55 protein-coding genes, 1 tRNA gene and 1 rRNA gene (1 of these 57 only partly in view) are annotated in these 55,104 nt (G+C 77.2%); 16 read left to right on the top strand and 41 right to left on the bottom strand.

Annotated elements, in window-relative coordinates:
- Positions 1 to 549 carry the 5' portion of a TOPRIM nucleotidyl transferase/hydrolase domain-containing protein gene (locus tag ACI79F_RS17105; protein WP_456546639.1) on the bottom strand. The gene continues 60 nt to the left of window position 1, outside the view, so 549 of the gene's 609 nt are visible here — the first part of the coding sequence; it begins with the start codon at positions 547 to 549; the stop codon falls past the left edge of the window.
- A gap of 123 nt (positions 550 to 672) precedes the next feature.
- Between ACI79F_RS17105 and ACI79F_RS17100 the strand changes: the two genes are divergently transcribed.
- The 4 genes from ACI79F_RS17100 (at position 673) to ACI79F_RS17085 (ending at position 5,987) form a co-directional block, all read left to right on the top strand.
- Entirely contained in the window at positions 673 to 1,491 is an 819-nt protein-coding gene (locus ACI79F_RS17100; RefSeq protein WP_456546638.1) for an ABC transporter ATP-binding protein, read from the top strand.
- Position 1,492: 1 nt separating this feature from the next.
- On the top strand, positions 1,493 to 4,036 hold the full coding sequence (locus tag ACI79F_RS17095; RefSeq protein ID WP_456546637.1) for an ABC transporter permease: 2,544 nt from the start codon (positions 1,493 to 1,495) through the stop codon (positions 4,034 to 4,036).
- Between the two features lie 116 nt (positions 4,037 to 4,152).
- Positions 4,153 to 4,572 (top strand): hypothetical protein, encoded by a 420-nt coding sequence (locus ACI79F_RS17090; protein WP_456546636.1) that lies wholly within the window; start codon positions 4,153 to 4,155, stop codon positions 4,570 to 4,572.
- The gene (locus tag ACI79F_RS17085; RefSeq protein ID WP_456546635.1) at positions 4,569 to 5,987 is read left to right on the top strand and encodes an ANTAR domain-containing protein; all 1,419 of its coding nucleotides are present in this window, start codon (positions 4,569 to 4,571) and stop codon (positions 5,985 to 5,987) included. The genes ACI79F_RS17090 and ACI79F_RS17085 overlap by 4 nt, the downstream gene beginning before the upstream one ends.
- Before the next feature lie 11 nt (positions 5,988 to 5,998).
- Here the strand turns inward: ACI79F_RS17085 and ACI79F_RS17080 are convergent, their stop codons facing one another.
- From ACI79F_RS17080 to ACI79F_RS17070, 3 genes are all read right to left on the bottom strand, one after another.
- A complete protein-coding gene (locus ACI79F_RS17080; protein WP_456546634.1) occupies positions 5,999 to 7,972 on the bottom strand; it encodes a CheR family methyltransferase in 1,974 nt (657 codons plus the stop codon).
- Positions 7,973 to 7,975: 3 nt separating this feature from the next.
- Positions 7,976 to 9,007 (bottom strand): chemotaxis protein CheB, encoded by a 1,032-nt coding sequence (locus ACI79F_RS17075; RefSeq protein ID WP_456546633.1) that lies wholly within the window; start codon positions 9,005 to 9,007, stop codon positions 7,976 to 7,978.
- A gap of 116 nt (positions 9,008 to 9,123) precedes the next feature.
- Complete coding sequence (locus ACI79F_RS17070) at positions 9,124 to 9,423, bottom strand: hypothetical protein (protein ID WP_456546632.1); 300 nt, start codon at positions 9,421 to 9,423, stop codon at positions 9,124 to 9,126.
- A gap of 163 nt (positions 9,424 to 9,586) precedes the next feature.
- Here ACI79F_RS17070 and ACI79F_RS17065 point away from each other — a divergent pair, with 163 nt between their 5' ends.
- The gene (locus tag ACI79F_RS17065) at positions 9,587 to 10,231 is read left to right on the top strand and encodes a chemotaxis protein CheB (protein WP_456546631.1); all 645 of its coding nucleotides are present in this window, start codon (positions 9,587 to 9,589) and stop codon (positions 10,229 to 10,231) included.
- A gap of 59 nt (positions 10,232 to 10,290) precedes the next feature.
- The gene (locus tag ACI79F_RS17060) at positions 10,291 to 11,022 is read left to right on the top strand and encodes a Crp/Fnr family transcriptional regulator (RefSeq protein ID WP_456546630.1); all 732 of its coding nucleotides are present in this window, start codon (positions 10,291 to 10,293) and stop codon (positions 11,020 to 11,022) included.
- A 69-nt stretch (positions 11,023 to 11,091) separates the two neighbouring features.
- Here the strand turns inward: ACI79F_RS17060 and ACI79F_RS17055 are convergent, their stop codons facing one another.
- From ACI79F_RS17055 to ACI79F_RS17035, 5 genes are all read right to left on the bottom strand, one after another.
- Positions 11,092 to 11,919, bottom strand: a complete 828-nt coding sequence (locus tag ACI79F_RS17055; RefSeq protein WP_456546629.1) for a hypothetical protein — start codon at positions 11,917 to 11,919, stop codon at positions 11,092 to 11,094.
- Entirely contained in the window at positions 11,916 to 13,148 is a 1,233-nt protein-coding gene (locus ACI79F_RS17050) for a hypothetical protein (protein WP_456546628.1), read from the bottom strand. The genes ACI79F_RS17055 and ACI79F_RS17050 overlap by 4 nt, the downstream gene beginning before the upstream one ends.
- On the bottom strand, positions 13,145 to 13,939 hold the full coding sequence (locus tag ACI79F_RS17045) for a hypothetical protein (RefSeq protein WP_456546627.1): 795 nt from the start codon (positions 13,937 to 13,939) through the stop codon (positions 13,145 to 13,147). The genes ACI79F_RS17050 and ACI79F_RS17045 overlap by 4 nt, the downstream gene beginning before the upstream one ends.
- 349 nt (positions 13,940 to 14,288) lie before the next feature.
- Positions 14,289 to 15,032, bottom strand: a complete 744-nt coding sequence (locus ACI79F_RS17040) for an SDR family NAD(P)-dependent oxidoreductase (protein ID WP_456546626.1) — start codon at positions 15,030 to 15,032, stop codon at positions 14,289 to 14,291.
- A 251-nt stretch (positions 15,033 to 15,283) separates the two neighbouring features.
- Positions 15,284 to 16,171 (bottom strand): universal stress protein, encoded by an 888-nt coding sequence (locus ACI79F_RS17035; RefSeq protein WP_456578921.1) that lies wholly within the window; start codon positions 16,169 to 16,171, stop codon positions 15,284 to 15,286.
- A gap of 157 nt (positions 16,172 to 16,328) precedes the next feature.
- Here ACI79F_RS17035 and ACI79F_RS17030 point away from each other — a divergent pair, with 157 nt between their 5' ends.
- The gene (locus ACI79F_RS17030; RefSeq protein WP_456546624.1) at positions 16,329 to 16,667 is read left to right on the top strand and encodes a hypothetical protein; all 339 of its coding nucleotides are present in this window, start codon (positions 16,329 to 16,331) and stop codon (positions 16,665 to 16,667) included.
- Here the strand turns inward: ACI79F_RS17030 and ACI79F_RS17025 are convergent.
- Complete coding sequence (locus ACI79F_RS17025) at positions 16,664 to 17,029, bottom strand: hypothetical protein (RefSeq protein ID WP_456546623.1); 366 nt, start codon at positions 17,027 to 17,029, stop codon at positions 16,664 to 16,666. The two genes, ACI79F_RS17030 and ACI79F_RS17025, sit on opposite strands and share 4 nt — an antisense overlap.
- A 164-nt stretch (positions 17,030 to 17,193) precedes the next feature.
- On the opposite strand from ACI79F_RS17025, the gene ACI79F_RS17020 reads away from it, so the two are divergent.
- Positions 17,194 to 17,613 (top strand): DUF4326 domain-containing protein, encoded by a 420-nt coding sequence (locus ACI79F_RS17020; RefSeq protein WP_456546622.1) that lies wholly within the window; start codon positions 17,194 to 17,196, stop codon positions 17,611 to 17,613.
- Positions 17,614 to 17,691: 78 nt separating this feature from the next.
- Positions 17,692 to 19,278 (top strand): alpha-amylase family glycosyl hydrolase, encoded by a 1,587-nt coding sequence (locus ACI79F_RS17015; protein WP_456546621.1) that lies wholly within the window; start codon positions 17,692 to 17,694, stop codon positions 19,276 to 19,278.
- Between the two features lie 113 nt (positions 19,279 to 19,391).
- Here the strand turns inward: ACI79F_RS17015 and ACI79F_RS17010 are convergent.
- The 7 genes from ACI79F_RS17010 to ACI79F_RS16980 all read right to left on the bottom strand — a co-directional run bounded on the left by ACI79F_RS17010 (position 19,392) and on the right by ACI79F_RS16980 (position 24,591).
- A tRNA-Pro gene (locus tag ACI79F_RS17010) sits at positions 19,392 to 19,465 on the bottom strand.
- A 75-nt stretch (positions 19,466 to 19,540) separates the two neighbouring features.
- Positions 19,541 to 20,437 carry an alpha/beta fold hydrolase gene (locus ACI79F_RS17005; RefSeq protein WP_456546620.1) on the bottom strand — a complete coding sequence of 299 codons (897 nt, stop codon included), beginning with the start codon at positions 20,435 to 20,437 and terminating at the stop codon, positions 19,541 to 19,543.
- Between the two features lie 67 nt (positions 20,438 to 20,504).
- Positions 20,505 to 21,863, bottom strand: a complete 1,359-nt coding sequence (gene der, locus ACI79F_RS17000; RefSeq protein WP_456546619.1) for a ribosome biogenesis GTPase Der — start codon at positions 21,861 to 21,863, stop codon at positions 20,505 to 20,507.
- Positions 21,860 to 22,549, bottom strand: a complete 690-nt coding sequence (gene cmk, locus ACI79F_RS16995; protein WP_456546618.1) for a (d)CMP kinase — start codon at positions 22,547 to 22,549, stop codon at positions 21,860 to 21,862. Before cmk ends, der begins: the two co-directional genes overlap by 4 nt.
- Positions 22,546 to 22,908 (bottom strand): chorismate mutase, encoded by a 363-nt coding sequence (aroH, locus tag ACI79F_RS16990; RefSeq protein ID WP_456546617.1) that lies wholly within the window; start codon positions 22,906 to 22,908, stop codon positions 22,546 to 22,548. Before aroH ends, cmk begins: the two co-directional genes overlap by 4 nt.
- 155 nt (positions 22,909 to 23,063) lie before the next feature.
- On the bottom strand, positions 23,064 to 23,948 hold the full coding sequence (locus tag ACI79F_RS16985) for a pseudouridine synthase (RefSeq protein WP_456546616.1): 885 nt from the start codon (positions 23,946 to 23,948) through the stop codon (positions 23,064 to 23,066).
- Positions 23,949 to 24,015: 67 nt separating this feature from the next.
- Positions 24,016 to 24,591 carry a dihydrofolate reductase family protein gene (locus ACI79F_RS16980; protein ID WP_456546615.1) on the bottom strand — a complete coding sequence of 192 codons (576 nt, stop codon included), beginning with the start codon at positions 24,589 to 24,591 and terminating at the stop codon, positions 24,016 to 24,018.
- A 98-nt stretch (positions 24,592 to 24,689) separates the two neighbouring features.
- On the opposite strand from ACI79F_RS16980, the gene ACI79F_RS16975 reads away from it, so the two are divergent.
- Positions 24,690 to 24,935, top strand: coding sequence for a hypothetical protein (locus tag ACI79F_RS16975; protein WP_456546614.1), 246 nt, complete (start codon positions 24,690 to 24,692; stop codon positions 24,933 to 24,935).
- Positions 24,936 to 25,032: 97 nt separating this feature from the next.
- On the opposite strand, the gene scpB is transcribed toward ACI79F_RS16975, so the two are convergent.
- The 6 genes from scpB to ald form a co-directional block, all read right to left on the bottom strand.
- A complete protein-coding gene (gene scpB, locus ACI79F_RS16970; RefSeq protein ID WP_456546613.1) occupies positions 25,033 to 25,851 on the bottom strand; it encodes an SMC-Scp complex subunit ScpB in 819 nt (272 codons plus the stop codon).
- Positions 25,848 to 26,642 (bottom strand): segregation and condensation protein A, encoded by a 795-nt coding sequence (locus tag ACI79F_RS16965; protein ID WP_456546612.1) that lies wholly within the window; start codon positions 26,640 to 26,642, stop codon positions 25,848 to 25,850. Before ACI79F_RS16965 ends, scpB begins: the two co-directional genes overlap by 4 nt.
- Positions 26,643 to 26,728: 86 nt before the next feature.
- Positions 26,729 to 27,235, bottom strand: a complete 507-nt coding sequence (locus ACI79F_RS16960; protein ID WP_456546611.1) for a hypothetical protein — start codon at positions 27,233 to 27,235, stop codon at positions 26,729 to 26,731.
- The gene (locus ACI79F_RS16955) at positions 27,232 to 28,137 is read right to left on the bottom strand and encodes a ParA family protein (RefSeq protein WP_456546610.1); all 906 of its coding nucleotides are present in this window, start codon (positions 28,135 to 28,137) and stop codon (positions 27,232 to 27,234) included. Before ACI79F_RS16955 ends, ACI79F_RS16960 begins: the two co-directional genes overlap by 4 nt.
- Positions 28,138 to 28,349: 212 nt before the next feature.
- Positions 28,350 to 29,264, bottom strand: coding sequence for a site-specific tyrosine recombinase XerD (gene xerD, locus ACI79F_RS16950; RefSeq protein WP_456546609.1), 915 nt, complete (start codon positions 29,262 to 29,264; stop codon positions 28,350 to 28,352).
- A 47-nt stretch (positions 29,265 to 29,311) separates the two neighbouring features.
- A complete protein-coding gene (ald, locus tag ACI79F_RS16945) occupies positions 29,312 to 30,427 on the bottom strand; it encodes an alanine dehydrogenase (protein ID WP_456546608.1) in 1,116 nt (371 codons plus the stop codon).
- Between the two features lie 175 nt (positions 30,428 to 30,602).
- Between ald and ACI79F_RS16940 the strand changes: the two genes are divergently transcribed.
- Positions 30,603 to 31,247 (top strand): hypothetical protein, encoded by a 645-nt coding sequence (locus ACI79F_RS16940; RefSeq protein ID WP_456546607.1) that lies wholly within the window; start codon positions 30,603 to 30,605, stop codon positions 31,245 to 31,247.
- A 185-nt stretch (positions 31,248 to 31,432) separates the two neighbouring features.
- Entirely contained in the window at positions 31,433 to 32,110 is a 678-nt protein-coding gene (locus ACI79F_RS16935; RefSeq protein WP_456546606.1) for a hypothetical protein, read from the top strand.
- 87 nt (positions 32,111 to 32,197) lie between these two features.
- Here the strand turns inward: ACI79F_RS16935 and ACI79F_RS16930 are convergent, their stop codons facing one another.
- The 8 genes from ACI79F_RS16930 to steA form a co-directional block, all read right to left on the bottom strand.
- On the bottom strand, positions 32,198 to 32,797 hold the full coding sequence (locus ACI79F_RS16930) for an NUDIX domain-containing protein (RefSeq protein ID WP_456546605.1): 600 nt from the start codon (positions 32,795 to 32,797) through the stop codon (positions 32,198 to 32,200).
- A 74-nt stretch (positions 32,798 to 32,871) separates the two neighbouring features.
- A complete protein-coding gene (locus ACI79F_RS16925; RefSeq protein ID WP_456546604.1) occupies positions 32,872 to 34,632 on the bottom strand; it encodes a CTP synthase in 1,761 nt (586 codons plus the stop codon).
- Positions 34,607 to 37,024: a hypothetical protein gene (locus ACI79F_RS16920; protein ID WP_456546603.1), complete on the bottom strand. Its 2,418-nt coding sequence runs from the start codon at positions 37,022 to 37,024 to the stop codon at positions 34,607 to 34,609. Before ACI79F_RS16920 ends, ACI79F_RS16925 begins: the two co-directional genes overlap by 26 nt.
- A complete protein-coding gene (locus ACI79F_RS16915; RefSeq protein ID WP_456546602.1) occupies positions 37,021 to 38,169 on the bottom strand; it encodes a glycosyltransferase family 4 protein in 1,149 nt (382 codons plus the stop codon). Before ACI79F_RS16915 ends, ACI79F_RS16920 begins: the two co-directional genes overlap by 4 nt.
- Complete coding sequence (gene murJ, locus ACI79F_RS16910; RefSeq protein WP_456546601.1) at positions 38,166 to 39,842, bottom strand: murein biosynthesis integral membrane protein MurJ; 1,677 nt, start codon at positions 39,840 to 39,842, stop codon at positions 38,166 to 38,168. Before murJ ends, ACI79F_RS16915 begins: the two co-directional genes overlap by 4 nt.
- Positions 39,839 to 40,702 carry a hypothetical protein gene (locus ACI79F_RS16905; RefSeq protein WP_456578920.1) on the bottom strand — a complete coding sequence of 288 codons (864 nt, stop codon included), beginning with the start codon at positions 40,700 to 40,702 and terminating at the stop codon, positions 39,839 to 39,841. The genes murJ and ACI79F_RS16905 overlap by 4 nt, the downstream gene beginning before the upstream one ends.
- On the bottom strand, positions 40,699 to 41,649 hold the full coding sequence (locus ACI79F_RS16900) for a copper transporter (protein WP_456547646.1): 951 nt from the start codon (positions 41,647 to 41,649) through the stop codon (positions 40,699 to 40,701). The genes ACI79F_RS16905 and ACI79F_RS16900 overlap by 4 nt, the downstream gene beginning before the upstream one ends.
- Complete coding sequence (gene steA, locus ACI79F_RS16895) at positions 41,646 to 42,782, bottom strand: putative cytokinetic ring protein SteA (protein WP_456547645.1); 1,137 nt, start codon at positions 42,780 to 42,782, stop codon at positions 41,646 to 41,648. The genes ACI79F_RS16900 and steA overlap by 4 nt, the downstream gene beginning before the upstream one ends.
- 217 nt (positions 42,783 to 42,999) lie before the next feature.
- On the opposite strand from steA, the gene ACI79F_RS16890 reads away from it, so the two are divergent.
- Positions 43,000 to 43,860: a TetR/AcrR family transcriptional regulator gene (locus ACI79F_RS16890; protein ID WP_456547644.1), complete on the top strand. Its 861-nt coding sequence runs from the start codon at positions 43,000 to 43,002 to the stop codon at positions 43,858 to 43,860.
- Positions 43,861 to 43,894: 34 nt separating this feature from the next.
- Here ACI79F_RS16890 and ACI79F_RS16885 read toward each other — a convergent pair whose 3' ends face one another.
- The 5 genes from ACI79F_RS16885 to ACI79F_RS16865 form a co-directional block, all read right to left on the bottom strand.
- Positions 43,895 to 44,605, bottom strand: a complete 711-nt coding sequence (locus ACI79F_RS16885; protein ID WP_456547643.1) for a methylase — start codon at positions 44,603 to 44,605, stop codon at positions 43,895 to 43,897.
- Positions 44,606 to 44,739: 134 nt separating this feature from the next.
- On the bottom strand, positions 44,740 to 46,548 hold the full coding sequence (gene recN, locus ACI79F_RS16880) for a DNA repair protein RecN (protein ID WP_456547642.1): 1,809 nt from the start codon (positions 46,546 to 46,548) through the stop codon (positions 44,740 to 44,742).
- Positions 46,526 to 47,560, bottom strand: a complete 1,035-nt coding sequence (locus ACI79F_RS16875; protein ID WP_456547641.1) for an NAD kinase — start codon at positions 47,558 to 47,560, stop codon at positions 46,526 to 46,528. The genes recN and ACI79F_RS16875 overlap by 23 nt, the downstream gene beginning before the upstream one ends.
- A 43-nt stretch (positions 47,561 to 47,603) precedes the next feature.
- The gene (locus tag ACI79F_RS16870; RefSeq protein ID WP_456547640.1) at positions 47,604 to 48,401 is read right to left on the bottom strand and encodes a TlyA family RNA methyltransferase; all 798 of its coding nucleotides are present in this window, start codon (positions 48,399 to 48,401) and stop codon (positions 47,604 to 47,606) included.
- Positions 48,401 to 48,664 carry a hypothetical protein gene (locus tag ACI79F_RS16865; RefSeq protein WP_456547639.1) on the bottom strand — a complete coding sequence of 88 codons (264 nt, stop codon included), beginning with the start codon at positions 48,662 to 48,664 and terminating at the stop codon, positions 48,401 to 48,403. The genes ACI79F_RS16870 and ACI79F_RS16865 overlap by 1 nt, the downstream gene beginning before the upstream one ends.
- A gap of 233 nt (positions 48,665 to 48,897) precedes the next feature.
- Here ACI79F_RS16865 and ACI79F_RS16860 point away from each other — a divergent pair, with 233 nt between their 5' ends.
- Together ACI79F_RS16860 and ACI79F_RS16855 are read left to right on the top strand one after the other, a co-directional pair.
- Positions 48,898 to 49,236 (top strand): alkyl sulfatase C-terminal domain-containing protein, encoded by a 339-nt coding sequence (locus ACI79F_RS16860; RefSeq protein WP_456547638.1) that lies wholly within the window; start codon positions 48,898 to 48,900, stop codon positions 49,234 to 49,236.
- 136 nt (positions 49,237 to 49,372) lie between these two features.
- On the top strand, positions 49,373 to 49,609 hold the full coding sequence (locus ACI79F_RS16855) for a hypothetical protein (RefSeq protein WP_456547637.1): 237 nt from the start codon (positions 49,373 to 49,375) through the stop codon (positions 49,607 to 49,609).
- 22 nt (positions 49,610 to 49,631) lie between these two features.
- Here ACI79F_RS16855 and ACI79F_RS16850 read toward each other — a convergent pair whose 3' ends face one another.
- Both ACI79F_RS16850 and ACI79F_RS16845 read right to left on the bottom strand, forming a co-directional pair.
- Positions 49,632 to 50,714, bottom strand: a complete 1,083-nt coding sequence (locus tag ACI79F_RS16850; protein ID WP_456547636.1) for an HAD-IIA family hydrolase — start codon at positions 50,712 to 50,714, stop codon at positions 49,632 to 49,634.
- On the bottom strand, positions 50,711 to 51,106 hold the full coding sequence (locus ACI79F_RS16845) for a tetratricopeptide repeat protein (RefSeq protein WP_456547635.1): 396 nt from the start codon (positions 51,104 to 51,106) through the stop codon (positions 50,711 to 50,713). The genes ACI79F_RS16850 and ACI79F_RS16845 overlap by 4 nt, the downstream gene beginning before the upstream one ends.
- 109 nt (positions 51,107 to 51,215) lie before the next feature.
- Between ACI79F_RS16845 and ACI79F_RS16840 the strand changes: the two genes are divergently transcribed.
- Positions 51,216 to 52,538, top strand: coding sequence for a DUF1015 family protein (locus tag ACI79F_RS16840; RefSeq protein ID WP_456547634.1), 1,323 nt, complete (start codon positions 51,216 to 51,218; stop codon positions 52,536 to 52,538).
- 5 nt (positions 52,539 to 52,543) lie between these two features.
- On the opposite strand, the gene ACI79F_RS16835 is transcribed toward ACI79F_RS16840, so the two are convergent.
- The 3 genes from ACI79F_RS16835 to rrf all read right to left on the bottom strand — a co-directional run bounded on the left by ACI79F_RS16835 (position 52,544) and on the right by rrf (position 55,103).
- The gene (locus ACI79F_RS16835) at positions 52,544 to 52,903 is read right to left on the bottom strand and encodes a single-stranded DNA-binding protein (RefSeq protein ID WP_456547633.1); all 360 of its coding nucleotides are present in this window, start codon (positions 52,901 to 52,903) and stop codon (positions 52,544 to 52,546) included.
- Between the two features lie 107 nt (positions 52,904 to 53,010).
- Complete coding sequence (locus ACI79F_RS16830) at positions 53,011 to 53,946, bottom strand: hypothetical protein (RefSeq protein WP_456547632.1); 936 nt, start codon at positions 53,944 to 53,946, stop codon at positions 53,011 to 53,013.
- A 1,040-nt stretch (positions 53,947 to 54,986) separates the two neighbouring features.
- A 5S ribosomal RNA gene (rrf, locus tag ACI79F_RS16825) occupies positions 54,987 to 55,103 on the bottom strand.
- Between the last annotated feature and the right edge of the window lies 1 nt (position 55,104).

The following is a 55,104-nucleotide window of genomic DNA, read 5'->3' as shown; positions in this document are numbered from 1 at the left end:
GACCAGTGCCCGCGCGTAGCGGGCCTTGCGCCCGCTCGTGGTGCCAAGGAAGCGGTGCAGCAGCACCGCCGGCGGGCGGTCGCGCTGCGCCGGCTGGCGGCGCAGCGTCGCCAGCGCCCGCTGCTCGGAGTGCTCGGCGACGACGGCCTCCACCCCGGGGACGCCCACGGCCCTGATGAGCTCGTCCTCCAGGTCGGCCACGCAGGCGAAGAAGCCCGCCGCCGCGAGCTCCGCGCGGCCGGGCACCCCCAGCGCGCGCCGGAAGAAGCCCTCCTCCGCGACGTCGTACAGGCCCCGCACCGCGATCCCGGGCGTGGCGTCGCGGACCGCCACCAGGCAGCGCCGGACGCCGGCCGCCCCGCCCATCGCGACGACCTCGACCCCCTCGGCGGCCAGGTCGCGGCCGCGTCCGCGCGCGGCCGCGAGCACCGCCTCGCGGTCGCTGACCCCCTCCACGAGCACCACCGCCCGCCGGTCCGGGACGGGCCGCCCGGCCGCGGCGCCGGGGCGGCCCGGCACCGACGGCGGCGGCGTCGCGGCGCTGGTCACCCGCCCACCGTCCCAGTCGGGACGACCGCGGTGCCATCCCTGGCGTAAGTCCCTTTCGACACGCCCGCGTCCTTCCCTACTGTCCGCCGGGCAGCCCGCCGCCGTCGCACCCCAGGAGTCACCGTGATCCCCTCCCCGCGCACCGACCAGGCGCCCCTGTTCCCGGCGGCCCGCGGCCGCTCGCTGACCAAGGTCTACGGCGAGGGCGACACCCGCGTCGTGGCCCTGGACCACATCGACGTCGACTTCGACCGGGGCCGCTTCACGGCGATCATGGGCCCGTCGGGGTCGGGCAAGTCGACGCTGATGCACTGCATGGCGGGGCTGGACTCGGTGACCGAGGGCCAGGCCTTCATCGGCGAGACCGACCTGAGCACGCTGAACGACAAGGACCTCACCGCGCTGCGGCGCGACCAGGTGGGCTTCGTCTTCCAGGCGTTCAACCTGCTCCCCACGCTGACCGCGCTGGAGAACATCACGCTGCCGATGGACATCGCCGGCCGCCGGCCCGACCGCGAGTGGCTGGACCTCGTCGTCGACACCGTCGGCCTGCGGCCGCGGCTGGCCCACCGGCCGAACGAGCTCTCCGGCGGCCAGCAGCAGCGGGTGGCCTGCGCCCGCGCGCTCGCCGGCCGGCCGGCGATCGTCTTCGCCGACGAGCCCACCGGCAACCTGGACTCCCGCGCCGGCGCGGACATCCTGGACTTCCTCCGCCGCTCGGTGCACGAGATGGGCCAGACCATCGTGATGGTCACCCACGACCCGATGGCGGCCAGCTACGCCGACCGGGTGCTGTTCCTGGCGGACGGGCGGCTGGTCGACGAGATGCTCGAGCCGACCGCCGACCGGGTCCTGGAGCGGATGAAGGCCTTCGAGCCGGAGACCTCGACCGCCCCGCCCGCCGAGCAGACCGCCGACCAGGCCGCGGCGGGGACGCACTGACATGTGGCGCACCACCTGGCGCAACCTGCTGGCGCACAAGGTGCGCCTCGCGCTGTCCGGGCTGGCGATCGTGCTCGGCGTCGCCTTCGTCGCCGGCACGCTGATCTTCACCGACACGCTGAGCAAGACCTTCAACGACCTGTTCCGCACCACCTCGGCCGACGTGAACGTCTCGCGCGCCGCCGCCTTCGACCAGGGCCTGGCGGGCACCGGTGAGGGCGGCACCGCCTCCTACGTCCCCGCCGACCTGGTCGACGAGATCGCCGGCGTCGACGGCGTCGCGGCCGTCGAGGGCTACGTGCAGACCGAGGGCGTGTACGTCCTCGACCGCGACGGCGACGTCATCGACACCGGCGGCGCCCCCGGCCTGGGCATCAACTGGAACACCGAGGAGTCCGTCTCGCCGAACACGCTCGTCGACGGGCGGCCGGCGACCGGCCCCGGCGAGGTCATGATCGACACCAACGCCGCCGAGGAGACCGGCTACCGGGTCGGCGACACGATCGCGCTGCTCACGCCGGGCCCGCGGATCGAGGCCGAGCTGGTCGGCACGTTCCGGTTCGGCGACTCCGGCGGCCTGGCGGGGGCGACGCTGACCGCCTTCGACACCGAGACCGCGCAGGAGCTGCTCACCGCCCCGGGCCAGTTCAGCGGGATCGGCGTCGCCGCCGCCGACGGCGTCAGCGCCGACGAGCTGGCCACGCGGGTGGCGGCGGAGGTCGGCGACGACTACGACGTGAAGACGGCGACCGAGCAGGCCGACACCCTCGCCTCGGACTTCTCCGAGGGGCTGGCGTTCTTCAACGTCTTCCTGCTCGTCTTCGCCGGCATCGCCCTGTTCGTCGGCGCGTTCATCATCGTCAACACCTTCTCGATGCTGGTCGCGCAGCGGACCCGCGAGCTGGCCCTGCTGCGGGCGCTGGGGGCCAGCCGGGCCCAGGTGACCCGCTCGGTCCTCGGCGAGGCGCTGGTCCTCGGCGTGCTCGGCTCCGCGCTGGGCCTGGCCGCCGGCTACGGCATCGCCGCGGGCCTGCGCGCGCTGTTCGGCTCCTTCGGGCTGACCCTCGACGGAGCCCTGGTGTTCGCCGCCGACACGGTGCTGTGGAGCTTCGTCGTCGGCATCGGCATCACCGTGCTGGCCGCCTACCTGCCGGCCCGGCGCGCGGCGCGGACGCCGCCGGTCGCCGCCATGCGCGACGACGTCGTCACCGCCGAGCGCGGCCTGCGCCGGCGGACGGTCGTCGGCGCCGTGCTGGCCGGCGCCGGCGTCCTCGCGCTGGTCGCCGGGACGGTGGTGGACGACGGCAGCGACGCGGCGTCGCTGGTCGGGCTGGGCGCCCTCGCGCTCGTCATCGGCGCGACGGCGCTGAGCCCGGTGCTGGCCCGCCCCTTCCTCCGGGTGGTCGGCAGCGTGCTCCCGCGGGTGTGGGGGACGACGGGCCACCTGGCGCGGGAGAACGCGATCCGCAACCCGCGGCGCACCGCCGCCACGGCCTCGGCGCTGATGATCGGCCTGGCCCTGGTCAGCGCGTTCAGCGTGATCGGGGCGTCGACCAACAAGAGCATCGACGCGCTCATCGCCGGCTCGGTGCGCGCCGAGTTCGTCGTCTCCAGCGCGGTCGGGCTGCCGTTCAGCCCCGACATCGCCACCGACGTGGCCGGGATCGACGGCGTCGACCAGGTCATGCCGATGCGCTGGGGGCAGGTGCAGCTCGACGGGGACACCGTGCTGCTCTCCGCCGTCGACCCGGCCGGGCTGGACCGGAGCATCGAGCTGACCTGGCTCGGCGGCGGCTCCGACGGCCTGGCCGGCGACGGGCTCGCCGTCGACGAGCAGACCGCCCAGGACCGCGGCTGGTCCGTCGGCGACACGGTGACGGCGCTGAGCGTCGACGGCCGGGAGCGCGACCTCGTCCTCGGCGGGGTGTACGAGGCCAACCAGGTGGTGGGCGCGACGCTGGTGTCGCTGGACACGCACGCCGCGCTCGGCGGCGTCGCCCAGGACCGGTTCGTGTACGTCGACCTGGCCGACGGGGTGGCCCCGGCCGACGTCCGGCCGGCGATGGAGGACGCGCTCGCCGCCTACCCCGTCGTCGACCTCAAGGACCAGGGCGAGTTCTCCGACGAGCAGAAGGGCCAGGTCGACCAACTGCTGCTGCTCATCAACGCCATGCTCGTGCTGTCGGTGGTGATCGCCGCCCTGGGCATCGTCAACACCCTGGCGATGTCGGTGATCGAGCGGACCCGGGAGATCGGCCTGCTCCGGGCCGTGGGCCTCGGCCGGGGCCAGCTGCGCCGGATGGTGCGGCTGGAGGCGGTCGTGATCTCGGTGTACGGGGCGGTCCTGGGCCTGGTGCTGGGCACCCTGTTCGGCGTCGCGCTCAGCCGCGCGCTGGCCGACCAGGGGATCAGCGAGCTGTCCGTGCCCGTCGGGCGGCTGGCGCTGTTCCTGCTGATCGCCGCGGTCATCGGCGTGCTGGCCGCGGTCGGCCCCGCCCGGCGGGCGGCCCGGCTGCAGGTGCTCGACGCGATCGCCCGCGCCTGACCGGCCGGCCGTCGTCCCGGGCGCGCGGCACGGCCGCGCGCCCGGGACGCGGGGACCTCGCGCGCGGGCCGCCGATGTGGTCAGCTCTTGGGGAGCGCGGGGCGGAGGTGCCTGCCATGGAGCCACGGGACGCGGGCGCGGAGGCGGCCGAGCGGGCCGCGTCGGCGGGACGCAGGACGAGGGAGATCGCCGAGCGGCTGACCCGGCTGGCCGCGGACCGGCCGGCGGAGGCCGCCGACGTGCGCGACGCCCGGGAGCACGCCGAGGAGGCGCGGCAGCGGGCCGAGGAGTCCCTGCAGCGGGCGTTGGCCGGGCACGAGCGGTCGGCCCGCAGCCACGAACGGGCCGCGCAGGCGCACGAGGAGGCGGCCCGCCGCGGCGTCGGGGACCCGGCCGAGCACGCCCGCCACGCGGCCCGGCACCGCCGGGACGCCCAGGCCGATCGCGACGAGGCGGCCGTCGAGCGCGACCGCTCCCGCGACCGCGCCGGCGGGCCGGACGGCGACGGGACCGCCTCCCCCGGGGCGGCGCCGTGAGCACCGGCGCGCCCGGCGCCGCCGACCCGCTGCAGCCAGACCTCGGGCCGCTCGCGGAGCTGCTGCGCGGGCTGCCGGAGGGCCGGGCCACGGCCGAGCAGGTGCTGGCCGAGCTGGCCGAGGTGCAGGTCGCCCACGAGGAGCTGCGCGTCGCCGAGGAGGAGATGCGCACCCAGCAGGAGCAGATCGCCCACCTGCTGCTGCAGCACGACGCCGAGCGCCGGTGGCGGGGCCAGGTGTCGGCGCTGCTGCCGGTCGGGCTGTGCGTCACCGACGGCAACGGCGGGCTGGCCGAGGCCAACCCCGCGTTCGCCGCGCACCTCGGGGCGCCCCTGCAGCGGCTGCGCGGCAAGCCGCTGAGCGTGTTCCTCGACCCGGGTGACGTGCGGGCCTTCCGGGCCGCGCTGCGGGAGCTCGGCTCGGGGGCGGAGCTGGAACGGCGCCTGACCGTCACCGTGCGGCCGCGGCGGCTCACCCCCGGGCGGGCGCAGCTGTTCGGGTTCGCCGAGAACGCGGGCGGCCCCCGGTCGGCGGTGCGCATCCAGTGGGTCCTGGTGCCGCTCGAGGCCCCCGCCCGCGAGCCGGAGCCCGACGCCGGCGCCCCGGACGCCCCGGACGCCGCGGACGCCGCGGACGCCCCGGACGCCGCACCCTCCGGGTCGCCGGACGACGCCCCGGCCGACGAGCAGCCGATCCCGGCGGCGCAGGTGATCGGGCTGGCCTCGGCGCTGTCGGAGCTGTCCGCGCTGCCGGTCGGCGAGATCGACCGGCGGCGCCTGCTGAGCCGGATGGCGGTGCTCATCCGCGGCGCCGTGCCCGCCGCGGACTGGGTCAGCATCACGATGGGCAACCCGCTGGAGCCGCAGCGCCTGGGCAGCGACTCGGTCGAGGCACAGACCTTCGACGGGCTGCAGGTGCAGGCCGGCCAGGGGCCCTGCTGGGAGGCCTACCGGTCGGGGACCGTCGTCGTCGCCCGCGACGTGACCGCGGACCCGCGCTGGCCGCACCTGGCGAAGCTGGCGGCCGGCGGGGCGGTGCGCAGCGTCCTCGCCGTCCCGGTGCAGGAGGAGCACACGTCCGGCGCGGTCAACGTCTACTCCGGGCAACCGGCCGCGTTCGGCTCCGCCGGCCGGCGGATCGCCGAGCTGGCCGCGGCCGCCGTGGCCGGCGTCCTGCAGACCGTCGCCGAGCGCGAGGCCATGGAGCAGCTGGCGGCCAACCTGGAGCGGGCCCTCACCTCGCGGGCCGTGATCGACCAGGCGAAGGGGATGATCATGGCGCGGCTGGGGGTGGACGCCGACGACGCCTTCGCGCGGCTGGTGAACCTCAGCTCCCGGCTCAACGTCAAGGTGCGCGACCTGGCCGCGCTCGTCGTGGAGGGCCACGTCGACGACGTGCTGCACGCCGCCGACTGAGCCGGCACCGCTCAGCCGTCGGCCGGGTCCATCAGCACCACGGCGCCGCCGCGCTCACCCGGCGCGTGCTGGAACGCGCTCACGGTCACCCGCACCCGCACCTGGCGGCCGCGCCGGTTGACCGCGTCCAGCTCCAGCGTCTCGTGCGGCTCGCCCTCCCCGAGGACCTGCCGCCGCAGCAGCGGCTGCAGCTCGACCACGGGCAGGCCGATGTCGAGCGCCAGCAGGTGCTGGGCGCGGACCTCGTCCTCCCGCATGCCCCAGAGGTCCTCGGCCGCGTCGTTCCAGGCGAGCACCCGCAGCTCCGGGTCGACGACGACCACCCCGACCCGGAAGCTGCCGAGCACCCCGGCCATGAACCGGTTGAGGGACCCGAGCTCGTCGGTGGTGCTGCGCAGCTCCTCGTTGGTCGAGTGGAGCTCGTCGTTCATCGACTGCAGCTCCTCGTTCATCGTCTCGAGTTCCTCGTTGGTCGACTGCAGCTCCTCGTTGGTCGTCTCCAGCTCCTCGACCGTCGACTGCAGCTCCTCGTTGGTGGTCTCGAGCTCCTCGTTGGTCGACTGCAGCTCCTCGTAGGCGGTCTCGAGCTGGCGGTTGGCGTACTCCAGCTCCTGCCGCAGCCGGCTGAACTGGGTCACGTCCTCGAAGGTGACGGTGCTGCCCAGGAAGGTGCTGTCCTCCCGGTACAGCGGGATGACCTGGACGTCGAACACGTCGGGCTCCTGGCCCGGGCGCCGGCGCTCCACCCCGCGCACCTGCACCGGCGCCCGGTTGCCCCGGGCCTCGGTCAGCGCGGTCCGCAGCTCGACGGGCCGGTAGGAGATCTCCAGGTCCTGGATGGGCCGGCCGACGTCGCGGCCGTCGACGCCGAGCGCCCGCTCGGCCTGCCGGTTGACCATGGCCAGGCGGCCGTCCGCGTCGAGCGCCAGCTGGGCCGTCGGCGCGGCGAGCATCGCCTCGCGCCGCAGCCGCGACAGCTCGCCCTCGGCGGCGCCGAGGCCCTCCCGGGCGACCGTGACCACGGGACGCCGCTCGGCTCCCGGCTGCCCCTCCCGCTTGCGGAAGAAGCGCCGGCTGAGGTCCACGGGGGCGAACAGCTGCCCGTGCGACAGCAGCATCTCCGCCTTGCCGAGGAACAGCAGGCCCTCGGGGTTGAGCGCGAAGTGCAGCCGGCCGAGGATCCGGCTCTGCGTCTCGGCGTTGAAGTACATGAGGGTGTTGCGGCACAGCAGCAGGTCCACGTGCGAGATCGGCGCGTCCTGCACGAGGTCGTTGCGGCCGAAGATCACCGAGCGGCGCAGGTCCTTGCGGAAGGCGAACCGGGCGCCCTCGGGCTGGAAGTACTCCTCGACCTGCGCCGCGGTCAGGCCGGCCAGCTCGCGTTCGGTGAACACCGCCTGCCGCGCCTGGGCCAGCGCCTCCTCGTCGACGTCGGTGGCGTAGATCTTCACCCGCTGCCGGAACGGCTCGGCGCCCAGCGCCTCGGCCAGCAGGATGGCCAGGCTGTAGGCCTCCTGCCCCGACGCCGAGCCGGCGCTCCACACCCGGATCGTCGGCCCGGCCGCGGCCAGCACCTGTGGCAGCAGCCGGTCCCGCAGGTGCTCCCACGCGGGCCGGTCGCGGAAGAAGCTGGTCACGTTGATCAGCACCGTGTTGAACAGCGGCGTGAACTCCTCGGGGTGCACCTCGAGGAAGTCCTGGTACTCCGCCCACGAGCCGATGCCGACCTCGGCCATCCGCCGCTGCACCCGGCGCACGAGGCTGGGGCGCTTGTAGCCGGTGAAGTCGAACCCGCGCCGCTCGCGCAGGAACAGCAGCAGCGACTCGAACGCGGGGTCGGGCCCGAGGGCCGCCGGTCCCGCGGCGTCGTCGTCGGCGTCCTCCTCGGCGGGGTCCGGGGGCACGAGGACGCGACCGTCCCCGTCCGCCTCCGGGCCGGCTCCCGGGAACCGCTCCTCCGGGGTGACCTCGTCGTCCGCGCTCACCGGTCAGGCCCCTTCCGCGTCGTCGGGGAGCCCCTCGCCGTCGAGCTCGCCCTGCTGCAGCAGCCGGCGCAGCAGCGCGGCGGCGTGCAGGGCCTCGTCGTGCCGTCGCCGGAACGTCTGGGCGCTGAGCCGGTGGCCGCCGGCCTCCGCCCGCTCCCCCATCCGCAGGCTGAGCGTCGCCCGCTCCTCGAGTCCGCGCAGGGCCATCCACAGCGCGCTCTCCAGGGCCTGGGACTGCTCGGCCGCCAGCGCCTCGGGCGACCAGGCGTGCCCGACCCGGCAGCGGAACCGCTCCATCCCGCCCTCGGTGATCGAGAACAGGGCTCCGTGGCAGGTGGGGCAGCCGAAGCCCGACGGCGTGCCGGGGCGGTCGTCGGCGTCCACAGCTTCGGCGTCCAGGTTGGCCATCGCCGTCTCCGTGTCCATCAATTCGCTGGGCGGGGGCTCGTCGACGTCGCCGACGTCCTCGGCCAGCAGCTCGGTCAGCACCGCCGCCATCTTGTCGGCGGGCAGGACGTGCTCGGCCCCGCCCACCTCGACGGCGTGCCGCGGCATGCTCGGGTAGAGCGCGTCCTCCGGGTCCTGCGCCACGCCGACCCCCCCGCGGGACCGGACGGCGATCATGCCGGCGGTGCCGTCGTCGAGCGCGCCGGACAGCACCACGGCCACCACCCGCCGGCCGGCGGCGCGGGCGGCGGAGCGGAACAGCACGTCGACCGCCGGCCGGTGGCTGTTCTCCCGCGGGCCGCGGGTCAGCCGCACGCGCCCGTCGCTGACCATCAGGTGCCGGTCGGGCACCGCGACGAGCACGGTCCCCGGTTCCAGCCGGTCCCCGTCGGCGGCGGCCCGCACGGGCAGGTCGCAGACCCGGTCGAGGATGGCCGGCAGGGCGCTGCGGGCGGTCGACGGCATGTGCAGGACGACCAGGACGGCGGCCGGGAACCCCAGCGGCAGGTGGCGCAGCATCTGCCGCAGCGCCTCGACCCCGCCGGCCGAGGCGCCGACCACCACCAGGTCACGTCGCGTGCCGGCCACGATCGACCACCCCCTGCCCGTCACTGCTCCGACCGGGGCACCGGCGAGGCGTGCAGGAACCGTAGCGCCGGGGAGCGCCGGGGGAGTGCCCGGGCGCGCGCGCATCGGATCGCCGGTCAGCCCTCCCGCCGGAGCAGGCTCTCCCCCACCGAGCGCCGGTAGGGCACGCGGGGCACCCGGTCGGCCTCGGGCAGGTCGTCGAGCTCCTCGTTGAGCGCGTGCGCCAGCACGTTGTACTCACCGGCCGGGATCTCGAGCACGCCGTGCAGGTGCGCCTCGACCGAGACCTCGTCGAGGTTCCCGCCCAGCGCCAGGTAGCGCAGCCACGCCGTGCGGCTCGTCAGGCCGGTGAGCCGCAGCGCGGCGAGCAGGGGGCCCGCGTCGGCGGCAGAGCCGTCGTCGGGGTCCTGCGCCATCGTCCGCCGCCCTCCGGGTCGTGCGCGGAGCCGCCCGGCCGCCCGGACCGGTGCATCCGTTGCAGGCTCCCGAGTCTAGGTCCGCGCCGGGGGGACGGCACGCCCGTCCGCCCGGACGCGGATCTCTGTGTCAGGTACCTGACACAGGCGTAGGCTCCTCCGGGTGGAGGCGCGGTCGGCGGCACCGGCGGGGCCGATCGACGTCGTCGTCCTGGCCGCGTCCGCGGGCGGGCTGCGGGCCCTCCGGCGGATCGTCCCCGCGCTGCCCGCCGGCTTCCCCGCGGCCGTCCTCGTGGTGCAGCACCGGCGGGCCGGCGCCGCGGAGCTGCTGACGCCCCTGCTCCGGTCCTCCGCCGCGCTGCCGGTGCGGACCGCCACCGACGGACCGCTCCAGCCGGGGGTCACCGTGCTGCCGGCGGGCCTGTCCGCCGAGCTGTCGCCGGCCGGCGGCCTGACGCTGCGGCCGGCGCCGCCGAACCGCACGGCCGACGTCGCGCTGACCTCCGCCGCGGCCGCGTTCGGGCCGCGGGTGCTCGCGGTCGTCCTGACCGGCCGGCTGGACGACGGCGCGGCCGGGGTGCGGGCGGTCCGCCGGGCCGGCGGCCGCGTCCTGGCACAGGACCCGGCCGACGCGGAGGCGCCCGGCATGCCCAGCGCGGCCCTGGCGACCGGGTGCGTGGAGCACGTGCTCCCGCTCTCGCACGTCGCGCCGGCGCTGGTGGCCTACACGATGGCGCCCGGCGCCGCCGACCTGCTCGCCGTCCCCCCGACCCCGTGGGCGCGCCTCGGGGCCGGCTCGTCCGCATGACGCCCTGACCGCCGGGTACCCGGACCCGGAACGCCCGAGCCCCCCGAGACAGGCGGCGCATGTCCCTCCCCACCGGCTCCCCCGCCCCGGACCCGCGCCACAACCTCCTGCTGCGCGGCCTCCCCGAGCAGGAGTACCAGCGGCTGCTCGGGCTCGCCGAGCCGGTGGACCTCGGGCTGCGCGACCAGGTGCTGACCCGCGGCGAGCCGATCGAGCACGTCTACTTCCCGGTGGACTCGGTCCTGTCGCTGCTGGCCGCCGCCGAGGAGGACGCGGCGGTGGAGGTGGCGACCATCGGCTACGAGGGCATGGCCGGCCTGCCGGTCTTCCTGGGGACGGTCGCCTCCCCCAACGACGCGCTGTGCCAGGTCCCGGGCCGCGCGCTGCGGCTGACGGCTCCCGCGTTGCGCCGCTTCCTGGACTCCGACGGCGCCCTGCACGAGGTCCTGCACCGCTTCACGCACGCGACGATGGTCATGCTCGCCCAGAACGTGGCCTGCAACCGGCTGCACGCCACCGAGGAGCGCTGCGCCCGGTGGCTGCTGCAGACCCGCGACCGGGTGGGCGGCGACGAGTTCCCGCTCACCCAGGAGTTCCTGGCCCAGATGCTCGGCGTCCGCCGCGGCACGGTCTCGATCACCGCCGGCGTCCTGCAGCAGGCGGGCATGATCCACTACACCCGCGGGCGGATCACCGTGCTCGACGCCGAGGCCCTGCACCGCACCGCCTGCGGCTGCTACGACCTGATCCAGGCCGAGTTCGCGCGGCTCTCCGGGGCGCCGGAGGCCTGAGCCGGGCCGCCCCGGCCTGGTCCGGCCTGGTCCGGCCTGGTCCGGCCTGGTCCGGCCCCCCGGCCGGCGTCAGGAGCCGCTCAGCTCCTGCCCGGTCAGCCCCGCGATCAGCCGGCCGTAGTCCAGCCCCAGCTCGGCGGCGTCGCCGGGCTCGAAGTGCTCGACCTCGATCTCCGCCAGCCGGTCGTCGCCGGTGGGTCCGGGGCGGCCGGTCCCGCCGGGGACCAGCAGGTGCACGCGCTGCAGCGCCGCGGTGCCCAGGGCCCGGTCGAGGGCGGCGGCGTCGTCCTGGAACTCGCCGTCGGTGACCGAGGCCAGCCCCGTCGCCGCGCAGTCCTCCGACTCCAGCAGGGAGGAGACGCCCTCGACCACCCGCACCAGGACCGTCCCGTCGACGCCGGGCACGGGCTCGGGGACGTCGTCGTCCGGGAGGTCGCGCACCGCGGTGGGCGGGAGGGCGACGGCCATCGCGCCGTCGTAGGTGACGACGAGGACCAGGTCGTCGGGGCGCAGCGCGCGGCGGGAGAACTCGATCAGGTCGCCCAGCGCGGCCGTGCGCTCGTCGGCGTGCGCGCGCATCGAGCTCGAGACGTCGCTGGCCAGCACCACGCAGGCCCGGCCGGCCAGCTGGCGGCCGCCGGCCAGGTCGGCCTGGTCGAGCCGCTCGGGGTCGTCGGACGGGCCCGACGTGGGCCCGTCCCAGGTCGCCAGGAGCACCGCGAGGCCGGCCAGCGCGAGCAGCAGCGGCACCAGCCAGCCCGGCAGGCGGCGGTCCCGGTGCACCCCGGCCGCGCGGCGGACCGGGACCCGGCGCACGGCGGGGACGCCGAACCGGCTGTCGAACTCGAAGGGCCGGACGAGCCGGGCCAGCGCCGCCCGCAGCCGCCCGCGCCTCACGGCGTGCCCGCCGGGGTCGCGCCGGGGGCCTCCCACCGCGGCGCGGGGACCGGGGCGGGGCCGGCCGGGGTGAGGTGCCGCTCGAGCCGGGCCAGCCGCTGCTCGTAGTCCCGGTGCAGCGCGTCCGGGGTCCGGTCGCCGAGACGGCGGGCCAGGTCGTCGGCGAGGGCCGCCGCCCGGGCCGAGCGCTCACCGGGGTCGGCCAGCAGCAGCTCCCGCATGCCCTCGTGGTGGCCCAGGGCGGCCCGCAGCTGCGCCCGCTCCCCCATGACCGAGAGGTTCTCCAGCAGCCGGCGGGACCGGCGCTCGGGCCGCGCCGTCGCGCTGAGGAAGCGGACGTAGAGCCACTTCACCTGCGCGTTGCGCACGGCGGCCCGGTACTCCGCGGCGCCGGGGGTGTACATGCCGTAGGCCAGCGCGAGCGCCGCGCACACGTTGAGCAGCACGATGCCGGCGATGACGCCGAAGGCGGCCAGCAGCAGCAGGTCGTCGTGCTCCCCGTCGTTGAGCCCGAGGCCGCCGCCGAGGCCGGCGCCCAGCCCGCCGAGCCCCAGGAACAGGCCCGCGATGCCCAGCGCGGCCAGCGGCCCGGCCAGGCGCAGCACGGCCCGCTTGCGCCGCTTCACCGGGCCGGTGAGCGCCTCCAGGCGGCGGGCGGCGTCCGCGGCCGCGGCGTCCGCGCCGTCGTCCCGCGTGGGGTCCGGCGCGCGGTGCGGCTCGCGGTCGGGCTCACGGTCCGGAGCGGTCACCGACCCGAGGTCCCAGTGGGCGAGCACCTTGGCGCTGACCAGCAGGGTCACGCTGATCACCAGTGGCAGCGTGAAGCTGGCCCGCTGCGGCAGGTTGGCCGCGCGCAGGATCGCGTTGACCCCCAGGTAGTCCGCCGCCGTCAGCACCGCCATGACCAGCAGCAGGGTGGGCAGCGACCAGGCGGCGCCGCGGGGCGGCACGGCGGCGGCGTGCCGGTCGGCCCGGCGGGCGGCGTCCACCGCGCTCGACAGCGCGGCCAGGAACTGGGTGCTGGACGTCGTCCACTGGGCGACCTTGCGGCGCTGGCGCCGGCCGCGGCCGCCGAGCGGGACCAGCAGCGCGCTCAGGGCGCGCAGCGAGCCCTGGACCGCCTCGGCGCCCAGCGCGTTGGGCACCGGGTCCGGGCCGCCGCCGCGGGCGGGCGGCTGGCGGTCGCGCGGCGCGCCGTTGAGCGCCTGGTCCTCCGAGACGGTGCTCACGGCGTCACCTGGCCGGCGACGTAGGGCGTGAAGCGCACGACCGGCGTGGCGCCCGCCTGGGTGAGCACCAGGCTCCACGCATCCCGCAGCTGGGTGGCGGCGGCGCTGTCCAGGCCGTTGCCGGCCAGCCGCCCGACGCCGTAGAGCTCGACGGTGACCCCGGGCAGCGACAGCGGGAGGTCGGTCCGCCCGACGTTCATGCCGTCGGAGGTGGCGACGATGCGCGCCGGGACGCCGGCCGGCAGCCGGCCGCTGACGGCGATGAGCGCGCCGTACAGGTCCGACCCGTGGCGCATGTCCCGCTCCGGGTAGGCCTCCACCACGGCGTCGGTCACCGCGGTGACCAGGTTGGCCGTCGCCTGCTCGCGGGCGTCCTCGTCGTTGACGAGCGGGACGAGCGCGGGGCAGTCCAGCACCGTGGTCAGGTCCGTGGCCGAGGCGCCGACCACGCTCACGGTGAGGCTGGCCCGCCCGGCGACGGCGTCGGTGACGAGGGCCTCGATCTGCGGGCCCAGCTCCGCCATGGTCGCGGCGCCGCTGTCGCTGACGTCGGCCAGGTACTCGTCGTGCCGCTGCGGCTGCTCGCCGCCGGCGAGCCGGGCGGTGACGGTGCGGGGGCAGTCGGGGGACCCGGCGGCCGCGGCGGGCTCGGGGTCGGTGCCGCAGCCGGCGAGCAGTCCCGCGGTGAGCAGACCGACCGCCACCGCGGCCGCGGGCGCCCCCCGCGACCGGCGGCCGGCCACCGCGGGCGGCGCCCCGCCCGCGGCCGTGTCCTGGACGTGCTCCGGCATGGGCCCGTTCCCCTCGTCCGCGGATGCGCTAGGGCGGCCCCTGCCGGGCGCTCCGGACGCTGCGCCGCCCGGGCGCGCCGACGAGGGCCGGCCCCGGCCTGACGGGTGCGGTGCCGACGAGGTGCCGGATCGGGGCGTCCGGCAGCGCGGGCGACCGGCCGGCCGGCGCCGGCCGCCGCGGCGGTCGTCCCTCGGGCACGTGGCACCTCCCCGCAGCCGCCCGGGCACCGCTCCACGACCGGCGCGGGTGGCTGGGCGGGCCACGCTAGCCACGTGCACCGCGTCGCGCCATAGCCGGACGCGGCAGGCCGGTGCCCGGTTTCCTGTGGTGATCCCCCTGAACCGGCGGTCAGCTGGTGGCGTATCCGCCGTTGACGGGGATGGTCTGGCCGGTGACCCAGGCGGCGTCGTCGCTGACCAGCCAGGCCACGGCGGCGGCGACGTCGGACGCCCGCCCCAGCCGCGGGACGGCGTAGGCGCGCAGCTGCTTGAGCGCCATGTCCGAGGCCTCGTCGATGCCGGCGTTGCCCTGGGTGGCCAGCGAGAGGCTGTTGCAGGTGACGCCGTGCCGGCCCACCTCCTTGGCCAGCGACCGCATCAGCGCCGGCCCGGCGCCCTTGGACGCGGCGTAGGTCGCGATCAGCTTGTCCCCCACCCGCGCGGACTCCGAGCTGATCGTGACGACCCGGCCCCAGCCGCGCTCCAGCATCCCGGGCAGCGCGACGTGCGTGCAGTTCAGCGGCCCGTACACGTTGAGGTCGACGAACGCCTTCCACCCGGCCGGGTCCTCGTCGACGAAGCGCTTCATGGTGATGCCCGTGACCGGGATGCCGGCGTTGTTGACCAGGACGTCGATCGGCCCGAACAGCCCGAAGGCCTCCCGCACCGCCTCGAGGTCGGTCACGTCGGCGACGACCGGCTCGGCCTTCCCGCCGGCCGCCCGGATCTCCTCGACCACCCGCTCGGCCCGGTCGGCGAACAGGTCGTTGACGCCGACGGTCAGCCCGCGGGCGGCGAGCACCCGCGCGGTCTCCGCGCCCACGTTCTGCCCGGCCCCGGTGACCAGTGCCGTGCGTCCACCCGGTTCGGCCACGCCGTCGTCCCCCTCTGCTCGGTCGGTGCGCGCCGCCGCCCGGCCTCGCGCGCCGGGCGCACCCTAGTGCCGCGGGGGAGCCGGGAGACGGTGCCGTCGACGCCGAGGTGCCACTCCTCGACCATCACCGGCTCCAGCACGCCCCCGGCGGGACGCCGCGCTGCTCGGCGAGCATCTCCCGCATCGCCGCGGGACCGCCGGTCCCGATCGCACCGGGGCGATGCAGTGGGCGTTCGATCGTCGTCGGGGGTTCACGGCGTGCGGCCGACGGGGACGCCCGGCGGGCGGACCACCGCGACGGGGCACGGCGCGTACATCAGGCAGCGCAGGCTGACCGAGCCGAGGGGACCGGTCAGGCCGCCCCGCCCCCGGGCGCCGACGACGAGCAGGTCGGCGGCCTCGGCCACCTCGGTCAGGACGTCCCACGCGGCGCCCTCGACGGTCTCGGCGCGGACCCGGTGCGCTTCGCTGCCGGCGGCGCCGATCGCGTCCCGGAGCACGGCCTGCGCCCGGGCCGCTCCCCCGGTGCCGACCAGGCCGTCGAGCCAGGCGTGGACGACCTGCAGCTCGCCGCCGCGCAGGCGCGCCTCCGCGGCGGCGAACCGCAGGGCGAGCAGGGAGCCGGCGGAGCCGTCCACCCCGGCCGCCACCCGGCTCGCGGGCCCGCGCCACAGCACGGCCCCGTGCGCCGACCGGTCGTCGCGCACGACGACGACCGGGCCGAGGGCCGTCCGGGCGACCTGCTGGCTCACCGACCCGAGCAGGGCGCCCCGCAGCCTGCCCCGGCCCCGCGACCCGACCACCAGGAGCGCGCCGGGCGCGGCGGCGTCGACGAGCTGCCGGGCCGGGTCGCCGTGGCGCACCTCCGCGCGCGCCGGGACGCCGGTGCACCCGGCCGCGGCGGCCACCTCGGCGGCGAGGGCGAGCAGGCCGGCCCGCTCGTCCTGCTCGGACCCGCCGGCGCCGGCCCCGGCCGCCACCCCGTCCTCCGGCCGCACCGCCACCAGCCGGACCCCGCGGCCGCGCAGCCGGGCCTCCCGGACCGCCCAGTCGAGCGCGGCCCGGGCGCTCGCGGAAGCGTCCAGGCCCACGACGACGTCGTCCCGGAGCGCCCCCTCGGCCACGGCCGACCGTGACACCCGCCACCGACCGGGGCGTCACCCCGGGCGGATGACGCGGGAGCTCCCGGCCCGGCCGGGAACTCCCGCCCATGGCCCGGCCGTCGATCGGGTACTCGCCGTGGAGACCCCGCCGGCGGCCGCGCCTCCGCGGCGCCGGGGGCGAGAGGAGAGATCGATGGCGACCGACCCGCCCGACATGGGCGACTTCCTGGACCGCGCGCAGCGGATGCTGCGCGAGCTGTTCGGCGACGCCGGGGGCGAGGAGTCGCCCTGGGGGGCGGCCGCCGCCCGCGACCGTGCCGGGAGCGGCCGACGCGAGCCCAGCCCGGAGCGGCAGCGGGAGAACCTCACGTTCGCGCTGGCGACCCGCGCCGTCGAGGCCCTCGAGGACCTGGCGCTCAACGTGGCGGCGATCCGCCAGCGCCTGGAGCGCCTCGACCCGAGGCCCGAGGCACCGCCCGCGGCCGGCCCGGGCGCCGGCGGGCGTACCGGCACCGACGAGGGCGGCGGCTAGGACCGCTCCGCCCGCGCCCGCGTGGCGTCGAGGTGCTGGAGGAGGTCGTGCGCGGCGAGCTCGACCTCCTTGTGGCCCCACTCGGCCGCCCGGTAGTGGCAGGCGATGATCCCCATCCGGTGCACGCGGCGGAAGTCGCCGTAGACGAAGCCGTACCGGGCCTTGGTCCCGTCGGTGGCGCCGTCGGTAAGGGCGAGGTGCCACGCCGCGTACTCGTCCCACGAGTGCCGCGCCAGGTAGGCGTTCTCGTCCTCCGCCGAGGGCTGGACGCGCCCCCACTCGCTGCGCAGCACGTACTGCCGCGCGTCGATCAGCTGCCGGGCGTGGGCCACCCCCGCCTCGTTCACCACGTACCGCGCCATGGCCGCCCTCCTCGACCGGGCAGCCTGCCCGCCCGGGGCGGGCCCCGCCAGGCAGCCGCCTCCCGGTCGCCACCCGGCGACTCCCCCGGGTTTCGTCACACCCGTCCCGTAGACACCAGGGGGCCCAGCGGTGGTCCCGAGTCGGAGGCGGTGCGGTGATGTCCATGGACGTCGACGGGTGGGCCGTTCCTCCCCGCCGTGCGGCCGCGGTGCGCCGGCGGCCGGGCCGCGTCCGGCTGAGCCGGGCCCGGGGCTGGCGGAAGCCACCCGGGGCGGTGGTCGTCGCGCGCCCGACCCGGTGGGGCAACCCGTTCCGCGTCGGGGAGACCTACATGTGGGCCGCCGGCGACGGCGACGACGCGTGGCCGGTGCCGACGGGGCGCGAGCCCGGCGAGTACCCCGACGGCGCCCGGGTCGTCGTCTGCCCGGACACGGCGACGGCGATCCGGTGGTTCCGCCGGTGGGCGGTCGGCGACTACGCGGCCGAGGCGCGGCGGCTGCTGCGCGGCCACGACCTGGCCTGCTGGTGCCCGGAGGACCAGCCGTGCCACGCCGACGTCCTCCTCGAGATCGCCAACGGCTGACCCCCGGCCCGGAGGACGCGAGGGGGCCGGGCCGTGCGGCGATTCGCCGCTCCCGGGGCTGGTTCCTAGGGTCGGCACATGGCGACACCCCCGTGGTGGCGACGCGGCGCCGTCTACCAGGTGTACCCCCGGTCGTTCGCCGACGGGGACGGCGACGGCGTCGGCGACCTGCGCGGCCTGCGGGAACGTCTCGACCACCTGAGTGCCCTGCACGTCAGCGCGGTCTGGCTCTCCCCCGTCTTCCCCTCCCCGATGGCCGACTTCGGCTACGACGTCGCCGACTACTGCGACGTCGATCCGCTGTTCGGCACCCTCGACGAGCTCGACCGGCTGATCGCCGACTGCCACGAGCGCGGCATCCGGGTCCTGCTGGACTGGGTGCCCAACCACAGCTCCGACCAGCACCCGTGGTTCCGCGCGTCGCGCTCCTCCCGGAACGACCCGAGGCGCGACTGGTACGTGTGGCGGGACAGCGCCCCGGACGGCGGTCCGCCCAACGACTGGCGGTCGGAGTTCTCCGCCGTCGGCCCCGCCTGGAGCTTCGACGACCACACGGGCCAGTGGTACCTGCACTCCTACACCCCGCAGCAGCCCGACCTGAACTGGGACAACCCCGCGGTCGAGGCCGCCATGCACGACGTCGTCCGGTTCTGGCTCGACCGGGGCGTGGACGGGTTGCGCATCGACGCACTGCAACGGCTCGGCAAGGACCCGCTGCTGCGCAGCAACGCCGGCTCCGACCGGCGGCACGACCAGGACTGGGAGCCGGTGGCGCACGAGCGGCTCCGCGGCATCCGGCGGGTCGTCGACGAGTACTCCGACCGGATGGTCGTCGGCGAGGTGTACCTGCTCGACCTGCGTCGCGTCGTCGACTACCTGGGCGGGGGCGACCAGCTGCACATGGCGCACAACTTCGTCTTCCTGCACCTGCCCTGGGAGGCCGCCGCCTTCCGCCGGGTGATCGAGGAGTTCGCGGCGCTGGCCGAGCCGGAGGCCTGGCCGGCCTGGTTCCTCGGCAACCACGACCACTCGCGGATCGCCTCCCGCTACGACGGCGGCGGGCACGGTCCGGCCCGCGCCCGCGTCGCCGCCCTGCTCCTCACCGCGCTGCGCGGCACGCCCTTCGTCTACCAGGGCGACGAGCTCGGCCTGCCCGATGCGCAGATCCCGCCCGATCGGGTCGTCGACGTCGACGGCCGCGATCCCGAGCGCGCGCCGCTGCCCTGGTCCCCGCCGTCCACCGCCGGTCCCGGCGACGGGTTCACGACCGGGCAGCCGTGGTTGCCGCTCGTCGCCGACGCCGAAGCGCTCAGCGTGGAACGCCAGGCCGCGGACCCGCAGTCGACGCTGGCCCTCGTCCGCCGGCTCGGCGAGCTGCGCGCCGGCTCGTCGATCCTGCAGACCGGGACCCAGCACCTGCTCGACGCCGGCCCGGACCTCCTGGCCTGGACGCGCGCCGACGCGTCCGGCCGGGTGCTGGCCGCGGCCAACTTCGCCTCCGAGCCGCGGGAGCTCGGCGTCGCGGGCCGCTTCAGCCTCCTGCTGTCCACGGACCCCGGACGCGCCGGGACCTCCCTCGGGGACGGCCCGCTGGCGGAGCCCGTGGTGTTGCGGCCGGACGAGGCCGTCCTGCTGCGGGTCCTCGACGCGGACGACGGAGCCTGACGCGACCGGCGCCGGGCTCGGCGGTCCTCCTCGACCACCGCCGCGGCACCGGCGCCCCGGAACGCGTCAGAGGCGAGCCGACTCACTCGTCCACTCGCCTCTGACCTGCACTGTCGGGCTGACAGGATTTGAACCTGCGACCCCTTGACCCCCAGTCAAGTGCGCTACCAAGCTGCGCTACAGCCCGAGCGGCGGGCGGCTGGCGCCGTCCGTTCGCTGCGAGGAGCAGGTTACCGCACCCGCCGCCGGGCTCCGCGCAGGGTCAGCCGCCCACCGGCGCCTCGCGCATCATCCCGACACCCAGCACCTCGCGCAGCCGCGCGGTGAAGGCGGCGGCGTCGGCCGGGTCGCCGTGGCCGCCGTCGGTCCAGCTGCCGTGGTCCCCGGGGAACACCACGGCGACGGTGCCGAGCGCCTCGGCCACGGCCTCGCCGCCGCGGTGCGCCAGCTGCCCCACCGAGGTGGCGCCGACGGCCGGCACGATCCGGGTGGACGCCCGGCGCAGCGCCTCGAGGTCGAACTCCGACGTGGGGTTGGTGTCCATGTTCTGCCCGAGCAGGACGTCGTCCCGCGAGCCGTCGTCCTCGGTGGGCAGGCCGAAGGCCGCCGGGTCGGCCGGGGTGTCGGCCCAGTCGGCGGGGATCGGGCCGGAGTGCATGACCAGCCGGATGAACTCGGCCATCCCGGCGCCGAACCCGGCGCGCTGGTAGGTCTCCGACACGTGCCGGCAGGCGGCCGCCGCCTCCTCCCGGTCCGGCAGCAGCGCCACCGCCGGCGGCTCGTGGGCGACGAGCGTGCGCACGAGCTCCGGACGGCGGGACACCAGCACCAGCGCGTTGATCGCTCCCCCGCTGGTGGCCAGCATGTCGACCGGCCCGCCGCCGACGGCCTCGATCAGCCGGGCCAGGTCGTCGGCGTGCTCCTGCGGGGTCGACGTCGACGCGCCGTCCGTCCGCCGGCTGCGCTCGGCCCCCCGCGGGTCGTAGGTGACCACCGTGCGGTCGGGGAACAGCCCGGCGACGGTGCCGAACCCCGAGGCCGCCATCGGCGAGCCGAGGACGAACAGCGGCGGCTCGCCGGACGACCCGTCCCCCGGCCGGACGTCGTAGGCCAGGACGGCCCCGGGGACCTCGAGCGTGGACGTCTGCGGTGCGGTCATGACTGCCTCCGGGGCGCGGTCGGTGGGTCTCGTCGTACTCGACCCGCCCCGGCGGCGGAAGTCATCGCTACCCGCGCAGCCCCTTGCGGCGCTCGCCCTCGCGGCCCTCCCGGACCTTGACCGAGATCTCGATCGGCGTCCCGGCGAACCCCCACCGCTCGCGCAGCTTGCGCTCGAGGAACCGGCGGTAGCCGGCCTCGAGGAAGCCGGTGGAGAACACCACGAACCGCGGCGGCCGGACGTCGGCCTGCGTCACGTACTTGATCTTCGGGGCGCGGCCGCCGCGGGCCGGGGGCGGCGTCTCCTGCACCAGCGCGCGGACGTACTGGTTGAGCTCCGCGGTCGGCACCCGGGTCTCCCAGGACGCGAGCGCCGCCCGCAGGTGGTCGGCGAGCTTGCCGACGCCGCGGCCGCCCTTGGCCGAGATGTTCACCCGGCTGGCCCACCTGACCCGCGCGAGGTCGCGCTCGACCTCCCGCTCCAGCTGGGCGTGCCGGTCCTCGTCGAGCAGGTCCCACTTGTTGATCGCGATGACCAGCGCCCGCCCCGCCTCGACCACCTGGGTGATCACCCGCTGGTCCTGCTCGCTGATCACCTCGTCGGCGGCCAGCAGCACGACGGCGACCTCGGCGGCCTGGATCGCGGCCTCGGTGCGCAGGCTCGCGTAGTACTCCATGCCGCTGGCGGTGTTGACCTTGCGGCGCAGCCCGGCGGTGTCGACGAACCGCCACTCCTCCCCGCCGAGCGTGATGATCGAGTCCACCGGGTCCACGGTGGTGCCGGCGACCGAGTCGACGACCGACCGCTCCTCCTTGGCCAGCCGGTTGAGCAGGCTCGACTTGCCGACGTTCGGCCGGCCGACCAGCGCCACCCGGCGCGGGCCGCCCTCCTCGACCTGCTCGCGCGGCGCCTCCGGCAGCGCGTCCAGGATCAGGTCGAGCAGGTCGCCGGAGCCGCGGCCGTGCAGCGCGCTCACCGGCTGCGGCTCGCCCAGGCCCAGCGACCACAGCTCCGCGGCGTTGGCCTCGCTGCGCTCGTCGTCCACCTTGTTGGCGACGACGATGACCGGGCGGTCGCTGCGCCGCAGGATCCGGGCGGCGGCCAGGTCGGTGTCGGTGGCGCCGACCGAGCTGTCGACGACGAACACGATGACGTCGGCGGTGCGCATGGCGTACTCGGCCTGCCGGCTGATCGACGCGCCCAGCCCCTCGGCCTTGGGGTCCCAGCCGCCGGTGTCGGTGACGGTGAACCGCTTGCCGTTCCACAGCGCCTCGTAGGAGATGCGGTCGCGGGTCACGCCCGGCACGTCCTGCACGACCGCGGCGCGGCGGCCGAGGATCCGGTTGACCAGCGTCGACTTGCCCACGTTGGGGCGGCCGACGATCGCGACGACCGGCAGCGGGGCGCCGGTCCCCTCCTCGGTCATCGGGCCACCCCCACGGAGTCCTGCGCCAGCTCGACCACGCGGTCCACGACCTGCTCGCGGTCGAGGTCGGTGCTGTCGACGACGACCGCGTCGGCGGCCGGCCGCAGCGGGCTGTCCGCGCGGCTGCTGTCGTACTCGTCGCGGCGGCGCAGGTCGGCGGCCAGCGCGGCGATCTCGCCCGGCTCGGTCAGCCCCAGCTGCAGGGCGCGGCGCTGCGCCCGGGCCTCCGGGGCGGCGGTCAGGTAGATCTTGCAGGTCGCGTCGGGCAGGACGACGGTGCCGATGTCGCGGCCCTCCACGACGACGGCGTCCGCGGCCGCGACCAGGGCGCGCTGCTGGTCGACCAGCTGCCGGCGGACCGCGGGCACGGCCGACACCGCCGACACCGCGCGGGTCACCTCGGCGCTGCGGATCCGCACCGCGACGTCCACGCCGTCCACCTCCACCAGCTCGGTGTCGGCCGCCGTCCCCACCTCGATCCGGGCGCGGGCCACGACCCCGGCGACGGCCTCGGCGTCCTCGGGGTCCACCGCGGCGTCCAGGACGGCGACGGTCGCGGCGCGGTACATGGCGCCGGTGTCCAGGTAGGCCGCGCCCAGCCGGGCGGCCACGGCGCGGGCGACGCTGGACTTGCCGGTGCCCGAGGGCCCGTCGAGGGTCACCTGGCCGGTGAAGCCGGCGCTCACTGGGCGATGTCCCGTCGCAGGGCCGTGGCGCCGCGCAGGTACACGTGCGTGATCTCCGACCGCGGACGGTCGGTCTCCACGTGCGCCATCAGCCGCAGCACCCGCGGCAGGGCGTGCGGGACGTCGATCTCGGTCGCGCACATCAGCGGGACGTCGCCCAGGCCGAGCTCCCGGGCGGCCAGCGCGGGGAACTCCGACACCAGGTCCGGCGTGGCGGTGAACAGGATGCTGATCAGCTGCTCGCTGTCGAGGTCGTTGCGCTCGATCACGGTGCTCACCAGCTCGCGGGTGGCCGCCAGCACCTCGTCCCGGTCGTCGGCGTCGACCTGCGTCGCGCCCCGGATGGCTCGGACGGCCATGCACACTCCTCGTTCGTCGCTCGGACACGGGCTCGCCTGCGCGGCCGCTCCGCTCCTCGCTCGTTCCTCGCTGCGATGCTCACGGCCTGTCGGCTCGCGGGGCCCACGGCCCAGGGCGCCTCACCGAGTCTAGGTTCGCCCCGCCAGGGCGCGGCTCAGAGGCCGACGAGGTCGTTGAGCTGGCCGACCTCGCCGCGGGTGAGCCGGCGGATCGACCCGACCCGCATCCGCTCGAGCTTCACCGGGCCGATCGCGATCCGGGTCAGCCGCGACACCGGCAGCCCGACGTGCGCCAGCAGCCGGCGGACGATGTGCTTGCGCCCCTCGTGCAGCACCACCTCCACGACCGACTGCCCGGCGTGGGTGTCCACGACCGTGAACGAGTCGACCTTCACGGGCCCGTCCTCGAGCTCGACGCCCTGGCGCAGCCGCTTGCCGAGGTCGCGCGGGATCGAGCCGGACACCTGCGCCAGGTAGGTCTTCTTCACCTCGTAGGACGGGTGCGCCAGCCGGTGCGCGAGCTCGCCGTCGTTGGTGACCAGCAGCAGGCCCTCGGTGTCCTGGTCGAGCCGGCCGACGTGCACCAGCCCGGGGGCGAGGTCGCCGACGATGTCGCCGACGGTCGGCCGGTTGCGGTCGTCGCTCATGGCGGTGATGACGCCGGAGGGCTTGTTCAGGGCGTAGGTGACGCGGTCGTCGCGCAGCTCCAGCCGCACGCCGTCGACGGCGATGTGGTCGGTGCGCGGGTGCACCCGCATGCCCTGCACCGTGACGACGGCGCCGTTCACGCTGATCCGGCCCTGGTCGATCATCTCCTCGCAGACCCGGCGGGAGCCGACACCGGCCCGGGCCAGCACCTTCTGCAGGCGCTCCCCCTCGGGATGGCCCGGCTCGGGCTCGGGCGCCCGGTCGCCGGGGTGCGCCGGGGCGAGCTCCATCTCCTCCGACCAGCCCTCCCCGCCGCCGGTCGGGGCCGGCTCGTCGGTCGCTCGGTCGGGGGTCCGGTCGGTCGGCTCGTCGCCGGCGCGCACTGCGTTCATCGCCGTCCAGTCTCCCACCGGTGCCGGACGCCGCCCCCGGCGCGGGTGCCCGGGGCGGCGGGTCCGCTCAGCGGCGGACCCGGTAGCGGACGTGCGTGGCCTCCGGGGTGTCCACGACGCGCACCACGTCGAGCTCCGTGCGGGCCGGCGGGACGTCGAACAGCCGCCGCCCGCCGCCGAACAGCACCGGCACGTGGTGCAGCTGCAGCTCGTCGAGCAGCCCGGCCGCCAGCGCCCGCCGGGCGGTCACCGCGCCGTGCACCAGCACGTCCCGGTCCCCGGCCGCGGCCCGCGCCCGCGCCACCGCGGGTTCGGCGTCGGTGACGTACGTGACGAGCGGGAGGGCGGCGGCCTCCGGCGCGGGCGGCCGCGAGCTCAGCACGAACACCGGCACGCCGCCGTGGTGGTCGCCGCCCCAGTGGCCGGCCTGCTCCGCCGTCCGCCGGCCGACGACGACCGCGCCGGTCCCGCGGACCCAGTCGGCGACCTCGGCCGCGACGCCGTCCGTCCGGAACCCGCCGTCGGCCATCGCCCAGTCGTGCAGCCGCAGGAAGCCGTCCCCGCCCGGGTTGCCCGGCCGGTCGTCCGGACCGCAGACGAACCCGTCCACCGACACCGACATGTCCAGCACCGTCGTGGCCATGTCCCCTCCTCCTCCGCGTCCACCGGATCCGACCGGCGGCGGCCGCGGTTCTGAGCGGTGCTCCCGGGCGACACGAGGGCGTGCGGGAGGATCGGTGCATGCGCACGGAGCAGGTCATGGGGCTGGTGCTCGCGGTCATGGGCGTGGCCCTGGTGCTGCTCTCCCGGCGGCTGGTGTGGGAGCACTCCCCCGACAACCCGGCGGCCCGCGACCGCGGCCCGGGCGCGGCCGGCGTGTGGTCGGAGCGGGCCCGCGCCTTCCACCTGTGGCGCGGCCGCATCGCCGGGGGCGTCTTCGTCGTCGTCGGCCTGCTGCTCGTGACCGGCGTCCTCCTCGGCGACTGATCGCCGTCCTCACGCGGACGCCGCCGACCCCCCGGCCGGCGGCGAGGTCGGCGGCCGCGGGGTGAGGACGGCGACCACCGCCCCGCGGCGGGAGGCGTCAGTGCGCGTCGGGGTGGTCGGCCAGCAGCGTCGCGGTCTCGGGCAGCAGCGGGCCGAGGTCGGGCAGGTCGGCCAGCGAGACGAGCCCCAGCCGCTCCAGGAACAGCGGCGTGGTGCCGTACAGCCCGCCGCCGGAGTCGGGGTCGGTGCCCACCTCGTGCACCAGCCCGCGGGTGAGCAGCGTGCGCATGACCCCGTCGACGCCGACGCCGCGGATGGCCGCGATCCGCGCCCGGGTGACCGGCTGCCGGTAGGCGATGACGGCGAGGGTCTCCAGCGCCGCCTGGGTGAGCCGGCTGCCCCGCCCGTGCCCGAGGTACCGCTCGATCACCCCGGCGTGCTCCTCGCGGGTGTACAGCCGCCAGCCCTCCCCCACCCGCCGCAGCGTGATGCCGGCCCCGCGGGCGTCGTAGTCGGCGGCGAGCTCGGCCAGCGCCTCCCGGGCCCGGGCGACCGGGCAGCGCAGCGCCGCGGCGAGGGTCTCCTCGTCGACCGGCCCGTCGAGCACGAACAGCAGCGCCTCGAGCCCGGCGCGCAGCGTGGCCGGGTCGGCCTCGACCTCGGGCTCGGGCTCGGGGGCGGGCGCGGGCGGGGGCGCGGGCATCCCGGGCAGCGGCAGCACGGTCTCCTCGACCGGCACCGGCGGCGGCTCCCCGGCGGCCGGCGCCGGCCGCTCGGCCACGCGGGCGGCCAGCTCGGCGGCGACGGCGTCCCAGACGGCGGGGTCCTCGTCGCGGTCGGCGGCCGCCTCGCGCGAGGCGGCGAGCTCGGCGGCCAGCGCGTCCCAGGAGATGGGGCGCGGCTGCTCCTCGGTCACCGGTCCTCCTCGTCCCGTTCGTCGTCCGCGACCGGGAGCGTCCCGCCCACCCACCGCACGTGCAGCTCGCCGAGCGGGGTGAGCTGGTCGAACACCACGCGCTGCTGACGGTAGAGCTCCAGCAACGCGAGGAAGCGCGCGACCACCTCGAGGGTGTGCGCGCAGTCGGCGGTCAGCGCGCGAAAGCTGGCGGTGCCGGCCTCGGCCAGCCGGTTGCGCACCACGAGCAGCTGCTCGGCGACGCTGACCGGCGGGGCGTGCAGGTGGGTCACGCTGACCGTCGGCGGGGCCTTCGGCGTCAGGATCCGGGTCGCCAGCGCGGCGAACTGCTCCGGCGTGACGCCGAGCAGCACCTCCGGCACCTGGTCGGCGAAGCGGGGATCGGGGCCGGCGTCGCGGCCGTACCGGAGGACGGCGCCGGCCTCCCGCTCGCGCAGGAACGCCGCCGCCTCCTTGTACGCGCGGTACTGCAGCAGCCGGGCGAACAGCAGGTCGCGGGCCTCGAGCAGCTCGAGGTCGTCCTCGTCCTCCACCTCGGCGGCCGGCAGCAGCCGGGCGGCCTTGAGGTCGAGCAGCGTGGCGGCGACGACGAGGAACTCGCTGGCCTGGTCGAGGTCCAGCTCGTCGCCGAGCGCGCGCAGGTGGGCGATGAACTCGTCGGTGACCTGCGACAGCGCGATCTCGGTGACGTCGAGGCGGTGCTTGCCGATCAGCTGCAGGAGCAGGTCGAACGGCCCCTCGAAGTTGGTCAGCCGGACGGTGAACCGCCCGTCCGGCCGCGCCTCGGTCACGCGGGCAGCCTAGGACCGGTCGGCGTGCGCGCAGGTGCAGCCCCGGGGCCGGGAACCGCACCGCGGCGCACGACGACGCCGCGTCGTCAGCCCTTGAGGCGGCGGACCAGCACCGAGTCCTCGCCGGACTCGGCCAGGTCGGCCAGCAGCACCGCGATGGCCTCGCGCACGATCCGGCCGCGGTCGGCGGCCACGCCGTGCTGCGCGCGCAGGGTGAGGCGGGCGCTCTCCAGCGCCAGCAGCTCCTCGGCGGAGATGTAGACGGTGATCTTCTCGTCGTGCTTGGTCCGCTCGGCGCGCACCGCCCGGCCGCGGGTGCGCGGCGGCTGCGGCGCCATCGCCGGGGCGGGTGCCGGCGGCGTGCGGAACGAGGCCAGCGGGTCGGCGTCGGCGCCGGCCGGGACCAGGGTCAGCCCGGGCACGGCCTCCTCGACGCCGGGCACGGTGGCCGTGCGCCGCGGGGTGGTGGAGCGCAGCGCCGGCGAGCTCGTGGTCGCGGCGACGCTGGGCAGCTCGGTGACCTCCGGCTCGGCCGGGGTGTCGGTGCGGCGGAACAGCTCGGAGGCACCGGGGAGCACGGGACGGCGGGTCACAGTGCGATGACCTCCTTCGCCAGGTCGCGGAAGGCCGCGGCGCCCGAGGACGTCGGCGCCCACGTGGTGATCGGCTGGCCGGCGACCGTGGTCTCGGGGAAGCGCACCGTGCGGTGGATGACGGTCTGGAACACGGTGTCGCCGAAGGCCTCGACGACGCGGCTGAACACCTCGCGGCAGTGCACCGTGCGGGTGTCGTACATCGTCGCGAGGATCCCGGAGATCTCCAGCTCGGGGTTGAGCCGCTCCTTGACCTTCTCGATCGTGTCGACGAGCAGGGCGACGCCGCGCAGCGAGAAGAACTCGCACTCCAGCGGGATGATCACGCCGTGCGCCGCGGTGAGCGCGTTCACCGTGAGCAGGCCCAGCGACGGCTGGCAGTCGATGAGCACGTAGTCGTACTCGTCGCGGACGTCGGCCAGCACGCGCATCAGCGTCTGCTCGCGGGCGACCTCGCTGACCAGCTGCACCTCGGCGGCGGACAGGTCGATGTTGCTGGGCACCAGGTCCAGGCCCGGGATGTCGGTGTGCACGCGCACGTCGGCCAGCGTCGTCCGCCGCTCCATGAGCGCGTTGTAAATGGTGCGGTCCAGGTTCTGCGCCGGCACGCCCAGGCCCACCGACAGGGCGCCCTGCGGGTCCAGGTCGACCAGCAGCACCCGGCGGCCGTGCTCGACCAGCGCCGCGCCCAGGTTGATCGTCGACGTCGTCTTGCCGACGCCGCCCTTCTGGTTGCACATCGCGATGACCCGCGCGGGGCCGTGCTGGGTGAGCGGCTTGGGATCGGGCAGCGGGCGCTGCCGGGCCTTGGCCGGGTCCTGCCGCGAGGCGAGACCGCCCATCTCGGGCTCGGTGTCGCGCGGGCGCGCGACGGCCGGTGCCGCGTCCCCTCGGATCGCCATGGTCGTGTCGCCTCCAGCTCGGCCCGGTCCGGCGCGGCGCGCCGGGTGCGGTCTTCCCCACCGCTCGGGTGGACACGACGGTAGGGATCTGGCACGCCGTTGCCGAGGAGGCACGCCGTGTCGCGACCCCTGCTGGCAACCTGTGCCGACCCACCGCCACCGAAGACCCCTGGAGTTGGGCGACATCCGACGGACGACGACCCCGCGGGTTGTCAGGTCAGCGCCCTCGGGTGGCTGGTGGCGTACACCTCGCGCAGCCGGTCGACGGTGACCAGCGTGTAGACCTGCGTCGTCGTCACCGAGGCGTGCCCCAGCAGCTCCTGCACCACGCGGACGTCGGCGCCGCCGTCGAGCAGGTGGGTGGCGAAGCTGTGCCGCAGCGTGTGCGGGGAAACGGCGTCCACCGGGATCCCGGCGCGCTCGGCGGCCGTCCGCAGGATCGCCCAGGCGCTCTGCCGGGAGAGCGGGCCGCCGCGGGCGTTGAGGAACAGCGCGCCGGCCCGCCCGCGCGAGCTGCCGGCCGCGGCCAGCGCCGGGCGGGCGCGGACCAGGTAGTCCTCCACGGCGCGCAGCGCGTAGCTGCCCACCGGCACCACCCGCTGCTTGCCGCCCTTGCCGGCCAGCCGGACGACGGCCTGCCCGCGGTCGAGGTCGTCGACGGTCAGCCCCACGGCCTCGGAGATGCGCGCGCCGGTGCCGTACAGCAGCTCCAGCAGCGCCCGGTCGCGCAGCCCGCGCGGCCCCTCGAGCGCCCCGGCCGCCTCGATCAGCGCCACCACCGACTCCACCGGCAGCGCCTTGGGCAGCCGCCGGGCGGGGGCGGGCGGGCGCACCTCGTGCGCGACGTCGTCGGGTACCAGGCCGTCGAGCAGGGCGAACCGGTGCAGCCCGCGGACGGCGACCACGGCGCGCGCCGCGGAGGTGGCCGACAGCGGCGGGTGCTCGTCGTCCCCCCGGCGCAGGGCGGCCAGGAACGCCGCGACGTCGGACTCGGCGACCTCCCCCAGCCCGCGGACGCCCGCGGCGGCGAGGAACTCGGTGTAGCGGCGCAGGTCGCGGCGGTAGGAGGAGACGGTGTTGGCGGCCAGGCCGCGCTCGACGGTCAGGTGGTCGAGGTAGCCGGACACGACCCGCTCGACGGCGGGGCCGGCCGCGCGGGTGGGCAGCGTGCTGGTCAGAGGGGCACCTCCTCGAGCGCGACGGCAGGCAGGCCGTGCGCCTCGGCGACCTCGGGCAGCACCACCTGCCCGGCCGCGACGTTGACGCCGTGCGCCAGCGCCCGGTCGGCCCGCACCGCCGCCGACGTCCCCTCGTTGGCCAGGGCCATCACGTACGGGAGGGTGACGTTGGTCAGCGCGTGGGTCGAGGTGTTGGGCACCGCGCCCGGCATGTTCGCCACGCAGTAGAACACCGATCCGTGCACGGGGTAGGTCGGCGCGTCGTGCGTCGTGGGACGCGTCCCCTCGAAGCAGCCGCCCTGGTCGACGGCGATGTCGACGAGCACCGACCCGGGCTTCATGCGGGCCACGACGTCGTCGGTGACGAGCTTGGGCGCCCGTGCGCCCGGCACCAGCACCGCGCCGATCACCAGGTCCGCGTCGAGCACGGCGCGCTCGATCTCGTAGGCGTTGGACGCCACGGTCTGCAGGTGCCCCTGGTAGATCCGGTCGGCCGAGCGCAGCTTGTCGACGTCGCGGTCGAGCACGATCACCTCGGCCTGCATGCCCAGGGCGATGGCGGCGGCGTTCATCCCCGACACCCCGGCGCCCAGGACGACGACCTTCGCCGCGTACACCCCTGGCGCGCCGCCGAGCAGCACCCCGCGCCCGCCGTGCGCCCGCTCGAGCGCGGTGGCCCCGACCTGCGGCGCCATCCGGCCGGCCACCTCCGACATCGGGGCCAGCAGCGGCAGCCGGCCGTCCGCGGTCTGCACCGTCTCGTAGGCGATCGCGGTGGTGCCGGACTCGACCAGCGCCTGCGTGCACTCGCGGGACGCGGCCAGGTGCAGGTAGGTGAACAGCGTCTGCCCGGCGCGCAGCCGCCCGTACTCCTCGGCGACCGGCTCCTTGACCTTGAGCAGCAGGTCGGCGTCGGCCCACACGTCGTCAGCGTCGGCGACGATCCGCGCCCCGGCGGCGACCAGGTCGTCGTCCGGGATCGAGGAGCCCTCCCCCGCCCCCTTCTCGACGAGCACCGTGTGCCCGGCGCGGGTCAGCTCGTGCACCCCGGCGGGGGTGAGCGCGACCCGGTACTCGTGGTTCTTGACCTCTCGGGGGACCCCGACGCGCATGTCCGCTCCCGGTCCGGCCCGGTCCCGAGGTCGTCGGCACCCTGGCCTGTCTCACGGTTCGTGTTCCGGCGTCCCGGTCGGGGGCGCTCCGCGCGGAGTCTAGGAGGGCCGCCCGCCGATCCGCCGGTCGTCGCTCGGCCTGCCGGGCGGCGCGGCCTGACCGACCATGGGCCGCATGCGCCTGTACGCCGAGCGACCGGACAAGCGGCTGACCCAGGTGCTGGGCGACGTCGGGATGCTGGCGTGGGTCGTCCTGTGGGTGCTGGTCGCGCGGGCCGTGCACGGCGCGGTGCACGCCCTGGCCGAGCCCGGGGAGGCGGTCGAGTCCCTGGGCCGCTCGGTCGCCGACAGCATGGGGTCGGCCGCCGACGTCGCCTCCGACGTGCCGGTGGTCGGCGACGAGCTGTCCACCCCGTTCGACGCGCTGGGCTCGGCCGGGGAGTCGGTCGGCGGCGCCGGGCAGGCCGCCCAGGACGCCGTCGGCACGCTCGCGTTCTGGCTGGCCGTCGTCCTCGTCGTGCTGCCGGTGGGCTGGCTGCTGCTGCGCTGGCTGCCGGGGCGGCTGGCCTGGGCCCGGGAGGCGACGGCGGTCTCGCGGCTGATGGAGGCCCGGGACGCCGACCTCGAGCTGCTGGCCGCCCGCGCGGTCGCCACCGCCCCGCTCCCCCGGCTGGCCGCACTGCCGCCGGGGACCGGCGCCGCCTGGCGGGCCGGCGACCCGGCCGCGACCCGCGCGCTGGCGGCCCTGGAAGCCCGGCGGCTGGGCCTTCAGCTGCCCGCGCCGGAGCAGGCGGGCTCCGGGGCGACCGTCCCCGGCTGAGCGACCCGGGCTGCGCCGACGCCTCGGCGACGGTCCGCTCGGCGTCCTCGGCCAGCAGCAGCCCCTCGTCGACCAGGCGCCGGGCCCTCCGCCGGCTCGGCTCAACTCCCGGCCGGTCGGTGCCGATGGTCCGGGCGAGACCGGAGGTGGGGATGGGACAGGCGCGACGGGGCGGGCGCGGGCCGGTGCGTCGACGGCCGGCGCGGCGGCGTCGCTCCCTCGCCTCCGGCGCCGGCACCGCGGCCGCGGCCGTCGCGGTCGGCCTGGTCGTGCTGGGCGCGCCGGCCACCGACCTGGCCGCGCAGGTCTCCGCCTCCTGGGCGCCGTTCCGCGACGCCGGGACGACGGTCGACCAGGTGCCGCAGGTGCCGCGGGTGCCCGACCTGTCCGGCGGCGTCGTCGACCCCGAGCCGCGGGTGGACACCCCAGGGGTCGCCGTGCCGGTGCCGCGGGACGTCGACATCGAGATCGTGCCGCCGACGGTGCCCCGCGGGGTCATCCCGGAGTTCGAGCCGCCGCCGGCGACCTGCGGCGGGTACAGCAGCCCGCGGCGGATCCTGCCCGCCGTCGTCCCCGCGGCCGGGTCGGCCACGCTGAGCTGGATGGCCGACAGCGACAACGACGCGGTGGTCGGCTACCGGGTGCAGGCGGTGAGCCAGCAGCTGGCCACGGGCGCGCAGCCGGAGCCGCCGCAGGTCGTCGTCGGCCAGCGCGACGACTGCGGCGAGGTGACCGCGACGATCACCGGGCTCACCCCCGGCGTCCCCTACGTCTTCTGGCTGGAGGAGCAGGTGTGGGACGAGCAGTCCCAGCGGATGCGCCACCTCCAGGTCGGCACCACGGACCCGGTCCTCATCCCCTGACCCCCTGAGGCATGGGAAGCCACACGCACCTCACGAGCCCCAGGACGTGCGTGAAGCTTCCTGTGCCCCGAGCGGCGGAGGGGAGGGTCAGCTCGCGTCGGCCGGGCGCAGGGACGGGCCGCCGGCGCGGTACCGGTCGGCGGCGAGCAGCCCCACCACCGCGGCCGGGTTGCGGATCTCCCCGGCGAACACCCGCGCGACCGCCTCGGCCAGCGGCACCCGCTCGACGGTCATGTCGAGCTCCTCGTGCTCGACGGTGAACCCCTCGGGGCGGTCGGCGGCGGAGAGCCCCTCGGCCAGGTAGACCAGCACCGCCTCGTCGCAGAAGCCGGGACTGGAGAAGTAGGTGGCCAGCAGCGACCAGCGGTCGGCGGCGAGCAGCACCTCCTCGGCCAGCTCCCGCTTCGCCGTCGCCAGCGGCGGCTCGCCGTCGGCGTCGCGCAGCCCGGCCGGCAGCTCCCACAGGTAGCCACCGACCGGGTGCCGGTACTGCCGCAGCAGCACGACCCGGCCCTCGTCGTCGAGCGCGACGACGGCGACCGCGCCGGGGTGGCGGACCACCTCGCGGACGCTCTCCCCGCCGCCGGGCATCGCGACGGTGTCCAGGTCGAGGCTGATGACCCGGCCGTCGTGCACGCGCTCGCTGGAGACCAGCCGGTAGGCGCCGTCGGCGGCCGGCTCCGTCATCGCTCGACTCCGGGCTCGTTCCGCTCCTCGGTCGTTCCTCGCTGCGAGGCTCGCTCACCCGTCGTCGTCGGCATCTAGATGCCGACCTTCTCGTCCTCGGACTCCTCGACCGGCACCGGCAGCCGCGCGGACTCCTGGAACTCGACGGCGGCCTGCACGAACGCGGCAAACAGCGGGTGCGGCCGCGTCGGGCGGCTCTTCAGCTCCGGGTGCGCCTGGGTGCCGACGAAGAACGGGTGCGACTCCCGCGGCAGCTCGACGAACTCCACCAGCAGCCCGTCCGGCGACGTGCCGGAGAAGACCAGCCCGGCCTCCGACAGCCGGTCGCGGTAGGCGTTGGCCACCTCGTAGCGGTGCCGGTGCCGCTCGGTGATCTCGGTGCTGCCGTAGGCCGCGGCCACGACCGAGCCCCGCTGCAGCGCCGCCGGGTAGCTGCCCAGCCGCATCGTGCCGCCCATGTCGCGCTCGCCGGCGACGACGTCGACCTGGCTGGCCATGGTGGCGATGACCGCGTCGGGCGTCTCGGGGTCGAACTCGGCGGAGTTGGCCTCCGGCAGCCCGGCGACGTCCCGGGCGTACTCGATGACCATGCACTGCAGACCCAGGCAGAGGCCGAGCGTCGGGATGCCGTTGACCCGGGTGTGCCGGATCGCGCCGAGCTTGCCCTCGATGCCGCGGACGCCGAACCCGCCGGGGATGCAGACGCCGTCGACGCCGGAGAGCGCCTTCTCCGCGCCCTCGGGGGTCTCGCAGTCGTCCGAGGGCACCCAGCGCAGCTTCACCCGGCTGCGGTGGGCGAACCCGCCGGCCCGCAGCGCCTCGCTGACCGACAGGTAGGCGTCGGGCAGGTCGATGTACTTGCCGACCAGCGCGATCTCCACCGTCTGCTTCGGCCGGTGCACCCGCTCCAGCAGGTCGCCCCAGACGGTCCAGTCGACGTCGCGGAACGGCAGGCCCAGCCGGCGGACGACGTAGGCGTCCAGGCCCTCGCGGTGCAGCACCTTGGGGATGTCGTAGATCGACGGGGCGTCGGCGCAGGAGATCACGCCCTCGGCGTCGACGTCGCACATCAGGCTGATCTTGCGCTTGAGGGAGGTGCCGATCTCCCGGTCGGAGCGGCAGACCAGCGCGTCGGGCTGGATGCCGATGCTGCGCAGCGCGGCGACCGAGTGCTGGGTCGGCTTGGTCTTCAGCTCGCCGGACGGCGCGATGTAGGGCACCAGCGAGATGTGCAGGAAGAAGCAGTTGTCGCGGCCGATCTCGTGCCGGACCTGGCGGGCCGCCTCGAGGAAGGGCAGCGACTCGATGTCGCCGACGGTGCCGCCGATCTCGGTGATCACGACGTCGACCCGCTCGCCGTCGCCGTCCTCGGCCCAGCCGCCGGCGCCGGCCAGGATGCGGGCCTTGATCTCGTTGGTGATGTGCGGGATGACCTGGACGGTGTCCCCGAGGTACTCCCCGCGCCGCTCCTTGGCGATGACGTCCGAGTACACCTGGCCGGTGGTCACGTTGGCCCGGCCGCCGAGGTCGGTGTCCAGGAACCGCTCGTAGTGCCCGATGTCCAGGTCGGTCTCGGCGCCGTCCTCGGTGACGAAGACCTCGCCGTGCTGGAACGGGTTCATCGTCCCGGGGTCGACGTTGAGGTAGGGGTCCAGCTTCTGCATGGTGACCCGCAGGCCGCGGCTGGACAGCAGCGCGCCCAGCGAGCTGGCGGTCAGTCCCTTCCCCAGGGACGACACGACCCCGCCGGTGACGAAGACGAACTTCGTCGGCTGGGAGTTGTGGAGGAGGCTCCGGGACCCGGACTGATCAAGCGTTCTCGACGGTCGACCCACGGGAGACCACCGTAACACGGTCGGCCTCGCCGTCCGGGCCGGACGAGGAGGTGCTCTCGGCCACGTCGGCGGGGGTGCCGGCGCCCCGCGGCGGGCCCGTGGCCAGCCACACCAGCAGGGGGACGAGCAGGGTCGCGGCGGTGCCGGGGACGGCGACGCCCGAGTCGTTGACCGCGGCGCCCAGGGCGAGGCTCAGCGCCGCCGACAGCAGCGCGGCGCGGACGACGGCGGCGTCGTCGGGCCGCAGCCGCGCCCGCCCGGCCGCGGTCGGCCGGCGCTCGCCCCGGTGGTTGCGCAGCAGCCCGCCCCGCCGGACCAGCCAGACCGCGGCGACGAGCGCGACCGGCAGCATCCAGGCCAGCGGGCTGCGCATGAGGATGTCGAGGTTGGCCTCGGCCTTGCGGCCGACCACCGTCCACGCCTCGCCGGTGAGCACCTGCTCCACGAAGCGGCCCAGGTGGGTGCGGTCCTCGGCCGGGCGCAGCCAGTCCAGCACCGCGACGGTGCCGACGGCGAGCACGGCCAACCCCAGCACGCCGGCCAGCCGGACGACGGTGACCCGCGTGCGGGTGAGCAGCATCGCCAGCAGCACGAACCCCGGCAGCGCGGCGAGCACCCCGCCGAAGTCCCGGCCCAGCGGCGGCGCGCCGATCACCCCCACCAGCACCGCGCCGACGGCGAGCACGGCGAGCCCGGTGACCGCCCGGGCCCGCTCCGGCCGCGCCCGCCGGCCGGCGACGGTGGCCAGGCCCGCGGCGACCAGCAGCCCGGAGACCGACAGCAGGCCGAAGCTGAGGTTGCCGTAGCCGGTGAACCGGCCGGCGACGATCGGGTCGTAGCCCAGCGGCGCCACCATCTCCAGGTTCGACCCGGTGAGCACGTCGCCGACCAGGGTGGCGAGGGTGACGGCGACGACGACGGCGGCCGGGCCCAGCCGCCGGCGCCGCCACGGGCCCAGCGCGGCGACGGCGAGGACGGCGGCGTCCGCGGCGAGCACCGCCGCGGTGAGCGCGGCCAGCGGCGCCCCGGACCGCTCCCACGGCACCAGGCCGCCCAGGTAGGTGGCGGCCGGCAGCGCCGCGGCGGCCAGCGCCAGCGTCCGCACCGCGGCGACCTGCCGGGCGCCGCGCGCGCCGTCGGTCCGCACGCCGTCCAGCCGCCCGTGCCCGCCCGGGCCGGGCCGCAGGCGGACGCCGAGCACCACCGCGCCGGCGACGACGACGAGCGCGGACACGGTGACCAGCGACCAGAAGAAGTAGCCGGTGTTGCGGTGGTGGGTGGTCGCGGCGACGTTGGCGCGGACCAGCGAGTCCACCGCCTCGGCCAGCTCCGGCCGCTCCCCCGAGGCGCGCATCGGCTGGCCGTTGAACGACGCGGGCCGCTCCTCCCCCAGCGCGCGCAGCGCGGTCGGGGCGACGTCGATGAGCTGCGCGTAGGGCACCCGCCCGGTGCTGGCCGAGGTCAGCCAGCCGGCGCCGAAGCCCGGGCCGCGGGCCAGGCCGACGTGCAGCTGCGGGCGGCCGTCGTTGACCTCCGAGATGCCCTGCAGGAGCAGCAGCGTCTCCCCCGGCAGCGCGTCGGCGGCGGCCCGCAGCCGGCCGATCGCCTCGTCGATCCGGGCCAGCGCGGCCGCCCGCGGCTCGGGGTCGGTGCCGTCGTCGGTCTGCTCGACGCCCGGCCGGCCGGCGGTCAGCAGCGCGTCGAGGGAGACCAGCGACAGCGGGCAGCCGGCCAGCAGCGCGTCCAGGCCGGCGGCGTCGGTGGGCAGCACGTCGAGCCGGCTGAGCTCGACGCCGTCGGCGGCCACGGCCAGCGGGGCCGCCCGGCCCACGGTGGTGGCGCAGCCGACGGCCCGCCCCAGCGCGGCCGGCTCGGCGCCGAAGCGGGCCGTGCCAGCGTCGTCGGCGGTGCGCTGCACGGTGGCCCGCGGGTCCTCCAGGCCGACGGCGACCAGCCGCTCCTGCAGGCCGCAGTAGGTGAGCGAGGTGTCCACCGCCGGCTCCTCGTCCACCGGCGGCGCGGTGGGCGCGGCGGGGTCGGCCGGGTCCTCGGGGATGGGCACGGTCGGCAGCGGCACTGGCGGCAGGCCGTCGTCCGGGCCGGGCACGCGCACCCGGTTGCCGGCGCCGACGGTCGCCCAGCCGTCCAGCACGCAGGTGGTGCCGCGGGCGGCCCGCACCGACATCGCGCCGATCGTGGACTCCCCGGCCAGGGCCCACAGCTGCGGCGTCCCCTCGGGGGTGACGTCGGCCCAGGTGAGCCCGGGCACGCCGACGACGAGCACCCGGTCGGCGCGGACGTCGTCGGCGGCGGGGGCCGCGCCGGCCGGGCCCGCCGCACCGAGCAGCAGCGCGAGCACGGTGAGGACGACGGCGACGGCGCGGCCGGTCACGGCGCACCTGCCGCGGGCGGTCCGAGCAGCTCACGGTAGACGGCGACCAGGGTGCGGGCGGTGGCGGCCTCGTCCGGCCAGCCCGCGGCCTGCCGGCGGCCGGCCTCGGCGAGGTCCCGGGCGCGGGCGGGGTCGCCGAGCACGCGCGTCACGGCGGCGGCGAGGGCGGGAGCGTCCCCGACGGGCACGAGCTCGGCGGCGTCGCCGAGCAGCCCGGGCAGGCCGCCGGTGCGGGTGGCCACCAGCGGCGTCCCGGAGCGCAGCGCCTCCTGCGCGGTCAGCGAGCGGGCCTCCCACCGGGAGGGCAGGACGCACAGGTCGGCGGCGGCGAGCAGGTCGGCGACGTCGTCGCGCCGGCCCAGCAGCACCACGGGCAGCCGCTCGGCGGTGATCCGGGCCTGCAGCTCCCCGTGCAGCGGCCCGTCCCCGGCGATGACGACCAGCGGGCCGTCGGACCACTCCCGCGCCGCGTCGAGCAGCACGTCGTAGCCCTTCTGCGGGTGCAGCCGCCCGACGGCGACGACCAGCGGCCGGCCGTCGGGGACGCCGAGCTCCGCGCGCAGCTCCGCCGCGCCGCGCGTGGCCGGCGGCAGCGCGGGGGCGCTCACCGGCGCGGTGCGGACGTCGGGGGCGCCGAGCCGGCGGGCGTTGTCGGCCAGGTCGTCGGAGGCGGCCAGCACCAGGTCCGCGCCGCGCACGGTGGCCCGCTCCGCGGCGCCCAGCACCCGCCGCTTCAGGCCGCCGCCGCCCTCGGGCAGCGCGTTGTGCAGGGTGAGCACCAGCGGCCGGCGGCGCGCGCCGGGCCCGCGCAGCGCCGCGGCCGCGACCAGGCCGGCCCGCAGGCCGTGCGCGTGCACCAGGTCGGCGCCGGCCAGCGCGCGGCGCAGCTGCAGCACCGCCCGGGCGTCGGCCACCGGGTCGAGCCCGGCGCTGATCCCGACCCCGGCGAAGTCCGCGCCGGCGGCCCGGAAGCCGAACAGCTCCTCGGTCGCGGGGGCGCCGCAGACCAGCACCTGCGCGCCGGCCGCGCGCACCGCCGGCAGGACGGCGCGCACGTGGGTGCCCACCCCGCCGGTGCTGGTGGCCAGCACCTCGGCGACGCGGCGTCCGGCCAGGGGCGGGGTGCTGCCCGGGTCAGGGCTCACCGCGCACCTCCCGCCGTCCCCGCCGTCCCCGCCGTCCCCGCCGTCCCCGCCGTCGTGGCCTCCGGCTGCGGGTCGGGGGCCCGCAGCGCGCGCACGGCCGCGGTGAGCGGTCCCCGCGCGGTGCCCATCATGGTGGCCGCCGCCACGACCAGCACGACCACGGCCACGCACGCCCCGGCGAGCAGCGCGCCGAGCGGGCCGGTGCCGGGCACCGGGTCGGCGCCCAGCAGGCGGGCCACGCCGAGCCCGGCGGCCGCGCCGAGGGCCGCGGCGAGCAGCGCCGGCAGCCCGGCCCGGGTCAGCCCGGTCAGCGCGCCGGCCCCGGCGACCCGGGCGACGACGACCAGCAGCGCCGCCCCGGCGACGGTGACCCCGAGGGTGTGCCCGGCGGCCAGCGCGAGCGCCCGGTCGGCCGGGTCCAGCGCGCCGGCGAGGACGACGTCGGCGGCCACGGCGAGCGCCCAGCCTCCGACCACGCACACCGTGGGCGCCCGCCACAGCCCCTGGGCGTACAGCGCCCGGGTGAGGAAGGCGACGAGCCCGTAGCCGAGCAGGCCGGGGGCGAAGGCGATGATCGTGTCGCGCAGCGCGGCGACGGTGCCGTCGTCCTCCTGGAGCAGGAACACCCGGGCGATCGGGCCGGCGGCGCCGACCAGCACCGCGGCGGCCACGGCGGAGGCGACGGTGCCCAGGGTCACCGCCGGCGCCAGCGCGCGGGCGAACCCGGCCCGGTCGCCGCGCTCGGCCCGCTCGGCCAGCCCGGGGTAGGCGGAGGTGGCCAGCGGCACCGCGAGCGCCGCCCACGGGACCAGGAACAGCGTGAGGCCGGCGGTGTAGACGACCTGGGTGCCGTCGGGGGCGTCGGTGTTGGCCAGCCGGATGGCGACGGCCGCGACCAGCTGCTGCCCGGCGAGGGTGAGCACCCCGGCCAGGGCCAGCCGGGCGACCCGCGGGGCGACGCCGACCGGGAAGCGCAGCGTCGGGCGCAGGCCCAGCCGCAGCCGGCGCACCGGCACGAGCAGGCACAGCGACAGCGCCGCCACGCCCAGCGTCGTCCCGACGCCGAGGACGAGCTCGGCCGGACGGTCGAGGTCGCCGACGTCCCGCCCGCCGGCCGAGGCGGCGAACAGCAGGTACGCCCCGGCGACGACGACGCTGGACAGCAGCGGCGCGATCGCGGGGCCGGCGAACCGGCGGTGGGCCTGCAGCACGCCGGCGAGCACGACGGCGAGGCCGTAGAACACCACCTGCGGGGCGAAGACGAGCAGGAAGCGGGCGGCGAGGTCGACCTCCGCGGCCGGGCCGCCGCCGAGCAGCAGCCGCGCGATCGGCCCGGCCAGCAGCGCGAGGAGCACCGCCAGCGGGGTCAGCACCAGCAGCGTCCAGCCGAGCAGGGCCGAGGCGGTGCGGCGGACCTGGTCGCGGTCGCCGGCGGCGATCCCCCCGGCCAGCATCGGCACGACCAGGCTGGCCAGCGCCCCGCCCGCGACGACCTCGAAGACGATGTTGGGCACGGTGTTGGCCGCGGTGTAGGTGTCGCCGGTGCTGTCGGCGCCGACGGCGTTGGTGAACACCAGCGTCCGGCCGAAGCCGGCGAGCCGGGCGAGGACGGTGAGCGCCGCGATGAGCGCGGCCGCGCCGGCGACGCCGCGGGCCACCTGCCGCGCGCTCACGACCGGCGGCGGCCGAGCCGGTCCAGCTCCCGCAGGCCGGGGGTGGCCTCGATGACCCGGGTGAAGCTGACCTCCTCGCTGGCCAGGGTGAGGCCGACGACGCCGGACAGCAGCGCCGCGCGGGCGGGGCGCGACCGGAGCGCGGCCAGCCGCAGGCCCAGCAGCGCGCCGACGGCGTTGGCGCCGCTGTCGCCGAGCATGACCCGCTCGCCGAGGTCGGCGGGCAGGACCGCGAGCGTGGCGCCCAGCGGGCCGGCCGACAGCCCGCCGGCGGGCCCGCCGAGCGTGCCGGCGGCCAGCAGCGCGGCCACCTTGCCGGCGCGGCCGGGGCGCAGGTCGAGCAGGTTGAGCAGGTTCGCGGTGCCCGCGACCAGGCCCGTGGTCAGCACGCCGTCGGCCAGGGCCGCGGACAGCGGCGTCCCGGGCCGGCGGGTCAGCGCCGCGGCCGCGGCCGCGGCGGCGCCGATGCCGGCGACCTTGACCGCGCCGGCCGAGACCCGCCCGGCGCGCAGCGCGCGCAGGTGGCCGGCCAGGCCCTTGTCGCCGGCCTGCTCGGGGCGGGCGCCGGCGAGGTCGTCGTAGCCGCCGACGACCCCGGAGACGCCGCCGACCAGCGCGGCGGCCGCGGCCGTGCCCGGCGGCGCCCCGAGGGCGGCGGTCGCCGTGGCCGCGGCGGCCAGCGCCGGGCCGCCGAGCAGCGACACCGGGCGGCCGGCGTAGTTGGTCCGCCGCCACGGCGCGCCCGCGGGCCGGGCGGCGAGCGCCGCGCCGGCGGCCAGCCCGGCGCGGGCGGCCGCGGCGCCGCCGAGCGCGAGCAGCAGCCGGCGCGGGGCGGGCCGCGGCGGGCGGGGCGCGGTCACGGGGTCGCGGCGGGCACCGGCGGCACGGGCTGGGTGTCCTCGCCGGTGCCGTACTTGCCGGAGGTCCCCTCGCCCTCGGCGCCGAGCGCGAGGACGGCGCTGATCCGCCCGGCCGCGCCCTCGACGTTGTCGACCGTGGACACCAGCGCCGACACCTCCGGGTCCGCGCGGACGACGCCGACCAGGCCGTTCTCGCCGGCCGACGCGGCGTCTCCGGCGACGACGGCGCCGGAGCCGGTGGCGTCCAGGGCGGTGACCAGGTCGACCAGGATGCCCAGGCGCTCCGCGGCGTCGTCGCCCTCGACGACGCCGGCCGTGAGGACGAGCACGTGGTCGGCCGGCTGGATCGACGGCGACTCCTGGGTCAGCACGTCCAGCGTCGAGAGCCCGGAGAGCACGGAGGACAGCTGGGCGGTGTCCGGGGCGGGCACCACGCCGGGCGGGTTGACCAGCACCTGCGCGAGGACGGCGGCGACCAGCTCGCCGGTGTCGTCGGTGGAGGGCAGGGTCACCCCCGGCGGGCGGCCGGTGCCGGTGACGTAGCCCTGCAGGGCGGCGTCGTTGGCCGGGTCGCTGTAGCCCTCGGTCAGCCGGATGGTGCCGGTGACCGTGCCGCCGGCCTGGTCGATCAGCGCCGTCACCGCGTCGACGGTGTCCTCGTCGACGTCGTCGCCGTCCAGCACGAGCGCGACGGTGCGGTCGGTCAGGGTGTCGGCGACCAGCGCCGGGCCCACCGCCTCCTCGAACAGGTCGCCGGTGTCGAGGCGCCCCTGCAGGGCCTGGGTGGTGTCCTCGAGGTTGCGCTTGTCCTCCTGCAGCCCCGTGACCTGGTCCTCCAGGTCGTCGAGGACCCGGCCGTTGAGCGCCGTCGTCCCGATGACGATGCCGAGCGCGATGGCCAGGAAGACCGCGACCAGGGAGACGATGTGGTACCGGAAGTCGATCACGAGAGGAGGTTCTCCAGCCAGAACATGAAGCCGTCCCACTTGTCGACCAGCAGGTCGAAGTAGATCTGCCCGGCCGTGGAGGCGGCCAGGGCCGCGCCGATGGAGACCAGCGCGGCCAGGACGAGGACGACGAGGGTGAGGGTCGAGATGCGGCTGCGGTACAGCCGGCTGACGCCCTTGGCGTCCACCAGCTTGCCGCCCAGCCGCAGCCGGGTGAGGAAGGTCGAGGCCATGCCGCCGCGGCCCTTGTCGAGGAACTCCACGAGCGTCGCGTGGGTGCCGACGGCGACGATCAGCGAGGCGCCCTTCTCGTCGGCCAGCAGCATCGCGATGTCCTCGCTGGTCGCCGCGGCCGGGAAGGTGATGGCGTCGACGCCGAGCTCCTGCACGCGGGCCAGGCCCGGGGCGCGGCCGTCGGCGTAGGCGTGCACGACGACCTCGGCGCCGGAGCGGAGCACGTCGTCGCTGACCGAGTCCATGTCGCCGATGATCATGTCCGGCGTGTGGCCGGCCTCGATGAGCGCGTCCGCGCCGCCGTCGACGCCGATGAGCACCGGCCGGTAGTCGCGGATGTAGGACCGCAGCGCCTGCAGGTCCTCCTTGTAGTCGTAGCCGCGGACGACGATCAGGACGTGCCGGCCGTCGATCCGGGTCCGCACGTCGGGCACGCCGACGCCGTCGAGCAGGAGCGCGCGCTCCCGCTTCATGTACTCCATCGTGTTGGCCGCGAAGGCCTCGAGCTGGGTGGACAGCCCCGCCTTCGCCTCGGCCATCGCGTCGGCGATCGTCCCGGTGGTCTGCACCGCGCCCTTGGCGACCGGCGTGCCGTCGGCCAGGTACAGGGTGTCGCCGTCCAGCCGGACCTGCGCGCCCTCCTTGAGGGCGCCGAACACGTCCTTGCCGACGCCGTCCAGCAGCGGGATGCCCGCCTCGGCGATGATCCCGGGGCCGAGGTTGGGGTACCGGCCGGAGATGCTCGGGGCGGCGTTGACCACGGCCGCGACCCGGCAGGCGACCAGGGAGTCGGCGCTGACCCGGTCGATGTCGACGTGGTCGATGACCGCGATGTCGCCGGGCTGCAGCCGCTTGGTGAGGTTCTTGGTGCGGCGGTCGAGCCGGACGGTGCCGGTCACGCCTGACACCTGCTCCTGGCCCCGGCTCCGTCGCAAGGTGCCGATGCGCATACCCGCGATGCTCCCATGCAGCGGGACGGCACTCTCCGTCCGACGCGCAGCCGCGATCAACCGGTCACGCAGAGTGTGCGACACGACGGGCCGCGCGACACGCGGACGGCGCCCGATCGGTCCGCTCAGCCGGACCGGTCCGTCCCGGTCTCTAGCGTTGGTCCTCGTGACACACGGGGCACCAGCGCTGATCCACCCGGCCGTCCTCGACCCGGACGTCGACCCTGCTCAGGACCGCGTCGACCACGGCGGTGGTGCGCCCGCTGCGGAGGGCGGGACCCCGACGAGCCCGCCCGACCGCGACGCCGGCTCCCCCGCCGACGACGGGGAGGCAGGGGTCGCCGGCGACGAGGACGAGGCGCCCACCCGCGGCCGCCGGGGCCGGCGGGCGCTGCGCGGGCCCGGCCTCCGGGAGCGCCGCCGCCAGCAGACGCGGGCGCGGATCGTCGACGCGGCGGCCGAGCTGTTCGCCGAGCGGGGCTTCGACGCGGTCAGCGTGGTGGAGATCGCCCAGCGCGCCGGCGTGGTGGAGAAGACCGTGTTCAACCACTTCCCGGTCAAGGAGGGGCTGGTCTTCGAGGCGGACCCGCCGATGCGGGCCGCGCTGCTCGACGCGGTGGCGCACCGGCCGGCCGGGGAGTCGGTGACGGCGGCGGCCGGCAGCTTCGTCGTCGCGGCGATGAGCGGGCTGGGCTCGGCGGAGGCGGCGCGCGGGGTCGCGGAGATGGCCGCGGTGATCCGCGGCAGCCGGACGCTGCAGGTGCGCGAGCGGGAGATCCTCGGCGAGCTGACGGCGGCGCTCGCCGCGCTGATCGCCGAGGAGACCGCCGCCGAGCCGGGGGCGCTGGAGCCCTGGCTGGCCGCCCACGCGGTGCTGGGGCTCTACGCCGGGCTGCTGGAGCTGGCCCGCGACCGCGTCCTGGCCGGGGTCACCGGGCCGGCGCTGTCGGCCGAGCTGCGCGCCCGCGGCGACCGCGGCCTGGCGCTGCTGCAGTTCGGCCTGGCCGGCTACGCCAAGCGCCGCTGAGGAGGCGGTGCCGGCCGGTGCGGCCGGCACCGCGTCACAGCTGGAGGGCGCGGGCCAGCTGGGTGGTGCGGTCGCCGGGGATGGCGTCGTCGCAGGTGAACAGGGCGACGGCGACCATGTACTCGGCCTCCCCCGCCCAGCCGCGGCCCTCGGCGACGATGCGGCGGATGTGCTCGGCGACCTTCGGCTCGGCGCTGTAGGGGCCGTAGTCCAGGCCCATCGCGAGGAAGTTGGCCACCCGGTAGCCGAGGTCGGCGGCGGTGCCGAGCGTCGTGACGGGGTCGGAGTAGCTGGGGACGGCGACGATCACGTTGTCGTAGCCGGCCTTGAGCAGCGCCAGCGACAGGTCGTTGCCGTAGTAGCCGCCCCACAGCTCGGGCATCCGGATGTCCCGGTCGGGGGCGGGGATGTAGGGCGGGTTGGCTATGACGGTCCGCGCCGGCGGGCCGCCGGCGGAGTCCGCGCCGTCGAAGAAGTCGCCGAGCTCGACGGTGTAGCGCTCGGCCACGCCGCGGGCGGCGATGTTGGCGCGAGCCTGCTCCACCGACGGGGCGCTGATGTCGAAGCTGCGCACCCGCAGCCCGGGCAGGCCGGCGACGACGTCGGCGATGGCGGTGGCGTCCCCGGTGCCGAGCTCGACCACGCCGTCGCGCTCCCAGCCCAGCTGCTCCCGGTAGTGCTGGAGCAGCATGCACACGCTGAACCCGTAGTGCGCCGACTCGTCGGCGGAGGAGAAACAGCTCACCGCGCGGCCCCGGCGCGGGGCGTCACGAGCGGCCGGGGGTCGTCGTCGACCAGGTGTCGGTTGCGCACGACCGACCCCCTACCCCCGCCTCCGCGCGCTCACTCCTCCCCTCCCCCGGACGGTGGCACGAGCTGTCAGGAACGAGCCGTGGCCGCCACCGCCAGCAGTTCGCGGGCGTGGGCCTGGCCGGTGTCGCTGTCGGCCAGGCCGGAGAGCATCCGGGCGAGCTCGCGGACCCGGTCCTCCTCCTCCACCGCGCGGATGTCGGTGGCGGTGACCCCCGCACCGGTGTCCGGGGACTTGTCGACGACCAGGTGCGTGTCGGCGAACGCGGCGACCTGCGCCAGGTGGGTGACGACGACGACCTGGTGGTCGCGCGCCAGCCGCGCCAGCCGCCGGCCGATCTCCCCGGCCGCCTGCCCGCCGACGCCGGCGTCGACCTCGTCGAACACCATCACCGGCACGGGGTCGGCGCCGGCGAACACGACCTCGATGGCCAGCATGACCCGGGAGAGCTCGCCGCCGGAGGCGCCCTTGTGCACCGGCCGCGGCGGGGCGCCGGGGTGGGCGGCCATGAGCAGCGCCACCTCATCGACCCCCTCCGGGCCCGGCTCCTCGGGGTGGCTGTCGATGGAGAAGGACACCCGGGCGCTCTTCATCGCCAGCCCGGCCAGCTCGGCGCCGACCTCGGCGGCGAACCCGTCGGCGGCGGCGCGGCGCCCCTCGGACACCGCGCGCCCGAGCTCGTCGACCTCGGCGCGGGCGGCGTCCCGCTCGGCGGCCAGCGCCTCCAGCGCCTCGTCGGAGACGTCGAGCTGCTCGAGCCGGCCGCGGGCCTCCTCGGCCCAGGCCAGGACTCCGGCCACGCCCTCGCCGGGGTCGGCGTACTTGCGGACCAGCGCGGTGAGGGCGGCGCGGCGGTCCAGCACCTCGGCCAGCCGCGCCGGGTCGGCGTCGAGGTCGGCCAGGTAGCTGGCCAGCTGCCCGGCCACGTCGGAGACGACGGCGACCGCGTCGGCGAGGTCCTGGGCCAGCAGGACCAGCGTCGGGTCGCCCGAGGCGGCCAGGGTGCGCTCGGCGGTGGCGAGCGCGGCGGTGGCGTCCTGCGGCGGCTCCCCGCCGCCGACCAGGTCGCCGGTGACGTCGCCGACGAGCGCCAGGCGCGCCTCGTCGACGGCCCCGCGCAGCGCGTCGGCGTCGCCCAGCCGGCGGGCCTGGGCGTCGAGCTCCTCGTCCTCGCCGGGCTGCGGGGCGACGGCCTCGATCTCCTCCAGGCCGTGCCGCAGCACGTCGGCGGCCTGGGCCAGCTCGCGAGCCTGCCCCTGCCGCCGCTCGAGGTCGGCGGCCAGCTCCCGCCAGCGGGCGTACGCGGCGCGGTAGCGCTCCAGCAGGGACAGGTGGTCGGCCCCGGCGTAGCGGTCCAGGGCGCGGCGCTGCTCGGCGGGTCGGGACAGCCGCAGCTGGTCGCTCTGCCCGTGCACCGCCAGCAGCCCCTCGGCCAGCTCCGCCACGACGCCGACCGGCACGCTGCGCCCGCCGAGGTGCGCGCGGGAGCGGCCCTCGGCGCTGACCGTGCGGGCGAGGATCAGGCTGCCGTCGTCGTCGGGATCGGCGCCGGCGTCGGCGGCCCGCTCCCACACCGGGGAGTCCTCGGGCAGCAGCAGCCGCCCCTCCACGCCGGCCCGGCCGTTGGCCCGGACCCGGCCGGGGTCGGCGCGGCCGCCGAACAGCAGGGTGAGCCCGGTGACCACCATGGTCTTGCCGGCGCCGGTCTCGCCGGTGACGACGGTCAGGCCGGGGCCGAGCTCCAGGGTGACGTCGTCGATGGCGCCCAGGCCGCGGATCCGGAACTCGGTGAGCCGGCCCAGCCGGCTGCCCGGCGCGGCCGGCGCGGGCACGTCCGCGGCCGCGGCGCCGCGCTCACGCGTGCTCGTCCGCGGCACCGGCCACCTCCTCCCGGCCCCGGTCGGACGCGACGACGTCGCGGGCCAGCACGTTGCGCGCGGACGGGGCCTCGTGCCCGGCGCCGTGCGTCCGCGCGTCGCGGAACCCGCGGACCGGCAGGCCGAACTTGGCCACCAGCCGGTCGCCGAAGCTGGTGGCGTGCACGCGGGCGATCCGCACCGACCGGGCGGCCCGGCGCACCTCCACCCGGCCGCCGTCGGGGACGTCGAGCGACCGGCGGCCGTCGGCGGAGACCCGCGCCCGGTTGCCGTCCGGGGGGATGGCGACGGTCAGCACCGAGTCGGGGCTGGTGACCAGCGGCCGGGCGAACAGCGCGTGGGCGTTGGTCGGCACGAGCAGCAGCGCCTCGACGTCCGGCCAGACGACCGGCCCGCCGGCGGAGAAGGCGTAGGCGGTGGAGCCGGTGGGGGTGGCGAACAGGACGCCGTCGCAGCCGAAGCTGGTCAGCGGCCGGCCGTCGATGCCGATGACGACGTCGAGCACCCGGGAGCGCTCGGCCTTCTCCACCGAGATCTCGTTGAGCGCCCAGGTGCCGCCGACCACCGAGCCCGACGCGTCGAGGACGTCGACCTCGATCGCCAGCCGCTTCTCCACCGAGTACTCGCAGCGCTCGATGGCGGCGAGGGTCTCCTCGACCGCCTCGGGCTCGGTCTCGGCGAGGAAGCCGACCCGGCCGAGGTTCACGCCCATCAGCGCGGCGTTGCTGTAGCGGGCGAGCTCGGCGGCGCGCAGGAAGGTGCCGTCGCCGCCGAAGACCATGACGATCTCGGCGCCGCGGGCGGCCTCGGCGTCGGCGGGCACCACCTCGGCGCCGTCGATGGCGAGGTCGTCGGCCTCGTCGTCCAGCACGCGGACGGTGATGCCCGCGCGGCCCAGGCGCTCGGCGGAGCGGCGGGCCAGCTCCACGATGTCCTTGCGGCCGGTGTGCACGGCCAGGAGCACGTGCCGGGCCCCGCCGGAGCCCCACGCGGTCGCGATCCCGTCTGTCACGTCCCCTCCTCGTCTCGCTGCTGGCGGTGTCCGGCCGGCCGGCTCACCGCGGGCCCTCCTCGACGGCGCGGCGCACGTCGGCCTCCCCGGGTGGGCCGGCGTCGCGGCGCAGGTGGAGGAAGAACTCCACGTTGCCCGCCGGCCCCGGCAGCGGGCTGGCGACCACGCCGGCCGTCCCCCAGCCCAGCTCGGCCGCGGCGCGGGCGACGTCGAGGACGGCGGCGGCCCGGTGCGCCGGGTCGCGGACCACGCCGCCGGCGCCCAGCCGTTCGCGGCCGACCTCGAACTGCGGCTTGACCATCGGCAGCAGGTCGGCGTCGGCCGTGGCGCAGGCGGTCAGCGCCGACAGCACCAGCCGCAGGGAGATGAACGACAGGTCGGCGACGACCAGGCCGACCGGGCCGCCGATCTGCTCGGGCGTCAGGTTCCGCACGTTGGTGCGCTCGTGCACGTGCACCCGGTCGTCGGTGCGCAGCGACCAGGCCAGCTCCCCGTAGCCGACGTCCACGGCGACGACCTCCGCCGCGCCCCGGCTCAGCAGGACCTCGGTGAAGCCGCCGGTGGAGGCCCCGGCGTCCAGCGCGCGCCGGCCCGCCACGGGCACGCCGAAGGCGTCGAGGGCGCCGATCAGCTTGTGCGCGCCCCGGGAGACCCAGCGCGGCTCGTCGGGGTCGGTGCGGACGACGACCGGCGTCCCGGCCTCCACGCCGGTGGCGGGCTTGGTCGCCGCGCGCCCGGCGACGGCGACGCGCCCCTCGGCGATGAGGGCGACGGCGTGCTCGCGGGAGCGGGCCAGGCCGCGCCGCACGAGCTCGGCGTCGAGCCGGCTGCGGCGTGCCATCAGAGCTGGTCGATCGTGCGCAGCTCGCGCTCGAGCCGGGCGTGCTCGGCCTCGAAGGCGTCCACGTGCTCGGCCACCGGGCGCTCGCCGAGGTCGGCGAAGCGCGCGGGGGCGTCCGGGGCGGTGCCGCCCGCGCCGTCCGTGGGGCCGTCCGTCGCGCCGTCGCGGCCCGCTGCGGCCGCCGCCGGCGAGGCCGGCACGGGCCGCGGGGCCGCGCCGCCGGGCGGCCCGGGGACGGGGCGCGGCCGGCTCGGCTCGGACATCGCGGCCGCCTCTCGAGGTCGTCGGGGGCGGGCGGCGTGCGCGGCCACCCGGTGGATGTGGTGGGGTCTGGTCCCCGGCAGCGAGGTTACCGGCCGGGGACGACGGGCACGGCCGCGTCGGCCGGGGACGGACGGCGGCGCGGAGAGACGCCCGGGGCGACCCGCTCCGGGGAACCCGCTCGAGGGAACCAGCCCCGCCGATCAGGTCGGGAACGAGGAGGAGGTCCGCCCGCGTGGCGACGATCGAGCAGTGCATGACCGCGCTCCAGGGGGTCCTGGGCGACCTGGCCGCGAAGCCGGCCGCGCAGGGGCTGGACCGGTCCCTGTCCTGCCGGCTGCCCGACCTGGGGCAGGTGCTGCGCGGCCGGCTGGCCGGCGGCTCGGTGCGGGACGTGCGTGCCGAGCAGGACGACCCGGGGGCACCGAAGGCCGACATCCGGCTGACCATGGACAGCGACGACCTGGTCGCGCTGACCGCCGGGCAGCTGTCCTTCGCGCCGGCGTGGGCGTCCGGCCGGGTGAAGCTGGAGGCCGGGCTGCGCGACATGCTGCGGCTGCGCGCCCTGCTCTGATCCTCCGCGCCTCGCCCTCCCGCTGCGGGTACCCGCAGCGGACCCGGGCACGTCCCGGGCCGCGGGGCCTTCCGCAGGGCCGCCGCGGTCGCCATGCTGTGCGGCCGTGCCCCGGAGGAGAGCGAGCAGGTCGGCGGTGTGGCGGCTGCGCCTCGGGATCGCGGCCGTCGTCCTGGTCGGCGTCGGCATCATGGTGGTGGTCGCGGGCAGCGGGATCGGCCTGGGGATCGCCGTGGCCGGCGCGGCCTGCCTGGTCGCCGCCGTCGCGCTGGACCTGGCGAGCCGCCCGGTCCGCGAGTGGCTGCGCGGGGGCGATCCCGACGGGGCCGCGCAGGGCCTCTGGCTGAGCCGGGAGCTCGGCGAGCGGGACTAGCGCGCCCCGCGGTCGCCGCCGGTCAGCCGGTGAGCTCCCAGCGGCGCAGCGCCTCCCGCGCGGCCTCGTCGGCCGCCCGGACGGCGGCGGACGCCACCTGGCGCGGGGAGGCGTCCCAGTGGGCGACGCAGAGCGCGCGCAGGCCGTCCAGCCCGTCCGCGGGGGATGCCTCGGGCCTCCGCTCCCCGGCGCTGCCGAGCAGCAGGCCGTCGGGCCCGGACTCGGCCCACCAGTCGCCGCAGCGCCGGCGCCGCCCCTCGGCCACCACCGGCGGGTGCGCCACCAGCATGCCCGCGCAGTCGGGGGCCAGGAGGTCGGGCCGGCGATCCGGCGCGGCGGCCAGCAGGCCGGCCGGTCCGGTGACGCCGGTCAGGACGAGCAGGCTCGCGGCGCCGGCCCGGCGGGCGCCCTCGATGTCGGTGTCGAGCCGGTCGCCGACCACCAGCGGCGTGCGGGCGCCGGTGCGCCGCACGCACTCGGCGTGCATGGCCGGATCGGGCTTGCCGGTCACCAGCGGCTGCTGACCGGTCACGCCGGCGACCACGCCCACCATGGCGCCGTTGCCCGGCAGCGGGCCGCGCGGCGAGGGGATCGTGGCGTCGGCATTGGTGGCCACGTGCCGGGCGCCGGCCCGCACCGCGACGACGGCCTCGGCCAACTGCGCCCAGCCGACCTCCCGCCCGTAGCCCTGCACGACCGCGACCGGGTCGTCCTCGGCGCGCGTGACCACGGTGAGCCCGGCGGCCCGCAGCGCCACGGCGACGCCGGGCCCGCCGACCGGCAGCACCCGCGCGCCGGGCCCCCACCGCTCGGCGACCACCGTGGCGGCGGCCTGCGAGCTGGTGATGACGTCCTCGGCGGCGGCGGGCACGTCGAGCTCGGTGAGGTGGGCGGCCACCTCCTCGGGGGTCCGGGCGGCGTTGTTGGTGACGAAGCCCAGGCGCATGCCGGCGTCCCGGGCGGAGGCGAGCGCCGCGGGCACGCCGGGGACCGCATCGGGGCCGACGTAGACCACGCCGTCGAGGTCCAGCAGCGCGACGTCGTGGACGACCGCCGGCGGCCGCGGGCTGCCTGCGGCCAGCGGGCCCCGCGCCGGTCCGCTCATCGGGCGCCCCGCGTGCGCCGCGCCCGGACGCCGCGCAGCTCGCGGGCGTAGTGCCCGAGGTCGGGCCGCAGCGCCACGGCCAGGGCCAGGTGCTCGGCCGCGAGCTCGAGGTCCCCCGCGCGGCTCGCGGAGAGCCCGAGGCCGAACTGGGCGTAGTCGTCGGCGGGGTCTCCGGCGATCAGGCGGGTGAAGCTGTCGATCGCCTCCTGGTAGCGCCCGGCGTCGTGCTGCGCCCGGGCCAGGGCCTCGAGCAGGCTGCGGGACCCCGGCTCGGCCTCCGCCGCCCGGGCGAGCAGGGTCGCCGCCGCCGCGGGGTCGCCGCTGGCCAGCAGCTGCAGTCCCCGCTGGTACCACTCGTAGACCCCGCCCTCGGGGCTCCTCGCCTCGGTCACGGTCCCGCCCTCCCGTCCGGGCGGCTCGCGCCCATCCCGCCCGGTGCCGCCGGCCCGGACCGATGCCGTCCCCGGCGGACCACGGCGGGCCGCTCCTACGATCTCCGCTGTGCCACCCACGCCGCCCGTCCCCTTGCCCACCGGGACGACGGGGCTGGACGTGCTGCCCTTCCGGGCGCTGACCTACCGGCGGCACGACCCCGAGCAGTTGGCCCGGGTCAGCTCGCCAGCCTACGACCTGGTGACCGCCGCGGCCCGGCACCGGCTGGCCGCGGCCGATCCGCACAACGTCGTCCGGCTGATCCTGCCGGAGCTCGGGGCCGGGGATGCCGCCGACGCCCCCGACGCGCCGCGCGCCGACCGCATCGTGGCCCACGCCGCGCGCACGCTGCGGGAGTGGGAGGCCCACGGCGTGCTGCAGCGGGACGACCGGCCGGCGCTGTGGGTCTACGAGCTGCGCCCGGCCGACGGGACCCCGGCCACGGTGGGCTGGCTCGGCGCGGTGGCGCTGCCGCCGGAGGGCTCGCGGGCCGTGCTCCCGCACGAGGACACCTTCCCCGCCGCGGTCGAGGGCCGGCGCGCCCTGCTGGCCGCGACGGAGACGGACCTGGAGCCGATCGTCCTGGCCCACGACCCCGATCCGGACGTCGCCGCGCTCACGGCCGCCGCCAGCAGCGGCGAGCCGGACCTGCAGCTCGTCGACGCCGACGGCGTCCGGCACCGCCTGTGGCGGGTGGTCGACGAGGCCCTGCTGCGCGACGTCCGCGCCGGGCTGGCCCGCACCGCGGCCGTGATCGCCGACGGCCACCACCGCTTCGCCGCCGCCCGGGCCCACGCACGGGAGGTCGCGCCGGAGGCCGAGCAGCACGCCGTGCTGGCGCTGGTGACCCCGATGGGTCCCGGTGGCCTGCGGGTGCAGCCCATCCACCGGGTGCTGCCCGGCCTGGGGCTGGACGCGGCCACCGCGGCGGCCGCGCGCGGCTTCCGGGTCACGCCGGTCGAGGCGCGGGACGGAGCGGCCCTCGCCGACGGGGTGCGGCGCTGGCAGGGCGACCCCGCGCAGTCCGGCTTCCTGCTCACCGACGGCCGCCGGCTGGTCCACCTGGACCGCCCGGACGACGCCGTGCGGGCGGAGGTGCCCGCGGAGGCGCCGCCGGCGTGGCAGCGGCTGGACGTCGTGCTCGCGCACCACGGTCTGTTCCAGCGGCTGTGGGGGCGGGGCGACGGGCCCGACGACGTCCTGGTCGCCCACGACCTCGAGCAGGCACTGGGCCTGGCCGCCGCCCGGGCCGGCGTCGCCGTGCTGCTGCGGGCCCCCTCCCCCGCCGACGTCGCCGAGGTCGCCCGCGCCGGCGCCCGCATGCCCCGCAAGTCGACACTGTTCGTCCCCAAGCCGCGCACCGGGCTGGTGTTCCGCCCGCACGACGGCTGAGCCGGTCACGCGGAGGCGCTGGCCGAGCCGCCCGAGAGCCGGGTGACCTTCCGTCCCCGCCGGCACGCCACCTCGACCATCGAGGCCGTCCCGGTGGGCGTGCGCCAGAACCGGCGCTGCAGGGCGCCCTCGACCTCGACGACGTCGCCGGGCTCCCAGGCCGCGACCCGCCGTTGCAGCGCCCGGTCGAAGGTCACGCACTGGAGGACGTCGACCGACTGGCCGCGGGCCCGCGGCTCGGGCCGGCGCACCGTGAGGCGGAAGGACACCACCGTGTCCCCGCTGGGCAGCTCACGGTGCTCCGCGGCGGCGGCCAGGCGCCCCCGCAGCACCACGTCGTTCCGGTCGATCACTGCGACGCTCATGACAGGCAGCCTCCCGGCGGACCGGCCGTGGAGCACCGGTCCGCCGGAGGCTGTGGACTGCCCCCGGCGATGTGGACGGCCGGGCGGGTCCCGTCGGTGGGCCGTGCTCAGCGGCCGCGGTCGTCCCCGGGGTCGTCGGTCCCCTCGCCGTCGTCGTCGGGGTCCAGCTCGCCGAGCAGCTCGGCGACCTCGGCCTCGATGTCCGCCTCCGAGGTGCCCGGCAGGTCCAGCAGAGCGTCCTCGTCGTCCTCGTCGTCCTCGTCGTCCTCGTCGACCGCGTCGTCCTCGTCGACCGCGTCGTCCGCGTCGAGCCCGTCGGTGCCCGACGCGTCGACCGGGGCCGCCGGGTCGTCGGCGTCCTCCTCGGCCGGCGGGAGCTCCTCCTCGCCGAACGCCACGTCGTCCTCGGGACGGGCCGCGGCCACGGCCTCCTGCCAGCGGTCGGCGGCCGGGTCGCCTGCCGCCGCCAGCAGGTCGGCGTAGGCGGTGACCAGGCGGAGGACGCCGTCGTCGCCGAGGTCCAGCCCCTCCAGGCGCGGACGGCCGCCCAGCGCCTGCTCGAGCACGAGCAGGGCGGCGGGGAGCTCCCCCAGGTCGGCGCGGGCGCCGGCCTCCACCAGGCGCAGCTCCGTCGTCTCGTCCGCGGCGGCCCGGTCGCTCAGCGCCTCGCGGACCAGGCGCAGGGCGACCTCCGGCCGGCCCAGCGCACGCTCGCAGTCGGCCAGGACGGCGCGGTAGCCCTCGTCGCCGCTCATCCGCCGGTAGGCGCGCAGCTCGCGGGCGGCCTCGGCGTAGTCGCCGGCGTGGTAGGCCGCGACCCCCACGGCCTCGCGGACGACGGCGATGCGCGACGCCCGGTCCCGCGCGGCCCGCGCGTGCGCGAGCGCCTCCGCGGGCTCCTCGTCGACCAGGGTGCCGGCCGCCACCAGGTGCCCGGCCACCCGCTGGGCGTTGCGCGGCTCGAGGCCACGCAACGCCGCCCGGACCGCGGGGTCCAAGTCGCGGGGGTCGGCCCACTCGGGGACCTCCGGGCCTGCCGGCATCGGCGGCGTGCGCTCGGTGTCGCGGGGCCTCGCGGGGCGCTCGGGCCGGCCACGCCCGGCGCTGGGCCGACGGTCCGCGCCCGCGGGGCGGCGGTCGCGCCAGTCCCCACCACCGCTGCGCTCACCGGCAGGGCGCCGCTCACGCCAGTCCCCACCACCGCTGCGCTCACCCGCGGGACGCCGCTCACGCCAGTCCCCACCACCGCTGCGCTCACCCGCGGGACGCCGCTCCCGCCAGTCCCCACCACCGCTGCGCTCACCCGCGGGACGCCGCTCACGCCAGTCCCCACCACCGCTGCGCTCACCGGCGGGACGCCGCTCACGCCAGTCACCACGCCCCGCGGCACCGCCCTGACGCGGACGGTCCCCCCAGGCCCGAGGAGCGTCACCCGGCTGCGCACGGCCACCGCCGGCCCCCGAGGCGCCGCGGCGGCCCCCGGCGGCGTCCGAGCGGTTCCGGTCGCTCCCGGCCCCGCGGGGACCCTGCCGGTCCCCCGCGGGGCGCCCAGGCCCGGACCAGCCGCCGTCACGCCCCTCGCGCCGATCGGGCCGGTCCTCGCGGCCGGCCGACGGGCGTCCCTGGCCGGCCACCCGGTCCCGACCGCCTCGGCCTGTACCCGGGCGGCTCTCGGACGGCCGGCGGTCACGCCAGTCCCCCGGCTGGCCCGCCCGGGACTGCTCGCCGCCGCCAGTGCGCGGCCGGTTCTCGCGAGCCGGCCGCTCGTCCCACCGGCGGCCCTCGCCGCCCTGACCCTGTCCACGCGGCCCACCCCGGGACTGTCCCGAGCCGCCGCGCTGCGGGACCGACCGCCCGCCCCGGCCGGACTGGCCGCCGCCCGACGCCCCGCCGCGGCGGGGGCCACCACCTGCACCCCCGCTCCGTCCGTCGCGTGCGCCGTCTCGTCGCGGTCCAGTCATGTGAAGTCGATACCTCGGAGGTCATGAGGGCACTCGTCGGACGACGCGTGCCGGTGAAATAGGCGGACAACGCAGAAACGGGGGCCGGAGCCATTGGCTCCGACCCCCGTTCTGGAATGGTTGTCCGGCGGTGTCCTACTCTCCCACCCCGTCTCCAGGGCAGTACCATCGGCGCTGAGAGGCTTAGCTTCCGGGTTCGGAATGGGACCGGGCGTTTCCCTCTCGCCATGACCGCCGTAA

The sequence above is a fragment of the Blastococcus sp. SYSU D00868 genome, assembly GCF_054050575.1.
The sequence above is the reverse complement of the archived record's forward strand: the minus strand, read 5'-3'. Positions and strand labels throughout refer to the sequence as shown.

What these genes read in the sequence shown, in the direction of transcription:
- ACI79F_RS17095 (WP_456546637.1), top strand. Translation starts at nt 1,493, where the DNA reads ATGTGGCGCACCACCTGGCGCAACCTGCTGGCGCACAAGGTGCGCCTC.
- ACI79F_RS17090 (WP_456546636.1), top strand. Translation starts at nt 4,153, where the DNA reads ATGGAGCCACGGGACGCGGGCGCGGAGGCGGCCGAGCGGGCCGCGTCG.
- ACI79F_RS17070 (WP_456546632.1), bottom strand. Translation starts at nt 9,423, where the DNA reads ATGGCGCAGGACCCCGACGACGGCTCTGCCGCCGACGCGGGCCCCCTG.
- ACI79F_RS17060 (WP_456546630.1), top strand. Translation starts at nt 10,291, where the DNA reads ATGTCCCTCCCCACCGGCTCCCCCGCCCCGGACCCGCGCCACAACCTC.
- ACI79F_RS17045 (WP_456546627.1), bottom strand. Translation starts at nt 13,939, where the DNA reads ATGCCGGAGCACGTCCAGGACACGGCCGCGGGCGGGGCGCCGCCCGCG.
- ACI79F_RS17030 (WP_456546624.1), top strand. Translation starts at nt 16,329, where the DNA reads ATGGCGACCGACCCGCCCGACATGGGCGACTTCCTGGACCGCGCGCAG.
- ACI79F_RS17025 (WP_456546623.1), bottom strand. Translation starts at nt 17,029, where the DNA reads ATGGCGCGGTACGTGGTGAACGAGGCGGGGGTGGCCCACGCCCGGCAG.
- ACI79F_RS17020 (WP_456546622.1), top strand. Translation starts at nt 17,194, where the DNA reads ATGGACGTCGACGGGTGGGCCGTTCCTCCCCGCCGTGCGGCCGCGGTG.
- ACI79F_RS17015 (WP_456546621.1), top strand. Translation starts at nt 17,692, where the DNA reads ATGGCGACACCCCCGTGGTGGCGACGCGGCGCCGTCTACCAGGTGTAC.
- ACI79F_RS17005 (WP_456546620.1), bottom strand. Translation starts at nt 20,437, where the DNA reads ATGACCGCACCGCAGACGTCCACGCTCGAGGTCCCCGGGGCCGTCCTG.
- der (WP_456546619.1), bottom strand. Translation starts at nt 21,863, where the DNA reads ATGACCGAGGAGGGGACCGGCGCCCCGCTGCCGGTCGTCGCGATCGTC.
- aroH (WP_456546617.1), bottom strand. Translation starts at nt 22,908, where the DNA reads ATGGCCGTCCGAGCCATCCGGGGCGCGACGCAGGTCGACGCCGACGAC.
- ACI79F_RS16985 (WP_456546616.1), bottom strand. Translation starts at nt 23,948, where the DNA reads ATGAACGCAGTGCGCGCCGGCGACGAGCCGACCGACCGGACCCCCGAC.
- ACI79F_RS16980 (WP_456546615.1), bottom strand. Translation starts at nt 24,591, where the DNA reads ATGGCCACGACGGTGCTGGACATGTCGGTGTCGGTGGACGGGTTCGTC.
- ACI79F_RS16975 (WP_456546614.1), top strand. Translation starts at nt 24,690, where the DNA reads ATGCGCACGGAGCAGGTCATGGGGCTGGTGCTCGCGGTCATGGGCGTG.
- ACI79F_RS16955 (WP_456546610.1), bottom strand. Translation starts at nt 28,137, where the DNA reads ATGGCGATCCGAGGGGACGCGGCACCGGCCGTCGCGCGCCCGCGCGAC.
- ald (WP_456546608.1), bottom strand. Translation starts at nt 30,427, where the DNA reads ATGCGCGTCGGGGTCCCCCGAGAGGTCAAGAACCACGAGTACCGGGTC.
- ACI79F_RS16940 (WP_456546607.1), top strand. Translation starts at nt 30,603, where the DNA reads ATGCGCCTGTACGCCGAGCGACCGGACAAGCGGCTGACCCAGGTGCTG.
- ACI79F_RS16930 (WP_456546605.1), bottom strand. Translation starts at nt 32,797, where the DNA reads ATGACGGAGCCGGCCGCCGACGGCGCCTACCGGCTGGTCTCCAGCGAG.
- ACI79F_RS16870 (WP_456547640.1), bottom strand. Translation starts at nt 48,401, where the DNA reads ATGGCACGCCGCAGCCGGCTCGACGCCGAGCTCGTGCGGCGCGGCCTG.
- ACI79F_RS16865 (WP_456547639.1), bottom strand. Translation starts at nt 48,664, where the DNA reads ATGTCCGAGCCGAGCCGGCCGCGCCCCGTCCCCGGGCCGCCCGGCGGC.
- ACI79F_RS16850 (WP_456547636.1), bottom strand. Translation starts at nt 50,714, where the DNA reads ATGAGCGGACCGGCGCGGGGCCCGCTGGCCGCAGGCAGCCCGCGGCCG.
- ACI79F_RS16835 (WP_456547633.1), bottom strand. Translation starts at nt 52,903, where the DNA reads ATGAGCGTCGCAGTGATCGACCGGAACGACGTGGTGCTGCGGGGGCGC.
- ACI79F_RS16830 (WP_456547632.1), bottom strand. Translation starts at nt 53,946, where the DNA reads ATGCCGGCAGGCCCGGAGGTCCCCGAGTGGGCCGACCCCCGCGACTTG.